Raw genomic sequence first — 55,938 nt, forward strand, 5'->3', positions numbered from 1 at the left:
CCAGCTCGCCCGGGCCCCCGCGCCCACGCCCCCCCCCCGCCGCCCCCCCCCCGCGGGCGCCACGGCCCGTCGCCCACACGGCCTCGGCGGCGGCCTTGTCGATGCGGCCGCCGAGCGCCGAGAGCGCGGCTCGGGTCTCGGCGTCGTAGACCGAAAGCCGGCCACCGCGGTGGAAATTATGCTGCCCTGCCGGTGGCCCATCGGCAGCGTCGATCCGGTAGAGCGCAACCAGAAAGCCGGCCAGCGAACGGGCGAACTCGGTAAGATCGGCAATCAGTCCACCAGCCGCCGGTCTGCCGCCAAGCCAGCGATAGACGGACCAAGGCCATGGATAGCCTTCCCCGGGCGCGCCTTTGGCCAGCGGCACGGGTATCGGCAGAGGCAGGTGAGGCGCCAGGCGGGGCAGCCAGCGATGCTCCTTCTCGACCTGGGCGACATAGGCGGCAGCGCTCGGCAGCCGCACCGACATGCTGTCGCCCAGCCGGTACGTGCGGTTGTCCCAGCCGCCAGGCTCGACCGTCTCTACCGGCAGGTCCGCCCATTTGGGGAACTGCGCGGCAATCAGCCGGCGAACAAGTGCGGCATCTATCGGCATGCCTGGCGTTCGTTCATCGGGCGGCATCGAGCTTGCTCCGGTCTTCTGAATAGCCGGCGGTCCATCTTTTTGTCATCGCACTCTTGCGGCGCCAGTGATTCCCTTGCCGGCAAATTCTCTAAGCCTTGCGTTCCCAGCGCCGGTCAGGCGTTTGCTGCCAGTAGGTCACGGTGTGGCCGGCCTCCTTCATTGTCTTCCAATGCGTGCGTGCCGCCTCTAGCTGGGCTGCATCGTGGCCGTCGAACAGGAACACGGCGCGCTGGTAGCCGCCAAGCTCCGGCGGCACCGCCCCATCGACCAGGAAGCGTATCTGCGCCTGGTTCGGATTGTCGGGGCCGACGGTCAGAACCACCGGCTGCTCGGCGGGATGGGCTTCGCGATCCGTCGCGTGGGCCAGGAACGAATCGTCCCGGAAAGTCCACAGATGCTGGTCCAGCGCGTCGCGCCGTTCCTCGGTGCCGGTCTGCACCACGGCGCGCCAACCGCGATCGACACTGCGCTCCAGGAGGCCGGGCAGCGCATCCTCCAGCGTCGATTCGGTCAGGTGATAAAACAGAATCTCGGCCATGCGTTCAGTCTACATTGTCGGAGTCCCGCCCCAGCCGCTCATTGCTCGTAATGATCGCGCACCAGCCGGTCGAGCAGCCTGACGCCGAAGCCGGAAGCCCATGACTGGTTGATCTCGTTGGAAGGCGCGCCCATCGCGGTGCCGGCGATGTCGAGATGCGCCCAGGGCGTGTCCTTGACGAAGCGCTGCAGGAACTGCGCGGCGATGATGGCGCCGCCATGGCGGCCGCCGATGTTCTTCATGTCAGCATTCTTGGAATCGATCAGCTTGTCGTATTCGGCGCCGAGCGGCATGCGCCACACCCGCTCCTGCGTCGCCTGTCCGGCCGCCGTCAGCCGGTCCGCCAACTCGTCATTGTTGGAGAACAGGCCGGCATAATACTGGCCGAGCGCGACCATGATGGCGCCGGTCAGCGTCGCCAGATTGATCATGAATTTCGGCTGGAAGCGGTCGTTGCAGTACCAGAGCGCATCGGCCAGCACCAGGCGGCCCTCGGCGTCGGTATTGAGCACTTCGATAGTCTGGCCCGACATCGAGGTGACAATGTCGCCCGGTCGCTGAGCGTGGCCGTCGACGGCGTTTTCAACCAGCCCGACAATGCCGACGACATTGACCTTCGCCTTGCGCGCGGCCAGCGCGTGCATCAGCCCGGTGACGGCAGCAGCGCCGCCCATGTCGCCCTTCATGTCCTCCATGCCCGACGCCGGCTTGATCGAATTGCCGCCGGTGTCGAAGGTGACACCCTTGCCGACGAAGGCGACCGGGCTTTCCTTGGCCTTGCCGCCGTCCCACCGCATGACCGCGATGCGGGCGCCACGCGGCGAACCCTGCGCTACGCCCAGCAGCGAACCCATGCCGAGCTTCTTCATCTCCTTCTCGGCCAGGATCTCGACCGTGACGCCGAGCGCCTCCAGTTCGGCGATGCGGGCGGCGAATTCCACCGGTCCCAAAACATTGGCCGGTTCATTGACCAAATCGCGCGCCAGCAAGACGCCGTCGATCACCGCCGCTTCATCGGCGAAGGCCTTCTTTGCAGCTGCCGGATCGGCGGTGTGAATAGTCACCTTGACCGGCTTTTTTGGCTCGCGCTTGTCGTCACCATTGTTCTTTTTGGTCTTGTACTTGTCGAAGGAATAGCTGCGCAGCAGGATGCCCGCTGCAAGCTGAACGGCTTGCCTGCCGCTGACGGCCGCACCGGGAAGATCGAGCACGACGGCCACTTCGGTTGCCTTGCGAAAGGACGCGGCAATCGTGCCGCCAAGCTTCAGCCAGGCGTAATCATCGAGATTGGAGCCCTTGCCGGCACCGACCGCCACGAGCCGCTCGAGCGATGTCCCTTCCGGTGCCAGCACTTCGACCAGGCTGGCGAATTTGCCGGTGAAGTCGGCGACCGGAAAAGCCCGCTCGAGGGTCTTTGCCGGATCGCAAGCCCTGGCGGCATCGCTGAGGCCGCCCTCGTCGGCCACCAGAACGAAAACGCTTCCTTTTTTGGGCGCGGCGAATTTGGCAAAGGCGATCGAGGGTCTCGAATTCATCATGTCCTGCTTTCGGGGAAGTGAGTTGGATTATTGCGAGAAACGTTCGTCAGTGAGCGGCGGGTTGAAACAGCTCGATGACATTGCCCGATGGGTCTTCGAGCAGCGTCTGGGAACCGCCGACGCCCGTTATGATATCGTTGCGAAAGACAAGTCCAGCACTCTTGAGGCGCGCAACCTCTTCTTTCAGGTCCGGCACCACCAACAGGATGCGATTCCAACCTCCCGGCACCGGCTGCCGGCCATCCGGCATCGCCCGTGCACCCGAACTGCCGGGTCCGCTTAGAAGGAGCCGTAAAGCGCCGCGTGTGACGGAAGCAAAAGCCGGTCGCGCGTCCTGTTCAACAGCGAAGCCCAGATGTCCACAGTAGAAGTCGATCGAGGCGGCGACATCATCGACCATGTAGCGAATGCTGACTGGCGTCATGATCATTGACCTTTCGGTTCGAGCACGCTCAACAAGGCGTGTCTATTGCGGGCGGAACAATCGGCATAGTCCGGCTCATCATCGCTGCTTGACAATCCGCGCCGCTATCGCCCTGGCCTGAATGCGGGCGTTGGCGAAACAACCGCGAATGCTCGGCCGCATGCCGGTAAACCACAGACCGGGCAATTTCGGATCGGCATCGCCGCCGTTGAAAAGCGGAACGCCCTTGCCGTCGAGAACGCCGAGCTTGCCGAACATCTGGTCCAGACCGGTGCGATAGCCGGTCGCCGCAATGACGATATCGGGCGTGATCAACCTGCCGTCATTCAATACGATGCCGTCTGGGGTAAATTCCCGCAATGGTGGCACCACCACGATCGTGCCTGCCTTTATGGCGCGAACCGCGCCGTCATCGGCTGCGATCGCGGTGTAGTCGGCGCTCAGACGGCTCGCACCGCCTATGGGAGCCGGCGGAAGCCCAAATTTCGTCAGGTCGCCGAAAACCAGGCGCTGGGTTGTCGCCATCACCGCATCGGCCAGCCGCACCGGCAAGCTCGCCATCAACGGTGAAAGCCTGTGGACGGCGACCTTGCCGATGCGTTTCGGCAGCAGCGACGGGCCGTTGCGGGCCGACAGCCAGATGCTTTGGGCATCTGCATTCGCAAGATGGTTGAGTGCGTCGAACCCCGAATTGCCGGCTCCGACGACCAGCACCTTTTTGCCGACGTAGTCCTTCGCCTCGCCAAAATCGGCCGAATGGATAATCCGGCCTGCAAAATCCTTCATGCCTTTCCACGCGGGAATAAACGGCTGCCGGTCGCGCCCGGTGGCGACGACGACATGGCGCGCCAGACGACGTCCGGAGTTCGTCCGCACGGTCCAGTGATCGCCGTCGAACGTGATCTCTTCAACGGCAACGCCGAATGCGACCGGCAGACCATGCGCCTGGCTGAAATCGTTCAGATGGCGAATGACGGCCGATTTATGCGGAAAAGCCGGGGTGCCTGCGGGATAGCCGATGCCGGGCAGCGTCGAGAGATCGCGATGCGTATTGAGGTGCAGCCGCTGGTGCCGCCGATGCCAGGGTTCGGCAAGCCGGCTCTCCTTTTCCAGGACGAGCGTCGGTACGCCGGCCTTCATCAAGGCGTGGGCGGCGGCAAGGCCGGCCGCGCCGGCCCCGACCACGATCGCGCCGTCAAAGACGGTTTCCCGACCGGTTTGACTGCGCAATTTTTCCGCTTCCATGCTGGGGCTCAACAGATCCTGACCCGTCTTATCACGCCGCGGCGGTCGCGACCGGCGCGACATTTGGTCGTTTTGCCGCATTTGACAAGACTTTGGCCGAAATCGCTCCCATATGCGATATCGAACCATCCACGATTCGTCGCGGCACGGCCCCGCTTCCCGCCGCAACCTGTTGTTAACCAACAATGTTCGCTCTTTCTTATCCATTGCCGCTGACACTCCGGCCCAGCGGATTTTGCGATCCGGGACTGAACCCGGATCGAACCGCCAAACTGAGCCAGTTGTGCAGCCGGCGCCGGACGACTACCTTGTTCCAAGGCATGATGCCGTTCGAAATCGCCGAGAAAAGCCTTCATGAAGGTCGTTGAACGCTACATCATGCGCCGTGCTTTCGCGGTATTCGCGCTGGCGCTCGTCTGGACGCTGGCGATCGTCTGGACGACTCAGGTGCTCGCCCGCATCGACCTCGTCACCGATAGCGGTCAGTCGGCCCTCACCTTCTTCGAAGTCGCAGCGCTGATCATCCCGACGATCGTTCCGATCGTCGTGCCGTTCGCCCTGGTGGTCGCGGTCGCCCAGATCCTCAGCGTGATGAATTCGGATTCGGAGCTGGCCGTCATCAATGCCGCCGGCGCTTCACGCTGGACCATCGTCAGGCCGATCATGCTTCTGGCACTTGCAGCCAGCGTTTTTTCCTTCGCCGTCGACAATGGCGTCGACCCTTACGCACGCCAGAAGAACCGCGAGTTGATTGCGTCGTCGCGTGCCGATCTGTTGTCGTTGATCATCCAGGAAGGCACCTTCCGCAAGATCGATGACGGCCTGTTCCTGCAGGTTGGCGAACGGCTTCCCGACAACCGTCTCGGCGGCATCTTCGTCGCCGATTCGCGCGAAGAAGGCGTCAATCTCATCTACTACGCCAAGACCGGCAGCATCATCGAACGCGGCGACGAGAAGGTGCTGATGATGAATGACGGCGTCATCCATCGCAAAACCATGACCGGCGACCTCTCGGTGATCCGGTTCACCTCTTACGCCTTCGACTTGTCCGCTTTCATGTCGGCATCATCTGACATCCTGCTTTTGCCGAAGGACCGGACGACCCAGTATCTGCTCAATCCCAGTCCGAACGACAAGATGTACCAGCAAAAGCCGAACAGGTACCTGGCCGAGCTCAACCAGCGTTTTTCCGAGTGGTCCTATTCGCTCGTCTTCGCGCTGATCGCGCTCGCCGTCGCCGGAGACGCACGCTCGCATCGCGAGGCACGTGTGCACCCGCTGATCACGGCAATCGCGATCGCACTGTTCGTGCGCTGGCTCGGGTTCTTTGCCGCCGGCAAGGCCGACAAGGTGCCGCAATATGCCTATATGGTCTACGGCGTCCCGATCGTGGCATCGGCGATCGCCATCTGGTTCATCGTGTCCAACCGGACCATGGAACTGCCGGTTGCCTGGGCCGATTGGATAACCAATCTTGCCGGCCGCTTCAGTGACGGCTGGGGCGCCATCAAGCTCCGTTTTGCCAGGCGTGGCGCATCCGGACAGGGGGCCGGCTGATGGGCTGGACTCTGGGTCGGTACTTCTTCTTTCGCTATGTGACGATCACCATCTGGTTCTTCATCGGCCTCTTGGCGCTGGTGTTCCTGATCGATTTCACCGAGCTTTCCGGCCGCACGACCGGCGTGCCGGGCTTCACCTACGCAACTGCGTTCGCCATTTCGGGGCTCAGGATGCCGATGATCATGCTGCAGACGGTGCCGTTCGTCGGCCTGTTCTCGGCGATGGCGACGTTGGTGTCGCTCAACCGCAAATATGAACTGGTCATTGCCCGTTCCGCCGGGGTTTCCGCATGGCAATTCCTGCTGCCGTGCTGCATCGGGGCGCTGCTGTTTGGAGCCTTGTCGGTCGGCGTCATCAATCCGGTAGCCGCGCACGCCTATTCCTGGTCCGAGGAGATCGAGACCCAGCTCCGTTCGGGCAAGTCGAACAGCGTCTCGGCCGATGCTGCGCCCTGGATCAGGCAGAAAACCAACGCCGGCGACACCATCATCGGCGCGCGCGCCATTCTCAATCAAGGCCTGGAGATGGCCGACGCGGTCTTCTTCAGCTTCAGCCCGCAAGGCGACATCATCGAGCGCAAGGATGCGGCGCGCGCCTTTTTGCGGGACGGCTACTGGGAACTGCAGGACGTCAAGGTGTTCCGGGACGGTACCATCCAGTCGTTACCCAGCGATCGGCTGCCGACCAATCTCAAGCCGGAATTCGTGCAAGAGCGGTTGGCGCGCCCTGAGACCATTCCCTTCTACGATCTGCCCGGCAAGATCGAAGTGGCCCGCTCCTTCGGCCTCAAGGCAAATGCCTTCGCCATGCAGTTCAATTCCCTGATTGCGCTGCCCTTCCTGCTTGTCGCGATGACGCTGATTGCGGCAACGGTATCAATGCGATTTGCGAGGATGGGGCAGTCGGCAACGATGATTCTGGGTGGCATCGTGGCCGGGTTTCTGCTTTATGTCGTTTCGGTGCTGGTCAAGGCATTCGGCGTAGCGGGATTCGTACCCACGGCCGTAGCGGCTTGGGTCCCGGTTGTCGTGGCTATGTTCTTCGGGGTGACATTCCTGCTATACAAGGAAGACGGCTAGTGAGGGAGGCGGTTTTGCGCAGCCATAGGCACGCCGGTTTGGCACGCCTCTCTGCGGCGAGCGCCTTGGCATGCCTGCTTGCCAGCGCCGCCCCGGTTGCTCCGGCTTTTGCCCAGGACGTCAGTGAGCTGGCAACGAAGGTTCCGAGCGGCACGCAGATGCTGCTGGCAGCCGATACGCTGGTCTACGACAACGACAAGCAGACCGTGACGGCCGTCGGCGGCGTCCAGATCGACTACGGCGGCAACCGTCTCGTCGCCCAGCGGGTCGAATACAACCGCAACACCAAACGCCTCGTCGCCAGCGGCAATGTCGAACTCGTCAATAGCGACGGCACCAAAATCTATTCGCAGCATGCCGACATCACTGACGATTTCGCCGACGGCTTCGTCAACGCGCTGCGGGTCGAGACCATAGACAAGGCGTATTTCGCCGCCGAAAGCGCGGAGCGCATGGGCGGCGTGCTGACGACGTTCCACAATGGCGTCTACACCGCCTGCGAGCCGTGCGAGGACAAGCCCGACAAAGCGCCGACCTGGCGTATCAAGGCCAGGAAGATCATCTGGAACGGCGAGAAGAAGACGGTTCGCTTCGAGAACTCGAATTTCGAGTTCTTCGGCTTTCCGCTGGCCTATCTGCCGGCTTTCGAGATCGCCGACCCAACGGTCAAGCGCAAGAGCGGCTTCCTAATCCCCGGCGTCGCCTACAAGAGCGATCTCGGCGTCGGTGTCAAAGTCCCTTATTATTTCGCGCTCTCGCCGACCTACGATCTCACTGTCACTGGCAGCGGCTATACCAAGCAAGGTTTCCTCGGTGAGGCCGAGTGGAGGCAGCGCTTCAACAACGGTCAGTACAGCCTGAAGATTGCGGGCATCCGGCAGGAGAATCCCGACGCCTTCATCGACGACAATGGCCACAACGTGAATTCGGGTACCGAAGGCGACCCGAACAGGTTCCGCGGCATGATGGGCACCCAGGGCCAGTTCGCCATCAACCCGCGCTGGGACTTCGGCTGGGACATCCTGCTGCAGAGCGACAAGAATTTCGCGCGCACCTACGACATCGATGGCTTCAACGATAGCGTGCACCGCTCCGAGGTGTACCTGACGGGGCTCAACGATCGCAATTACTTCGACGTGCGCGCCATGCACTTCGAGGTTCAGGAAGACACGCTCGCCAGCGATCCGACTGCACGCGCCGCCAAGCAGCCCTGGGTGCTGCCCTCGCTCGACTACGCCTATATCCCCGACATGCCGGTGGCCGGCGGGCAGCTGTCGTTCGACGTCAACGCGCGGGTCATTGACCGCGACAGGCTCGATACGGCTCTTGCAAATTCGGGCATCCCTTCGTCCGTCAACAACGTCCGCGGCATCGACGGTCAATCCGGCCGCCTTACCGCGGAAGCCGAATGGAAGCGCACCTTCACCACCGATGGCGGGCTTCTGCTGACACCGCTCCTGGCGCTGCGCGGCGACGCCGGCTACGTCAACGCCTCCTCGGCCTCGCTCGACGCCATCAACCAGATGGCGACCAATCTCGGCGTCGAGGACGATATGCGTTCATCGCTTGCCCGCTACATGGCGACCGCCGGCCTTGAGATGCGCTGGCCGGTGCTGTTTTCGATGACCAGTTCCAGCCATGTCTTCGAACCGATGGCGCAGGTATTCATGCGTCCGAACGAGCAATATGTCGGCGGGCTGGCGGTCCCCAACGAGGACGCCCAGAGCTTCGTCTTCGACGCCACGACGCTGTTCGAGCGCGACAAATTCTCGGGCTATGACCGCATGGAAGGCGGCACACGCGCCAATGTCGGGCTGCGCTATTCCGGCGCATATGACAATGGCTGGGGCACCAATGCGGTGTTCGGCCAATCCTACCAGCTCGGCGGCCAGAACTCGTTCGGCACGCCGGACCTGGTCAATGTCGGCGCCTATTCGGGTCTTGAAACTGCAACCTCCGACTATGTCGGCCTTGTCGGCTTCAACAGCCCCAGCGGGTTTTCCGGCTCGGTCAGCGGCCGTTTCGACGAGCAAAGCTTCGAGATCCGCCGCGCTGAGGTAAAGGCCGCCTTTTCAGGCCTGCCGGTATCGCTGAGCGCCAAATACGCCTTCATCCAGGCGCAGCCGCTCTATGGCTTCTCGACCGATCGCCATGAGGTTACGCTCGGCGCCTCGACACATCTTGCCGAGAATTGGCGCGTCTTTGGCACCGGCACATATGATCTGGAGCAGAGCGTTCTGGTCAAGGACGGGGTCGGCTTTGCCTATAGTGATTCGTGCTTTACCTATTTGATGACGTTTTCGGAAAGACGTGACCTGAACACCAAGGAAGTATCGCAGAACGTCGGCTTCAACCTGTCGTTCCGCACGCTCGGCGATTTCGGCTCGTCGCAACGCTCCATCGACACCATTCAATAACGGGCAGCGGTCGGCAACGGGGCGGCTGGCGGACGACATTGTTTCGCCGCATAGAGCAGGCACGAATTTTGACGGCCTGAACTGGGATAGGTTCGGCTGAATCGGGATGGAATTGGGATGCTTTCGATGAGGAAATACCTCTTTTCGGCAGGGTTCGCGCTGCTGGTGGCGTTCTCGACCACCGCGGTGACGCGGCCAGTTTTCGCCACCGAGATCAAATACGTCGTCAACAATATACCGATCACCACCGGCGACATCCAGCATCGGGCCGCTTTCCTGCGCCTGCAGCACAGAAAGGGCGATGCCGGCCAGGAAATGATCGACCAGACGCTGCGTCTGGCCGAAGCCCGGCGGCTCGGCATCCGCATCAGCGACGCGCAGGTCGATGCCGCTTATCAGCGTTTCGCCACCAGCAACAAGATGCCGCTCAAGCAGCTTGACGGCGCGATGGCGCAATCCGGCGTCACCAAGGAGCATTTCAAGGAGTTTATCCGGGCACAGATGGCCTGGAACCAGGCGCTGACCGCGCGTTCCCGTTCCGGAGACGGTGGCGGCGCAATGAGCGAGCAGGACCTCGTCAAGCGCATGCTCGAAAAAGGCGGCAGCAAACCGAGCGCCACAGAGTACATGCTGCAGCAGGTCATCTTCGTGGTGCCGGCCGCCGAGCGAACCGCGACGCTGGCCAAGCGCAAACGCGAAGCCGATGCCATGCGCGCCCGCTTCAACGGCTGCAACACCACCCGCGAATTCGCCAAGGGCCTGATCGATGTCACCGTTCGCGATCTCGGCCGGGTGCTGGCGCCCCAATTGCCGGCGGACTGGGCCGAGCAGATAAAGGCTACAAAGGTCGGCGGCGCCACCACGACGCGCGAAACCGACCGCGGTGTCGAATTCATCGGCATCTGCTCGTCGCGCGAAGTGTCAGACGACAAAGCCGCGCAGATGGTGTTCCAGAGTGAAGGTTCGAACGACAAGAACGCCGACGAACTCTCGAAGAAATATGTCGAGGAGTTGCGGAAGAAAGCCCGCATAATCGAGCGCTGAAGTCGAAGCGCCGTGGCTGACGCAGAGCTTCCGCTGGCGTTGAGCGTCGGCGATCCGTCCGGCGTGGGGCCGGACATCGCCATCGCTGCTTGGCAGGCCCGCGATAGCGCTGGCGTTCCGTCTTTTTATCTCCTTGCCGATCCGGCACTGATTGCCGCGCGGGCGCACAGGCTCGGCACCGATATCGCGATTGCCGAGACGACGCCGGCGTTAGCGCCGGGGGTGTTTTCGCGCGCGCTGCCGGTGGTGGCGCTTGCTGCCCGTTTCGTCGACAGTCCCGGCCGCCCGGATCCAGCCAACGCCGCCGGCATCATCGAGGCGATCGACCGCGCCGTTGCCGACTGCCTGGCTGGCCGCGCTGCCGCGGTCGTCACCTGCCCCATCGCCAAGAAGCCGCTCTACGACGCCGGCTTTCGCTTTCCCGGCCACACCGAATATCTGGCGCATCTGGCATCGCTTCACACCGGCACCGAAGTGACGCCTGTGATGCTGCTTGCCGGACCGGACCTGCGCACCGTGCCGGTCACCATCCACATCGCGCTGGCCGAGGTGCCGAAAGAGCTGACGACGGACCTTATCGTCGCCACCGGCCGCATCACCGCCGCCGACCTTGCGAACCGCTTCGGAATTGCCAAGCCGCGGCTCGCCGTTGCCGGCCTCAACCCGCATGCCGGCGAAGGCGGCACCATGGGCACCGAAGACGAGCGGATCGTGCGCCCGGCAGTCGACCGGCTGAGGCAGGAAGGGATCGACGCCTTCGGGCCATTGCCGGCCGACACGCTGTTTCATGCTCGCGCCCGCGCCGGCTACGACGTGGCGCTCTGTATGTATCACGACCAGGCGCTGATCCCGGCCAAGGCGCTGGCGTTTGACGAGGCGGTCAACGTCACGCTCGGCCTGCCCTTCGTCCGCACCTCGCCCGACCACGGCACCGCCTTCGACATCGCCGGCAAGGGCATCGCCCGTGCCGGCAGCCTGATTGCAGCGCTGAAACTCGCTCGCGTTCTTGCCGATACCGGGAAAAGGCCGTAGGCCCTGAGCCCAATCAGCCAAATTCGATGGCCTTAACCCGATGAGCCCGCCTGATGAGCCCAGCCCGATGAGCATAGACGGCCTGCCGCCACTGCGCGAGGTGATCGAGCGCCATGGGCTGCAGGCGAAAAAGGCGCTGGGCCAGAATTTTCTGCTCGACCTTAACCTGACAAGCAAGATTGCGCGAACCGCCGGCGACCTGAGCGACGTTACGGTTATCGAGGTCGGTCCCGGTCCGGGCGGGCTGACTCGTGCCCTGCTCCTCAACGGCGCCCGGCGGGTCGTCGCGATCGAGCGCGACGAGCGCTGCCTGGCGGCCTTGGCCGAGATCGCGAACCACTATCCGGGTCGGCTCGAGATCGTAGCCGGCGATGCGCTGAAAGCTGATTTTGCAGCGCTTGCAAAAGGAGTGCCGGGAAGCGGCGGGTCGGCGAAAATCGTTGCCAACCTGCCCTACAATATCGGCACCGAATTGCTGATCCGCTGGCTGACCGTCACCGAGTGGCCGCCGTTCTACACATCGATGACGCTGATGTTCCAGCGCGAGGTCGCCGAACGCATTGCAGCCAGCCCCGGCAGCGAGGCCTATGGTCGGCTCGGCGTGCTGGCCGGCTGGCGGACGGAGGCGAGGATTGCCTTCGACGTACCGCCGCAGGCGTTCACGCCGCCACCCAAGGTGACGTCCTCGGTGGTGCATCTTGTGCCGCGTGCCAACCCCTTGCCGGCAGAGGTGAAACGGCTCAGCCGCGTCACCGAAGCGGCATTCGGCCAGCGCCGGAAAATGCTGCGGCAGAGCGTGAAAAGCCTCGGCGGCGAGGCACTGCTCACCCGCGCCGGCATCGATCCGACCAGGCGTGCGGAGACGCTCAGCGTCGAGGAATTCGTTCGCCTGACCAACGCGGTGTGATGCCGGGAAGCGTCCGCGTGGAATTTCCGCTCTCATGGCATAGATAGCCGGACAAACCCTGCCCGGAGACAAACAGTGGCCGCCTATGTCATTTCCGACGTCACGATCCGTGACGCAGAGGCTATCGAAGCCTATCGCGCCAGCGCGGCTGCCTCCATCGCCCAGCATGGCGGGCGCTATCTGGTACGCGGCGGCGAGGTGGAAAGGTTGGAAGGCGACTGGTCTCCCGGGCCGCTGATCATCGTGGAATTCCCCGACATGGACACGGCGCGGCGTTGGTACCGCTCCGCCGAATATGCCGCGGCATTGGAACTGCGCGACGCCGCGCTCAGCCGCAATCTGATCCTGGTCGCGGGGACAGCGCCTTGATCAATCCGTCTTTTCGTCGAGCAGCCCCGAGACGAAATCGAACAGGCCCGGCCGGCGATCGCGTCTGAGCCGTTCGGCCGTGACGATGCCCCGCACCTCGGCGAAAGCGCGGTCGAGATCGTCGTTGACTATGACGAAATCATATTCCTTCCAGTGCTCGATCTCGTTGCGGGCGTTCTTGAGCCGCGTCTCGATCACCGCTTCCTGGTCCTCGGCGCGACGCTTCAGCCGCGCCTTCAATTCCTTCATCGATGGCGGCAGGATGAATATCGAGACGATGTCGGCGCGCATCTTCTCCTTGAGTTGCTGAGCGCCTTGCCAGTCGATGTCGAACAGCATGTCGCGGCCTTCGGCCAGCGCCTGTTCAGCCGGCTCGCGCGGCGTCGCGTAGCAATTGCCGTGCACCTCCGCCCATTCGAGCAGCGCATCGGAATCGCGCAGCCGCTCGAACTCGCGCATGGTACGGAAGTGGTAATGGACGCCCTCGATCTCGCTGCCGCGGCGTGGCCGCGTGGTGACCGAGACCGACAATTCCAGGCTGGAATCGCTCTCCAGCAGATTGCGCGCAATCGTCGACTTGCCGGCGCCTGACGGCGACGACAAGACCAGCATCAGCCCGCGGCGCCGAATGCGGGAACCCACATCCCTAGCGGTCATGGGGCTTGGCAGTCATGTGGCTTGGCATCGGGATCATTCCAGATTCTGGACCTGTTCGCGAAACTGGTCGACGACCGCCTTCAGTTCCAGCCCGATGGCGGTGACCGCGGCAGCATTCGACTTGGAACACAGCGTATTCGATTCGCGGTTGAATTCCTGTGCCAGGAAATCGAGCTTGCGGCCGATGGCGCCACCGCCGGCGAGCAGTGCCCGCCCCGACGCCACGTGTGTCTTCAGCCGGTCGATTTCCTCGCGTATGTCGGCCTTGGTGGCCAGGAACGCCGCTTCCATATGCAGCCGGCTGGCGTCCAGGTTGGCAGACGCGTCCATCAACAGGCGGATCTGCTCGGCGAGCCTTTCGCGGATCGTGGCCGGTTCGCGTGATGGATCGGCCTCGGCCCGCAGCGTCAGCGCCTCGATGGCATCGATATGGCCGGACAGCAGGGAACGAAGTGCCGCACCTTCGCCCTGGCGCGCCTGCTGCAGCCCGTTCAGTGCTGCTTCCAGCGCCGACAGTATTGCGGTATCGAGCGCACTGCGCGCCTCTTCGGTTTCGATGGTTTCGGGAATGTCGAGGACGCCGCGCAGCGCAAGCAGGCCGTCGGCCGCCGCAGGGGCTACTCCGAACTGCTCCTGCAGCCGCTTGGCCAAGCCCGCCAGATCCTTCAGGAAAGCCTCGTTGACCACGGGTTGCGCTTGAGCGCCGGCGGCGCGGCCAATGGTCAGCGTCATCTGGAAATTGCCGCGCGCAAAACGCTTTTGCACCGTCTGCCGGACGGCCGGCTCCAGCCGGTCGAAACCTTGCGGCAGCCGCAGCCTGACCTCGACGCTTTTGCCGTTGACGGACTTGGCTTCCCAGGCAATCGAAGTGCCGTCGTGTTCGGCGACACTGCGCGCAAAACCGGTCATGCTCTGCAAGTTCATGTAGCCGTGCGTCCCTTTGCCGAATGCCCCTCAAGCCGGAGCGATTTTCTCCGGACAGGATCATGTGAATTTCAATGCCATAGCAGCCCTTGCACATCCACCCGGACATGCACAGGGCCAACCTGATGGCGTCCGGCCCTACTGGGCGGCGGTGGCGCCCGCATCGTCAACGATGGCTCCCGCCGGCGTGTCGGCTCCGGTATTGGTTGCCCCGGCCTTGGCGGCGTCCTGCGCCTGCTTTTTCAGCAGTGCCCGGTAGCGAGCGACATTCTCGTTATGCTCATCGAGCGTCGAGGCAAAGACGTGCCCGCCGGTGCCGTCGGCGACGAAGTAGAGATCGCTGGTCTTCGACGGATTAGCGACTGCCTCCAGCGCCGCACGGCCGGGATTGGCGATCGGCGTCGGCGGTAAGCCGTTGATCAGATAGGTGTTGTAGGGCGTCGGCTTCTGGATGTCCGACTGATAGATCGGGCGGTCGATGGGTTTGCCCTTGCCGCCGAACAGGCCGTAGATGATGGTCGGGTCCGACTGCAGCCGCATACCCTTGGCCAGCCGGTTGAGGAAGACGGCGGCTACGCGCGAGCGTTCATCGCCCTTGCCGGTCTCCTTCTCGACGATAGAGGCTAGGGTGACAAAATCCTCAACGTTGGCGATCGGCAAATCCGGCGCTCGGCGCTGCCAGACCTCGTCGACCAGCTTCTTCTGGTCGGCCAGAAGCTTGTCGACCATCTGCTGGCGTGTTGCTCCGCGGGTGAAACGCAGCGTGTCGGTGGCGAGGCTGCCCTCAGGTGGAGTGGTCGACGGCATATCGCCGGTCAGCGCGTCCTGCTCGGCAATCCGTTGCAGCGCCTGCGCGACCGTCAGCCCCTCGGGGATAGTCAGCGAATACATCACCGACTTGCCGCTCTTCAGCAGTTCCATGATATCGTGCATCGACGCCTGCGGCTTGATCTCGTATTCGCCGGCCTTCAGGGCGGAATCATTGCCGAAGGCGCGCACGCCAAGGCGGAAAATGCGGGCGTCGCTGATCAGCCCTCGCCGCTCAAGCTGGTCGGCGATCTCCTGGACGCCGCTATTCGGCTTGACCAGGAAAGTGTCGCCATTGGCCGACGGGCCGGGCTCGTTGAACTCCTGCTTGCCGAAATACAGCGCAACGCCTGCCGCCAGCACCATCAGCATCACCGAAGAGATGACGAAGTTCATGAACACGACGAACTGGCTGCGCGAGGCACGCGAGCGCTTCGGCGGCGGCGTGCCGGCCTCGGGCCGCAACGCCTCGCTGGCCGTCTTCGGCACGATCGGGCCGGGCGTTGCTGCCCGTTGCCCGAATTCCCCGTTATCGGCCGGATTTGTGTTCATAGCGCCCTACCATTTGATCTTGCGACGAATCCCCTCGGGCAGAGTAGGGGCGAATATGGCAAAATTGACGGCAGACGGAAACCGGCAGAGCGGTCAGCCATTGTAGCGCTGGAAGACGAGCGAGGCGTTGGTGCCACCGAAGCCGAAGGAGTTGGACAGCGCCACGTCGATCTGCCGGGCCCGCGGCTTGTGCGGCACCAGGTCGATCGCCGTTTCGCGCTCCGGATTGTCAAGATTGATGGTCGGCGGCGCGATGTTGTCGCGAATGGCGAGGATCGAAAAGATCGCCTCGGCAGCGCCAGCCGCGCCCAGCAGGTGGCCAATCGACGATTTGGTCGACGACATCGATATCTTCGAGGCGGCGTTGCCGACCAGCCGCTCGACGGCGCCGAGTTCGATCGTATCGGCCATGGTCGAGGTGCCGTGCGCGTTGATGTAGTCGACATCGGCCGGCGTCAGCTTCGCCCGGTTCAGCGCCGCGGTCATGCAACGGAAAGCGCCGTCGCCGTCTTCGGCAGGCGCGGTGATGTGATAGGCGTCACCGGTCAGACCGTAGCCGGTGACCTCGGCATAGATCTTGGCGCCGCGGGCCTTGGCGTGTTCGAGCTCCTCGAGCACGACAACGCCGGCGCCCTCGCCCATGACGAAGCCGTCGCGATCGCGATCATAGGGGCGTGAGGCCGTTTGTGGCGCGTCGTTGCGCTCGGTGGAGAGCGCGCGGCAAGCGGCGAACCCGGCGATCGACAGTCTCGTCACCGGCGCTTCGGCGCCGCCTGCGACCATAACGTCGGCATCGCCCCAGATGATCAGCCGGGCGGCATCGCCGATGGCGTGCGCACCGGTCGAGCAAGCGGTGACGACGGCATGGTTGGGGCCTTTCAGCCCATGCCGGATCGAGACCTGACCGGAGACGAGGTTGATGATCTGGCCAGGGATGAAGAATGGGCTGATGCGGCGCGGACCGCGTTCCTTGAGGATCATCGCATTCTCGGCGATGCCTTCGATGCCGCCGATGCCCGAACCGATCAGCACGCCGGTGGCGCACTGTTCCTCATGCGTCTTCGGCTGCCAGCCGGAATCCTTGAGTGCCTCGTCGGCGGCCGCGATCCCGTACAGGATGAAGTCGCCGATCTTGCGCAGTTCCTTCGGCTCGAGAACGGCTTCAGGATTGAAAGTGCCATTGGAGCCGTCACCGCGCGGAATGACGTGGGCTACCTTGCAAGCAAGGTCTTCCACCTCGAATTCGGTGATGCGCTTGGCTGCGCTGCGGCCGGTCAGAAGCTCCTTCCAGCTGTGCTCGAAGCCCATGCCGAACGGCGAAAGCAGCCCAAGGCCCGTGACGACGACACGCCTCATCGCAGGTCCTCCCCGGTGATGACTGCAAATAGCGTCAGGCGGAGGCCTTGTCGATGTATTTCACCGCATCGCCAACAGTCAGGATGGTCTCGGCGGCGTCGTCCGGGATTTCGACACCGAACTCTTCTTCGAACGCCATGACAAGTTCGACCGTGTCGAGGCTGTCCGCGCCCAGATCATCGATGAAGCTCGCCTGCTCCGTCACCTTGTCGGCATCGACGCCAAGGTGCTCGATGACAATCTTCTTGACGCGCTCTGCGGTGTCACTCATTTGGGCATCCTCGTCTTTTGGTTGTCTGTCTTCGTTAGCGGGCAGAATGCCGCTAATCAAGCTGAAAGATGGTCCTGCCGGAAACGCAGCGGAACAGGACCGGTTTTTGCCCGAACCGCCGGGTTGCGGGCGGCATTACACGAAAAATCCCGTGCATCCAAGACGGAATGAAGCGTTTTCCCAAGTGTTAGATCATTGCCATGCCGCCATTCACATGAATGGTCTGGCCGGTGACGTAGGCTGCCTCGTTAGAAGCTAGGTAGGCGACGGCAGAGGCGACTTCGGCGCCCGTGCCCATGCGCCGGGTCGGGATCGCCGCCATGATCGCCTCTTTCTGCTTGTCGTTGAGCTTGGCGGTCATCGCCGATTCGATGAAGCCTGGGGCGACGCAGTTGACGGTGATATTGCGGGTAGCGATCTCCTGCGCCAGCGATTTGGAAAAGCCGATCATACCGGCTTTGGAGGCGCAGTAATTGGTCTGGCCGGGATTGCCGGTGACGCCGACCACCGAAGTGATGTTGATGATACGGCCATGGCGGCGGCGCATCATCGGATGGGTAAGCTCGCGGGTCAGCCGGAACACGGCGGTCAAGTTGACCTCGATCACGCTATCCCAGTCGGCGTCAGCCATGCGCACGAACAACCCGTCCTTGGTAATGCCGGCATTGTTGACGAGGATGTCGACGCCTTCGAGGTCGGCCTCCGCCTTCTGGCCGAGCGCCTTGACGTCGTCGCGGTTGGAAAGATTGGCCGGGAAAAGCTTGACCCGGTCGCCCAGTTCGGCGGCCAGCGCCTCCAGTTTCTCGATACGTGTGCCATGCAGGCCGACGATGGCGCCCTGGCCGTGCAGCACGCGGGCGATCGCCTCGCCGATACCTCCCGATGCGCCGGTGACGAGCGCCTTGCGGCCGGTCAATTCGAACATTCTTGCCTCCTGATCTGAGCGAACACCCTTCGCATGGAGCGGGGTCAAATCGCCAGTTGATTATGCAAGCGCCGCCAGCGCCGCCTCGACATCCGCCGCGGATCCGATGGCAGTGGTGGCAATATCGCGGTTGATGCGGCGGGCCAGCCCCGACAGCACCTTGCCGGCGCCCACTTCGTAAAGCGTCGCAACGCCGTTGCTGCCGAACCACTCCACCGTTTCGCGCCAGCGCACGCGCCCGATCACCTGTTCGACGAGTCGGCGGGCGATCTCGTCGGGATCGCTCGTCGGGGTCACCGTAACATTGGAGACCAGCGGCACGACCGGCGCACTCTTCGTCACGGCGGCCAGCGCCTCCCGCATGATCTCGGCCGCAGGCTTCATCAATGTCGAATGGAAGGGCGCCGAGACCTGCAGCATCAGCGCCCGCTTGGCGCCCTTCTCCGTGCATAGCCTCGCCGCCAGTTCGACCACTGGCCTGGCGCCGGAGATCACCAGCTGGCCGCCGCCATTGTCATTGGCGATCTGGCAAACCAAGGCTTGTGCGGGATCTTTGGCGGCGCCCTGGGCGGCCTCTGCGCAAGCGGCTTCGACGTCGGCCTGTTCCAGCCCGATGATCGCCGCCATGGCGCCCTCGCCGGCCGGCACAGCCGCCTGCATGGCGTTGCCGCGGATGCGCAACAGCCGGGCGGCGTCGGCGACCGAAACGAAACCTGCGGCCGCAAGTGCCGAATATTCGCCGAGCGAGTGGCCGGCGACATAGGTGACCTTGCCGTTCAGGGAGAAGCCGCGCGCCTCCAGCGCCCGGATTGCGGCAAGCGACACCGCCATCAGCGCCGGCTGGGCGTTGGCGGTCAGCGTCAGCGTCTCTTCCGGGCCTTCCCAGATCAGCTTCGATAAGTTTTCGCCGAGCGCGTCGTCGACTTCCTCGAAGATCCGCCGCGATTCCACAAAGGTATCGGCGAGGTCCTTGCCCATGCCGACAGCCTGGCTGCCCTGCCCCGGAAAGGTGAATGCGATGGCCATCGGCGGCTCCCAGCTGCTGGTTCACGTTGCCTGTGACGCAAGGCGTGCGGCCAAGTCAAGTCCAACCTTGATCGCGTAATATCGGCCGAGTGCCTGTTTCGGCAGGCTTTTTGGCGATCACTCATGATGAAAACCGCTCACGATTTGTTTGCTGGCTCTTCTTATTTCCGCCGCAGGCGCTAAGCTTTGCGTGACAGTTCGATGACAATCGAGTGACGCTTTTGTTGCGGGCCGGGGAACTATTGAAGTGGCAAAGACCAAGCAGAGCGCAGCCGAGGCGGCGCCCCAGTTTCTTGAAGGCGATCCGTCGACCGGCTATCTGCCGGCGCGCAAATGGCCTGTCATCCGCTATGGCCTTATCAGCTTGCTGGCTGCGGCCATCCTTGTGTTTGCCATCGAACTGATCGTGCGCGGCAACTTTGCCGGCACCATTGATTTCTTTCTGCAGCCTTTCAAACCCGGCTGGACCACGATCATCATTTTTGCGCTGATCCTCATCGGCCTCGACGCCGTGCTCGGCCGCAGTCACCAGAGCCTGATGATCGTCGCGCCGCTGACATTGTCGCTGGCGTTCGTCGGCCACCAGAAGTCGCTGTATCTCGGCGATCCGCTCTATCCGACCGATTTCCTCTATTCCCGGCAGATCGTGGCATTGATGCCGCTTCTGGTACGCGATCGCCCGGGAACCGCCATTGCCCTGGCGATCGGCATCGTCGGCGGGCTGTCGCTGCTCGTCTATGGCTGGCGGCTATGGCGCCGCCGCGTTCCGGCACTCAGCCACAAGGGCCGCCTTGCCCGGCTGACGCTGACGGTGCCGCTGATCGCCTTCTTCGTCTCCATCATGGACTATGCCACTTTCTCGTGGACACGCGACCGGCTGCAGATCATCCCGATCATGTGGGACCAGAAGGAAAACTATGCCTCGAACGGTTTTGCGCTCGCCTTCGCGCTGAACGTCCCGATGGCGCATGTCTCGGCGCCGCCCGGCTATTCCGGCAAGGCGATCGAAGCGATCGGCAAACCGCAGGTGACGGCTTCGGTACCCGCCGAGAAGCCCGACATCATCGTCGTCATGAGCGAATCCTTCTGGGATCCGACCAAGCTACCCGGCGTCACCATCACGCCCGACCCTATCCCCAATGTGCGGGCACTGCGCACGGGTTACATGTTCTCGCCCGAGTTCGGCGGCATGACGGCCAACATCGAGTTCGAGGCCCTGACCGGCTTTTCCAACGCCTTCCTGCCGGCGGGCAGCATTCCCTACCAGCAATATGTGCGGACACCGACTCCCTCGCTGGCGACCTTCCTGAAAAGTCAAGGCTACCGGGCGCGCGCTATCCATCCCGGCACTAACTGGTTCTGGAACCGGGGGGCCGTCTATGCCGATTTCGGCTTCAACGACTTCAAGTCCGAGGAGACGTTGCCGCCCATGCAGAAGCGCGGACCGCTCGCGTCGGACGCTGCGATGACCGACGAGATTATCCACGAAGCCGATACCAGCGCCGAGCCGGTCTTCTTTTTCGCCGTCAGCCTGCAGAACCACGGGCCGTATGAGCCGTATCGCTATAACAATCCGACCCACAAGGTGCAGGCGCCGATCAGCCAATGGGCGCGTGAATCGCTGTTGAGCTATGCCGAAGGCTCTTCCGACGCGGACCGCGGCCTCGAGCGGCTGATCGAATGGGCGAAGAAACGCGAGCGGCCGACCGTCATCGCGTTCTTCGGCGACCATCTGCCGCCGCTTGGGCCGGTCTACGTCGAGACCGGCTTCCTGAAGGACAATGTTGCGCCGCGCAAGGAGGCGGCCGACCAGATGCTGCTGCACCACCAGACGCCGCTGATCGTCTGGTCGAATCGCAGCGGCCCGGCCGAGGATCTGGGCGCCGTCAGCCCGTCCTTCCTGCCCTACCATATCCTGAAGACAGCCGGCATCAGCCATCCCTATTACACCGGCTTCCTCGGACAGTTGCGAGAGCGCTACCGCGTTATCGACCGCAATTTGCTTTTGGCACCGGGGGGCGACGCCACCCCCGATTGGTCGCGTCAGAAAGAGATCGATCCGGCAATCCGCGACTTCCGTCTGCTGCAATACGACATGATGTTCGGCAAGCGCCATGCGGCGCCCGATTTCTTCCCCGAAACCACAGGCAAAGTGGCTGCACACACGAGTTGAGCAGCGGCGGCGGGAGAGCGGCCGACGTCGTTCAGTTCGTCAAGTGCAGCTGCGAAATCGAGCTTCCGATTTTCAGGAAGACGCTTTCGAGCTGACTGACGTCGTTGGTCGGGTAATAATCCGACGGCGACGATGCGCAGGCCTCGTAAAGCTTGCGGTTGGCTGCGGTGTCGGCCTGCAGCAGCACTGTGAATATCTGCACGTCCTGCTTCTTCAATGTGTTGCATACATTGGTTGTCCAATCGTCGACATTGCGCGCAGCCGCGGTCTGGTCGCTGGATCCAAACCGACCCGAGGCCAGGAATCCGTAGGAGCCATAGTCCGACTTCTGTGGCGTATCCTTCGCGCCATAGACAACATTCTCGCCGTCGGTGAGCAGCAGCACCGTTTTGGTCGTGCCTGACGCCCTGAACGGCGCGCCGTCGCTGTAAGGCGGTTCCGGCGAGAGCACCCGCATCCCCCATGACAAGCCTTCCGAAACATTGGTCCCCGAGCCGTTCCATTCGATCATCTCACCGACGGCCTTCCGCAATTTGTCGAAATCATCGGTCAGCGGCACTATCGGCGTCGGACAGGCCCGGATTGGGCCGATAGTCAGTGGGCCTCTCTTGTCGTTGATCAGCTTCATCGTCGAAACACTGTACTTCGCCATGTCGCTGGTGAGGCCGGGAAGCACGGTGACAACGGTATCGTCGAGATAGGAATTGTTGTAGCCGGTCGCTGAATTGCCGTAGGAGCTGGTTGGATTTTTAGCGTTACCTGGATCGTCCGGCGCGAAATAGGGTACGAACAGGGTGTCCGGTTTGTTTTGGTCGGGCGAAATGTCGGAAACATTGTTGGTTCCGGGCCGCGCTTCGACGCAGCCTCTCCATTCGACGCCCAATTGCTTGAACAGGTCCATATGGTTGACGCGCTTGCCGCCGACCAAGGGGAAATTGGCGCCATTGTTCGGCGATTTGCCGGCCATGTCGATCCAGGCCGGATCGTAGTCCTCGCCCTTGACGTTGACCGCGGTGACGAACGGCACCACCGCTACACGTACGCTGCGCGTCGGCGACTTCGCCGTTTCGAGCATGTCGATCAGGGCCGTCGCCGCCGTCCGCAATGCGCCGATGCGATCGTTGCTGGCCATCGACCCGGTATTGTCGAGCACCAGCACGACTTCGAGCTGATTGGTCGATTCGACGGCGCCGGCATCGACGGTGATGCGCTTGTCGTTGCCGAACAGGAAGGCGAAGTTCAAATTGACGTCGGCCATGGCGACAGCCTTTGTCTGGATGTAATTGAGGCCCCTTTCCACGGTAAGCGTCGCTTCGGCGTTCCTCAACTCGCTGTGGCCGGCGACATTGGTCTGGAAGTAGCGGTCGAAGACGTCCTTGCGCGAAGCCTCGATGTCGCCGAGATGCGAAGATGCAAGGTTCGCGGCATCGAGCGCGTTCTGCAAGCTGACCTTGGCCCTCATCAAGGTGGACACGTCCACGGCAAAGGCGACGGCGGTCAGAACCGCAGGCAGCCCGAACGCCAGCATCAGGGCAAAGTTGCCGCTCTTCGAACGGCAGAATTTGTCGAAAAGCATTTTTGTCCCCAAAACCGCCTTGCTGCCGACCTCGCACAGACTGTTTGCTTTTGCATCCGCATGATGAACGACGGGTTGCCGCCACGCCCGCCGGTGCTGGAACTTCGCATGGTGGTTAAGGTCCGGTTTCAGGAAATCCGTACGCCTTGCCGTCGAGGCCCGTGGCGCTCTGGGACGGTAGGGCCGTTTGCCCTGTCGTTTGGCCTTGCTTTGCGGTCAAATTCCTGTATAGACGCCCGCAATCTGCCGGTCCTTGCTGGGGGCTGAACGGAGGGCCGGAGGTTTTTCGAAACCTTCGCGTGAAGCCAGAAGCGCTTCCGCCTCCCGTGTCTCCGCTCTCGACCGTCTCGTCATGCTCCTTTCTTCCCCGCCTTCGCAAGGATTGCGGGTCAGAGAAGTTGCAGAGGCTTTTGCCGCCGGGAACCGGGAGAGAAACGAAGAAAGGCACGAACACTATGGCTCTATACGAACATGTGTTTCTTGCCCGGCAGGACCTCTCGCAGCAGCAGGTCGATGCGCTTGTCGAACAGTACAAGGGCGTCATCACCGCGAATGGCGGGTCCGTCGGCCGGGTCGAGAACTGGGGACTGAAGTCCCTCACCTACCGGGTCAACAAGAACCGGAAGGCATATTATACACTCATGGACATCACCTGCCCGCCGGCCGCGCTCAATGAAATGGAGCGCCAGATGGGCCTGTCCGAGGACGTGCTGCGTTTCCTGACCATCAAGGTCGATTCGCATGAGGAAGGTCCGTCGGCAATGATGCAGAAGCGCGAAGAGCGCTCGGAACGCGGCGGCTTCGGCGACCGCGACCGTGGCGATCGTGGCCCGCGCTCATTCGGCGACCGCGATCGCGGTGACCGTGGTGATCGTCCGCCGCGCAGCTTCGGCGATGGCGGTGCCGATCGTGGCCCGCGCCGTCCGCGCGAAGGCTTTGAAGGAGCCGCAGAATAATGGTCGACATCAACCAGATCCCAACCCGGCGCCCCTTCCACCGTCGCCGCAAGACTTGCCCGTTCTCCGGCGCCAACGCGCCGAAGATCGACTACAAGGACGTGCGGCTTCTGCAGCGCTACATCTCCGAGCGCGGCAAGATCGTGCCATCGCGTATCACCGCCGTCAGCCAGAAGAAGCAGCGCGAACTCGCCAAGGCGATCAAGCGCGCCCGCTTCCTCGGCCTGCTGCCCTACGTGGTCCGCTAACACTTCAGGCGGGCGGTTCGCCGCCCGCTTTTTCACCGGCCACGACGGGCGTAGCCGGATCGAACACCAAATCCCGGGTTGGATTTCGACAAGAGATCCTAACTGCCGCGACAGGCAGGACAGCGACACAGGCGGCGACGCCCCAGCTTCCTGACCTGTTCCAGACAACTCGGCGCCGATCCTGAGGATAGCGCCCAAGCGAAGGAACAAAACCATGGAAGTCATTCTTCTCGAACGCGTTTCCCGCCTCGGCCAGATGGGCGATACCGTCAAGGTCAAGGACGGGTTCGCCCGCAATTTCCTGCTGCCGCAAGGCAAGGCGCTGCGCGCCAACGAAGCTAACAAGAAGAAGTTCGAGGGACAGCGGGCCCAGCTCGAAGCCCGCAACCTGGAGCGCAAGTCCGAAGCCGCGCAGATTGCAGAAAAGCTCGACGGCAAGAGCTTCATCGCCGTGCGCTCGGCCGGCGAAACCGGTCAGCTTTATGGTTCGGTCTCGACGCGCGACATCGCCGAGCTGGTGACGGCGGAAGGTTTTTCGGTCAACCGCAACCAGATCCTGCTCAACCAGCCAATCAAGACCATCGGCGTCACCAATGTGGCGATCGCACTGCACCCGGAAGTCGAGGTTACCATCACGCTCAACATTGCCCGCACGGCCGACGAAGCCGAGCGCCAGGCCAAGGGCGAAACACTGACCACCGCCGAAGCCATCTACGGCGAGGACATCAACGATAATGCGCGGCCGGAAAACTTCTTCGATCCGAATGCCGAGTTCGAAGGCGGCGAAGACAACGGCTGATCGTGATTCGTCGGCATTCGCCGGCTAATCGCTATTCTGGACCAATGCCCGGGCCTCGTACCCGGGCATTTTTATGCCAAATGGAACTTTTCGAACCCCTATATCTTGATGCAGAATAGGACAGCATGTCTGGCCGAGAGGGGACAATTGGTCATGAATATTCTGCTGAAACGCGTTCTCGACCGCCTGGTCCGCATAGGCAATCTCAAGGTGACAGGGCCGCAAGGCTCGATGGTGACTTTCGGTGACGGCAGCGGCGAGCCGGTGCACATGCACATCAAGACAAGGCATGCCGAGCGCGCAATAACCTTCGATCCGATGCTGGCGGTGCCGGAAGCCTACATGGACGGTGAACTCGACATTCTCGAGGGCGGCGTGCTGGGGGTGATGCGGATTGCTTTCCAGAACATGGGCAGCGGCGGTATCGATGCCACCTGGTCGAAGGCGATCGAAGGTCTGCGCCACGCCTTCCGGCGCCTGCAGCAGATCAACACGGCGTCGCGGGCGCGCCGCAACGTGCAGCGCCATTACGATCTGTCGGGCGATCTCTACCGCCTCTTCCTCGATGAGGACATGCAGTATTCCTGCGCGCATTTCGAGCAGCCGGACATGACGCTCGACGAGGCACAAGCGGCCAAGAAGCGCCATATCGCCGCCAAGCTCAGGCTGAAGGCCGGCCAGACGGTTCTTGATATCGGCTCCGGCTGGGGTGGGCTTGGGCTCTATCTAGCCAAGGCGTTCGACGTCGACGTGCAAGGCGTGACGCTGTCGACCGAGCAGCACGGCGTCGCCACCGACCGCGCCCATGCGCAAGGCCTGCAAAACCGGGTGCATTTCGACATCAAGGACTATCGCGAGCTCAATGAACGTTTCGACCGCATCGTCTCCGTCGGCATGTTCGAGCATGTCGGGGTCAATCATTTCCGCACCTTCTTCGACAAGTCGGCGACGCTGCTGAAGCCGGACGGCGTCATGCTGCTGCACACGATCGGCCGCTCCGGCGTGCCGTGGGCAACCAGCGCCTTCATCCGCAAGTACATCTTCCCGGGCGGCTACATCCCGTCACTCTCCGAAGTGATGCCGGCCATCGAGAAATCGGGGCTCGTCGTCACCGATATCGAGGTCCTGCGGCTGCATTATGCGGAGACGCTAAAGCATTGGGGCGAGCGCTTCGCCGCCAACCGCGACAAGGCCAAGGCGATTTATGACGAGCGCTTCTGCCGCATGTGGGAGTTCTATCTTGCCGCCTCGGAAGCCGCTTTCCGCTGGCAGGATCTGGTGATTTTCCAAATCCAGATTGCCAAGAAGAACGACACGCTGCCGATGACGCGCGACTACATGGCCAGTTGCGAGAAGGCGCTGGAGATGCGCGATCTTGGACGTCGTGAAAAGGCTTCTGCGGCCAAGCCCACTCGCCGCCGCAAGGTGGCGGATCCGGAGTAGACTGCCTGCGATTGCACCATTGCCGCTTGCCATTGCCGGCCGGCACGCTGAAAAGGGTCCCGTCAACGCGGGACCTTTTTTCATGACCTACCTCCTCTACGTCGCCGCCGCACTTGCCGAGATCGCCGGCTGCTTTTCGTTCTGGGCGTGGTGGCGGCTGGACAAGTCGCCGCTGTGGTTGGCGCCCGGTCTCGTCTCGCTCGTGCTATTCGCGTGGCTGCTGGCGCTGGTCGACACCAGCGCGGCGGGCCGGGCCTATGCCGCCTATGGCGGCATCTACATTGCCGCCTCGCTGGCCTGGCTGTGGCTGGCGGAAGGCGTGCACCCCGACCGCTGCGATCTTGCCGGTGCCGCGATCTGCATCGTTGGCGCCTCGGTCATTCTGCTCGTACCTCGGACTGCCTAAGCGATGGAACTGCCCATCCCGCTTAGACAAGGCGTCGAGCGCCTTCTCGAACAGGTGCCGTTGCCGATGCTTAAGCAAGCGGCAAAGACGCTGTCGGACCGCTACCGCGCCGAGTTGCGCGACGGCCGCCTGCACATGGCCGAGGAGATGGCGGTGAAGGCCTATCTGGCAACGCGGCTGCCGGCGACCTATGCCGCCATCCGCGCCAGCCTCGATGCGGTCAGCGAGGCACGGCCGGATTTTTTCCCAAAAACCCTGCTCGATGTCGGCGCCGGCCCTGGCACGGTGCTTTGGGCCACAATCAATCTTTGGCCGGATCTCGAACAGGCGGTGCTACTCGAGGCCGGCGCCGCGGTACGAAGGGTCGGCGAAGCACTTGCCGCGGATTCGATCACGGCCAGGACCGCCTGGCGGACCGGCGACATCACCATCGACCTGGTCGATCTGGAGCCGGCCGAGCTGGTGACTTCAGCCTATGTGCTGGATGAGATCGCGCCGGCATCGCTGGCAAAACTCGTCGACCGGCTCTGGCGGCTGACCGCAGACACGCTGCTGGTGGTCGAGCCGGGCACGCCGGCCGGCTGGCAGCGTATTCTTGCCGTGCGGCGGCAGCTGATCGAGGCGGGCGCGCACGTGCTTGCGCCCTGCCCGCATGAGGCGCCCTGCCCGCTCGTCGCCCCCGACTGGTGCCATTTCGCCCGCCGCGTCGCCCGCTCGCGCCTGCACCGTCTGGCCAAGGATGCCGAGGTGCCGTGGGAGGACGAGAAATTCATCTTTGTCGCGGCCTCCCGCCATCCGGCCGCTCCGCCTCGAGCGCGAGTGATCGCACCGCCGAAGTCGGGCTCCGGCAAGGTCTTGCTGAAGCTTTGCGAACAGGATGGGGGTGCTGCCGAGCGACTGTTCACCAAGCGCGACGGCGAGACGTTCAAGGCCGCGCGGCGACTGGATTGGGGTGATGCCTTGCCGGAATGACCGGCAGCTATTTTCCTGTTTTGTTCTCGCCCGAGAACGGCTAGGCTCGCCATCTTGATTCGAGTCAATCGAGATTCTTTCCACCGAAAGATCCTGGCTGTGAATCGCGGGCATCAAAGTTGGTTGGTTGGGGACTGATGCAGATAAGTCATCATCGACTTGTCTCGTTCTGATATCGAGAGACGGGGATCAGGACCGGGGACATCATGGCAGAGGCAGCACGAAAATTCGGCGTGGCGGAAACACCGCTCTATCGCGAGGCGCCGAACAACATCGAGGCCGAGCAGGCGCTGCTCGGCGCCATACTGGTCAACAACGATGCCTTCTACCGCGTCTCCGACTTCCTGAAGCCCGGCCATTTCTACGAGCCGCTGCATAGAAAGATCTTCGAGGTCGCGGCCGAGCTCATCCGCATGGGCAAGATCGCGACGCCGATCACGCTGAAGACCTTCCTGCCGGCCGACGAGAAGGTCGGCGACATGACGGTGGCGCAATATGTCGTGCGGTTGGCGGTCGAGGCCGTCACCGTCGTCAACGCCACCGACTATGGCCGCGCCATCTACGATCTGGCGACGCGGCGCGCGCTAATCACTGTCGGCGAGGACATGGTGAACATCGCCTATGACGCGCCGGTCGACATGTCGCCCTCCGACCAGATCGAGGATGCCGAGCGGCGCCTGTTCGAATTGGCCGAAACCGGCCGCTACGATGGCGGCTTCGAGAGCTTCACCGATGCCGTCAAGACCGCCGTCGACATGGCCAATGCGGCTTATATGCGCGACGGGCATTTGTCGGGCGTTGCTACCGGCTTGCGCGATCTCGACCGCCGCATGGGCGGCCTGCAGTCGTCCGACCTGATCATCATTGCCGGCCGCCCCGGCATGGGCAAGACCTCGCTCGCCACCAATATCGCCTTCAACATCGCCGAGGCCTATGTCCCGGCGCAGCAGGCGGACGGCTCGTTCAAGGCGGCCAATGGCGGCGTCGTCGGCTTCTTTTCGCTCGAAATGTCGTCCGAACAGCTGGCCACCCGCATTATTTCCGAACAGACGGAAATCCCGTCGTCGAAAATCCGGCGCGGCGAGATCAGCGAGATGGATTTCGAAAAGCTGGTCGCCTGCTCGCAGACAATGCAGAAAATCCCGCTGTTCATCGACCAGACCGGCGGCATTTCCATCGCTCAGCTGTCGGCCCGCGCGCGTCGCCTGAAGCGCCAGCGCGGCCTCGACGTCATCGTTATCGACTATATCCAGCTGATGCAGGGATCGAGCGCGAAATCCTCGCAAAACCGCGTCCAGGAAATCACCGAGATCACCACCGGCCTCAAGGCACTAGCCAAGGAGCTGGCGGTGCCGATCATCGCGCTGTCGCAGCTGTCGCGCCAGGTCGAGAGCCGCGACGACAAGCGCCCGCAGCTTTCGGATCTGCGCGAATCGGGCTCCATCGAGCAGGACGCCGACGTAGTGCTGTTCGTCTACCGCGAGGAATATTATCTGAAGAACCGTGAGCCGAAGCCGGGCACCGACGAATACATCAAGTGGGAACACGAGATGAACGAGATGCGCGGCAAGGCCGAGGTAATCGTCGCCAAGCAGCGCCACGGCCCAACGGGATCGGTCAGCCTCGCCTTCCAGGGCGAGTTCACCCGCTTCTCGGACCTTGCGGAAGAGCATCATTTGCCGGATCGGTTCGAGTGACCTCTTGATACAGGTCTCATTCCTTCGCACCCCCCTCTGTCCTGCCGGACATCTCCCCCTCAAGGGGGGAGATCGGATGTCATTTCGGCTTTCGGCAATCGTCAATGCTGCTAGATGTACGGCAATATCGGAGCTGCCAATCTCCCCCCTTGAGGGGGAGATGTCCGGCAGGACAGAGGGGGGCGCTGTCCCGCCGACCTGTCTTTTAATTGCCGCAGGCCGCGCCTGATGGCCAAGTCCCGTATCCAGTTCATCTGTCAGAATTGCGGATCGGTGCATCAGCGCTGGGCCGGCAAATGCGATGCCTGCGGCGAGTGGAACACGCTGGTCGAGGAAGGCACGTCAGGCGGTATCGGCTCCGGCCCGGCCAATACGCGCAACGCCCGCAAGGGCCGTGCGGTGGTGCTGACCAGCCTCTCCGGCGACATCGAGGACGCGCCGCGCATCGTCTCCGGTATCGGCGAACTCGACCGCGCCACCGGCGGCGGCTTCGTGCGCGGCTCGGCGCTGCTGGTCGGCGGCGATCCCGGCATCGGCAAGTCGACGCTGCTCACCCAGGCCGCGGCCGCGCTGGCGGCAAAGGGCCACCGCATCGTCTATGTCTCGGGCGAAGAGGCGGTCGCGCAGATCAGGCTGCGCGCCCAGCGGCTCGGCGTCGCCGACACCCCGGTCGAGCTCGCCGCCGAAACCAATGTCGAGGACATCCTCGCCACCATCGCCGATGGCAAGCGGCCGGATCTGGTCATTCTCGATTCGATCCAGACGCTGTGGACCGATATGGCCGATTCGGCGCCCGGCACGGTGACCCAGGTGCGTGCCGCTGCCCAGGCGATGATCCGCTACGCAAAATCCACAGGGGCGGCGATCGTTCTGGTCGGCCACGTCACCAAGGAGGGCCAGATCGCCGGACCGCGCGTCGTCGAGCACATGGTCGACGCGGTGCTCTATTTCGAGGGCGAAGGCGGCCACCACTACCGCATCCTGCGCACGGTCAAGAATCGCTTCGGGCCAACCGATGAGATCGGCGTGTTCGAAATGTCGGACAAGGGCTTGCGGGAAGTCGCCAACCCGTCCGAGCTTTTCCTCGGTGAGCGCCATGCGAAGTCGCCGGGTGCCGCGGTTTTCGCCGGCATGGAAGGCACACGGCCGGTGCTGGTCGAGATCCAGGCGCTGGTGGCGCCATCGACGCTGGGCACACCGCGCCGCGCCGTCGTCGGCTGGGACGGTGCCCGGCTGTCGATGATCCTGGCGGTTCTGGAAGCCCATTGCGGCGTCCGCTTCGGCACGCACGACGTCTATCTCAACGTTGCCGGCGGCTACCGCATTTCGGAGCCGGCGGCCGACCTGGCAGTGGCGGCGGCACTGGTTTCCTCGCTCACCGGTCTTGCCCTTCCCGCCGATTGCGTCTATTTCGGCGAAATCAGCCTTTCGGGTGCGGTGAGGCCGGTTGCGCATGCGCAGCAGCGCCTCAAGGAAGCCGAAAAGCTGGGTTTCGGACGCGCGGTTCTGCCCTTGGGCAGCGAGGAACTTGTTGGTGGCAATGGGGTCGGGGGGATCGGAGCCGGCGCTTTCCAGCCCACCGAGCTTGCCGATCTCGTGGCGCGCATAGCCGGCTCTCGGCGCAGCCGCGCCGACGAGCAAGAGTGATGCGGCTCGTCGGGCCGTGAAAAAGAGATCGGAGTGGGGCGAAAAACATGCCGATTACGCTGCTTGACGGAATTCTCGTCGGCTTCACCCTGGTCTCGGCGATGCTCGCTATGGTTCGCGGCTTTTCGCGCGAGATCCTGTCGATCATCTCCTGGGCAGCCGCCGCGGCAGCCGCCTTCTTCTTCTACAAGCCGGTGCTGCCTTACATCCAGCCCTATGTCGACAACGAAAAGGCCGCCATGGCGGCGGCCGCCGGTATCGTCTTCATTGTCGCGCTGATCGTCGTTTCGGTCATCACCATGAAGCTCGCCGACTGGATCATCGATTCCAGGATCGGCGCGCTCGATCGTACACTTGGCTTCCTCTATGGCGCGGCGCGCGGCATTCTGGTCGTCGCTGTCGCGCTGCTTTTCTTCAATTGGCTGGCGGGCGCCAAGGCTCCAGGCTGGATTGCCAACGCCAAGTCAAAGCCGTTGCTCGAATCGATCGGCGCCAAGCTCGAAAGCCTGCTGCCCGAGGATCCGGAAAACGCCATCCTCAACAAGCTCAATCCGAATCAGCCGGCCACCGAGACGCCTCTGGCCCCCGACGCGCCTGCAGCGGAAGCCCCTGCCGCCGGCGACGACGCCACTGCTCCGGCACCCGACGACAGCGATGCGCCGCCGGCCGACAATGCGCCCGCGACGCCGGCACCTGCAAACCCGGCGCCGGCGAACTGATTTCGACAGACTTGCGAGGCTCAAGACTGTCGATCATGTGAACGCCGCACGACGTGCGTTGCTTTCGATGCGCTATGACCTTATATGGCGACTTTAGCGGAGCTTGAGCCCCAATGGCAGCCTCAGTGGCAGACGCAGACGACGTGCTTTCCGCCGAAGCCGACGACCATTTCCACGACGAATGCGGCGTGTTCGGCATTTTCGGCCGGCAGGACGCCGCAGCCATTGTAACGCTCGGTCTGCATGCGTTGCAGCATCGAGGCCAGGAAGCGGCCGGCATCGTTTCCTATGACGGCACCCAATTCCATGTCGAACGCCATGTCGGCCTGATCGGCGACACCTTTACTAAGCAGCGGGTCATCGACAGCCTGCAAGGCAACCGTGCCATCGGCCACACACGCTATGCCACCACCGGCGGCGCCGGTCTGCGCAATATCCAGCCTTTCTTCGCCGAACTTGCCGATGGCGGCTTTGCCGTCGCCCATAACGGCAATCTCACCAACGCCATGACCGTTCAGCGCGCCCTGCAGAAGCAAGGCGCCATCTTCTCTTCCACCTCCGACACCGAAACGCTCCTGCACCTGGTTGCCACCAGCAAGGAGCGCGACCTGAATTCGCGCTTCATCGATGCGGTGCGCCAAGTCGAAGGCGCCTTCTCGCTGGTGGCGATGACGTCCAAGAAGATGATCGGGTGCCGCGACCCGCTCGGCATCCGCCCGCTGGTGCTCGGCGATCTCGACGGCGCCTGGATTCTCGCCTCCGAGACCTGCGCGCTCGATATTATCGGTGCGCGTTTCGTGCGCGACCTGAAGCCCGGCGAAATGGTCGTCGTCACCAGCAAGGGCATCGAAAGCCTGTTCCCGTTCGGGCCGCAGAAGACCCGCTTCTGCATCTTCGAATATGTCTATTTCGCGCGGCCGGATTCGTCGGTCGAAGGCCGCAACGTCTATGAAGTGCGCAAGCGCATCGGCGCCGAGCTGGCGCAGGAAAGTCCGGTCGAGGCCGACATCGTCGTGCCGGTGCCGGATTCGGGCACGCCGGCGGCGATCGGCTTTTCGCAGGCCGCGGGCATTCCGTTCGAGCTCGGCATCATCCGCAATCACTATGTTGGCCGCACCTTCATCCAGCCCGGCGATTCGATCCGCCACATGGGTGTCAAGCTCAAGCACAACGCCAACCGCCGCATGATCGAAGGTAAGCGCGTGGTGCTGGTGGACGATTCGATCGTGCGCGGCACCACCAGCCAGAAGATCGTCCAGATGGTGCGCGATGCCGGCGCCAAGGAAGTGCATATGCGCATCGCTTCGCCGCCGACGCGCGCCTCCTGCTTTTACGGCGTCGACACACCGGAAAAGTCGAAGCTGCTGGCGTCGCGCATGTCGGTGGAGGAGATGGCCGAGTTCATCCGCGTCGATTCGCTCGGCTTCCTGTCGATCGACGGGCTCTACCGCGCCGTCGGCGAGGCCGGCCGCGACAACGAGCAGCCGCAATTCTGCGACGCCTGCTTCACCGGCCAGTATCCGACCCGGCTTGCCGACTTCGAAGGCTCCGACAATGTGCGCACGCTGTCGCTACTGGCGGCGGGCGGGTCTTAGCAGACGCTGCTTCAATGCTGAAGCTGTTCTGGCTGGATTTTGAAGCAGGACGCCGCCACGGTTTTCCGATGGGCGTCGGCATCACCGCAGAAGACGAAACGGATGCGGTAGATCTCGCCAAAACACGGTTGTTTGCCAGCGGAAAATTTCCAACCGCCTACAGGATCAAGATCATCCCCGATCTGGACACCCTGGACCAGAACCATGTCAGGCCGAATATCGGCCATTACCTGCGTCGGGGAATCTGGTTTCCGACCGGTTATGATAGTAGCTGGTCTCCGTAACCTTTGATCTTGAGAGTGACCTCATGATTTCTGCCCTTGACCTCTCCGGCCGCGTTGCGGTCGTCACCGGCGCCTCGCGCGGTATCGGCTATTTCATCGCCAGGGAGCTTGCCGCGGCCGGTGCGCATGTGATTGCGGTTGCTCGCACCGTCGGCGGATTGGAAGAACTCGACGACCAGATCAAGGCAGGTGGCGGACAGGCGACGCTGGTACCGCTCGATCTTGCCGACATGGCGGGGATCGACCGGCTGGGCGGCGCGATCCACGAGCGCTGGGGCAAGCTCGACATACTGGTCGCCAACGCCGCTGTGCTCGGCGTCATCGCCCCGATCGGCCATGTCGAGGCCAAGACCTTCGAGAAGGTGATGACCATCAACGTCACCGCAACTTGGCGGCTGATCCGCTCGGTCGACCCGTTGCTCAGGCTTTCCGATGCCGGCCGTGCTATCGTGCTGAGCTCCAGCCTTGCCCACTCCGCACGCGCCTTCTGGGCGCCTTATGCGGCGTCGAAGGCGGCGGTCGAGGCCATGACGCGTTCATGGGCGCATGAGACCGAAAACCTGCCGCTCAGGGTCAATGCCGCCGATCCCGGGGCAACGCGCACCGCGATGCGGGCGCAGGCCGTACCCGGCGAGGATCCTGAAACACTGCCGCACCCTTCGGAGATCGCCAAGCGTATCGTGCCGCTGGCCAGCCCCACGCTCAAGGAGACCGGGCTGATCTTCCAGGCCAAGCACAATCGCTTTGTCGCCTACCGGCAGCCGGAGTAGCCACACATCGCATTTTGCCGGAAGAATTGCGCCGGCACCAACGTTGTTCGGGTGCCACAATTCGAGAAACGGAGGACCATATGCGGAGACTGCTTCTCTTGACTGCCACCGCGCTGCTTGCAGTGATCGGCGCCGCGTCGTCGCAGGAGGCAACGATGAGCTTTTTCGTCACCAGCGTCGGCTCCGGCAAAGGCGCCGATCTCGGCGGTCTCGACGGCGCCGACGCCCATTGTAGTTCACTGGCCGAAGCCGCGGGCGTTACCGGCAAGACATGGCGCGCCTATCTCTCGACCAGCGATACCGATGCACGCGACCGTATCGGCAAAGGCCCGTGGTTCAACGCCAAGGGCGTCAAGATCGCCGATGATGTCGCTTCCCTGCATAGCGATGCCAACGCCATCACCAAACAGACGGCACTCGACGAAAAGGGCCAAATGGTCAACGGCCGCGGCGACACGCCCAACCGGCACGACGTGTTGACCGGCTCCAAGCCGGATGGCACGAAAATAGCCGACCAGACCTGCGGCGACTGGACGCTGAGCGGAGCAGAAGGTGTGGCGATGATGGGTCATCACGATCGTACCGGCCTCGATGATTCGGCAGCCGCCAAATCGTGGAATTCCTCGCATGCGTCACGCGGTGGCTGCAGCCAGGAAGCGCTGAAGGGCACCGGCGGCGACGGCCTGTTCTATTGTTTTGCGGTGAACTGAACCAAACGACCCGACATCACGTGGCTGTGATGCCGTGGCTTAACGCCGCGCTTTGGCCCAGCTTTCGCCGCTGGGCCGGAGTTGCTAGGATCGTGCGACTCCCAAAACAAGCAGAGCGAGGAAATACTCATGGCGGCACCGAGCGTAGCGTTAGTCTGGTATCTGGTGATCGCCGGCCCGCAAGGCGGCATGGTCGTGCTGCCCAGCACATTCGACACCCGCGAACAGTGCGCCTTCGCCATAACCGAATACCAGAAGCAACCGACGCCGGCCGGCTGGTCGGTGCAGTGCGTGCCGAGCGCCTCGCCCTTCGCCGACGAGGGCGACGCCGAGGAGCCGTCGGCGCAGTAGGACAGCGTGATCTCCCCCCTCAAGGGGGAGATCGTCAGCGTCGCGCGCTTACCGTCAGCTCCGGCTTCTGGCTGATGGTCTGGAACACGACGCAGTAGCGCTCGGTCAGCTTGAGCAGCGCATCGATGCGCTCCTGCGGCTCGTCGGTGTCGAGGCCAAATGTCAGCCGGATGGCGCGGAAGCCAACCGGCGCATCCTTTGCCACGCCAAGCGTGCCGCGAAAGTCTAGGTCGCCTTCGGCTTCCACCGTGGCGGCCCCAAGCTTGAATTCCAGCGCCGTCGCTACAGCCTTCAGCGTGACGCCGGCGCAAGCCACCAGTGCCTCCAGCAGCATGTCGCCGGAGCAGAGTTCGAGCCCGGTGCCGCCGGTCGCCGGATGCAGCCCGGCAATGGCGATCGCCCTGCCTGTCTCGACCTTGCAGGCGATCGATTGGTCGTCGATCGAGCCTTTGGCGCGGAGAGTAATCAGCGCGCGCGAGGCGTCGTCGCGATAGGCCACCTTCAGCGGCGCCTGCATGGCCTTCAATGCAATCGCGTCCATTTCGTTTCTCTCCCATAGTTGCCTGGCTTCGCTGCCTAACGGCGATGCCGCCTGCCCAAACGCAAGTCTCCACTGGCGTAGCGCTTGGCAGGGTTTCGCCCGTATAGCCTGACGATACGGGGAGCATCCAACGCCTTCACACCGTCTCTCGCAACACATTCGTAAGGCCGCCGGACATATGGCCGATATCGCCATCGTGGAAACCCGCGAACGGGTTCTTGCCGGAATCCTGTTCACCGGGGCTGCCTACCTGCTGTTTTCGATGCAGGACGCCTCAAGCTGACACTATGGTGTCAGGAAGGGGCAGCGTAGGCTGGTGAGATGACGGGATCGCTGGACATGCCATGCACAGTGGAAAGCGCCCGCGAGCGTACCCTCGGCATCATCCTGGTCTCGGCATCGGCGGCCGTCTTCGGCCTCACCGGCGTGCTGACCAAATCGATCCATGCCGACCCGCTGACCATTGCCTGCTGGCGCGGCTTCGTCGGCTCGATCCTGATCAGCCTCTATGTCCTATGGCGCCGCCAGCGCTCCGGCGGTCGCGACAGCTTGCGGCTCGGCTGGCGAGGCTGGCTGCTGGCGATCGAGGGCGCGCTCGCGAGCATCGCCTTTATCTCGGCGTTCAAGTTCACGTTTGTCGCCAATGTCGCGATCATCTATGCCACGGCCCCGTTCGTCACCGCGCTGCTGGCCCTCCTGTTGGTCCGCGAGCCGTTCCGGCTGCAGACGCTTGCCGCCGCTTCTGTGTCACTATGCGGTGTGGCAATCATGGTCTGGTCCGGCTTCGGCACCGGCCATTTGTTCGGCGACGGGCTGGCGCTGCTGATGACGATCGGCAGCGCGCTCTACATGATCATGGTGCGCGCCTTCCGCGACACGCCGGTGGTGTGGGCGGGTGCGGTGTCGGCATTCCTTCTGTTCGTGCTCGGCTGGTTCGTCGCCGATCCGCTGGCTGTCTCGGCCAGGGACGCTGTGCTTCTAGTCACCTTCGGCGCCTCGTTCGCGCTGGCTTCGATCCTGTGGACGGAGGGCACCCGGCTTATTCCGGCGGCCGAGTCCGGATTGCTGGGTTCAGCTGAAGTGCCATTCGCGATCCTGTTTGCCTTCCTGTTCCTGGCGGAGATCCCGCCGGCAGCCAGCATGGTCGGTGGCGCCATCGTGCTTTGCGCGGTGTTCGCTCACGCCGGCCGCGACTGGCTGATGGCCAGGCAGCGCGCAGCGGATGCATGACCAATCCTCGCCGCGTCCGAGCGCGAGTTGGTGGTCCGATCACGAGAAATCCGGTCCTGAAAATTAATTTGAAAAGTCATGGAACCATCATAGGGCTCAGGCATTATGGCTGCGACGGGCCACCCCAAGTCCCCCCAAACCCCTCGGCCCGTCCTACTTAGAAGCCGACCGCAAGGTCGGCTTTTTCTTTGCTGGCTCGATTGGCCAAGGCCAGGTTGCCGCTGAACAACGCGGCCAGATCCTGCGCCGGCCGGTCGGCATCCTCACGCAAGCGGACGGCGAATTCGGCGACCGGCACCGGCGGCAGATCAAGATCGCGCGGCGCCTCGACGATGCCGGAATGAGCGAAGCGCGCCGTCCTCAACGTCAAGGCGATGCCGGCGTGCACCGCCGTGCGCAGGCCGGCAAGGCTGGCACTGCCGGCAGCAATGCGGTAGCGACGGCCGGCCGCATCGAGTGCACTGGTCGCCGCTTCGCGAAACCCGCAATGGGGATCGAGCAGCGCCAAGGGCAGTTCGTCGTGGCGGGTGGCCAGCCCGTTTTGTGAGCAAAGCCAGATCATTGGTTCCTTGAGCACACCGACTTCGTCCCGTGTCGGCACCTGCCGCATGGCAATGGCCAGATCAAGGATGCCGGCCTGCAAAGCCTGCGCCAGTTCGGCGGAACGGCCGACGCGCAGTTCGATCCTGACGCGCGGATGGCTGACAGCAAAAGCCCTGAGAAGCTGCGGCAAGCCGCTGTCGGCGAAATCCTGCGTGGTGCCGATGGCGACGCGCCCGTCGGCGTGCGCGCCTTTGAGGGCCAGCCACGCCTCGCGGTGCGCGGCAAGGATGCGACGCGCGTGAACGATCAGATCCTCGCCTGCCGACGTCAGGCCGCGCCCTCGCCCCTGCGGCACCAGCAGCGGTTCGCCGACAACATCCTCCAGCCGCTGCATCTGCGCGGTCACTGCGGACGGCGAGCGACCGACGATCGACGCGGCCCGCGCCAGGGAACCGCCGTCGACGAAAGCGAGGAAAGTCTTGAGGAGGTCGGGATCGAACATCTGCATAATTCGACACTATCAAAGTGTTTATCAAAAACAATTCGATTTTTTTGATCAAAGGACGATGGCATGATTTTCTCGACGGCGAAGAGGCGCCGCTTGAAACCGAGGAGAAGAAATATGCCGATCATCAATGTCAGCGTTACCGGCAAGCCCGATGCCGCTTTGTCCGCCGCCATTGCCAAGGAAGTGACCGAACTGACGGCCACGCATCTGCGCAAGGACGCGACGATCACAGCTGTTGCCATTTCCTATCACGACCCCGAGCACTGGTTCGCCGGCGGCAAGTCGCTGGCCGAGCATGGCACCAACACGGCCTGGCTCGACATCAAGGTTGTCGACGGCACCAACACCAAGCTCGAACTGGAGGCGTATCTGCAGGCAATTTTCGCGGCATTCGGCCGGCTGCTGGGTAAGGTGCATGAGGAAAGCTACGCCCTCGTGCATGAAGTGCCTGCAGCCGCCTATGGCTTTGGCGGCAAGACGCAGGAATTCCGGTTCATCAGCGGAAGGATGAAAGCGGCGTAGCTGCGATAGGCAGCCGAGCCGAATCAAACATAGAAGAGAAGGAAAAATGGAGCCGCATTGACGTTGATCCAACTTCGGCTAGGTTCTCACCCGAAGCGGCCACTGAAGAGCCGTGACGTGAGATCGTTGGGAGATGCGGCGATGATCCTGACACTGGCGCTGCTTGCGGGTCTTGTCGCGGCCTGGCTGCTGATCGGCGTGGTGGAGAAGTTCCGCCTCGGCCTGCGTTTGAGCCAGGCGCTGCTCTACGTGCCGTTCAAGCTCGCCTACCGGATCAGCGACGAGCGCATCAAGATTGCGCGCAGGTCGGTGGCCCCGGTCATCTATGTCATCTGGCATCAGTCACGCATCGAGCCGGCGCTGATGCTGTCGCTGCTGCCGGAGGACACGCTGCACATCCTCGACCAGGCTTCGGCCAGATCGCCGTGGCTGGAGCCGTGGCGCGAGCTCGGCCGCACCATCGCCTTCAACGCCGAGCATGTCTTCGTCAGCCGCAGATTGGTGCGGGTGCTGAAGGGCAAGGGCCGGCTCGCCGTTTACCTGCCGGATGCGGTCGAGCCAGACGTCAAGTCGTTTCGGTTGTTTCGCGCCATCACCCGTATCGCCATGCAGGCCGACGCCCGTATCGTGCCGGTCTTCGTTGCCGGCGCACGCAGCCTGCCGGCCTCGCTGACGCCGGCGGACAAGGCGCCGCGCCATTGGTTTCCGCAGCTGTCGATCAGCGCGCTGGAGCCGATGACCATCGCCGAGCTGGTGGCGCGGAACCCAGATCAGGCCTCCAACACCAATGCGCTGTTTGATCGCTTCGCCGAGGCCAGGCTTTTCGGCAGTGATCTCGACCGAGGGCTGTTCCTCGCCATGCGCGATGCGGCCGACCGTGTTGGCGCTTCGCACCCAATAATCGAGGATGTCATTGGCGGTCCCCTGAGCTACCGGAAAATGTTCATCGGCGCCAGGGTTTTGGGCCGACGGTTCGAGGCAATAACAGCGCCGGGCGAAGCGGTTGGGCTGCTCCTGCCCAACGCCAATGGCGTCGTGCTGTCGTTCGTCGGACTTTTGTCGGCTGCGCGGGTGGCAGCAATGATCAACTATACCGCCGGCCCGGCCAGCGTCACCGCCGCCGTCCGCACGGCGATGATCCGAACCGTGGTCTCCTCACGCGCCTTTGTCGAAAAGGCCAACCTCGCCGACATCGTCGAGGCGGTGGAAAAGGGCGGGGCGAAACTGCTGTGGCTGGAGGATGTCCGCGCAAGCGTGACCGTGCTGGACAAGGCCGCAGCCGGCTTGCTGTGGCGCTGGCCGTTGCAGCGCCAGGGCGCAGCCAAGCCGGCGGTGATCCTGTTCACCTCCGGCTCGGAAGGCACGCCCAAGGCCGTGGTGCTGTCGCACCGGAACCTTCTTGCCAATGCGATGCAGGCGGAAGCTCGCATCACCATCTCGCCGGCCGATATCCTGCTCAACGTGCTGCCGGTGTTCCACTCGTTCGGGCTGACCGGCGGCACCATCCTGCCGCTGGTCACCGGAGTAAAGCTGTTCCTCTACCCGTCACCGCTCCACTACAAACTTATTCCGGAGGTGGCGCGCAAGGTCCGGCCGACGGTGATGTTCGGCACCGACACGTTCCTCGCCAACTATGCCCGCACCGCCAAGGACGGCGATTTTTCCAGCCTGCGCTTCGTCGTGGCCGGTGCCGAGGCGGTGAAGCCGGAGACGCGCCGGGTTTACCGCGAGCGCTTCCAGGCCGAGATCATCGAAGGTTTTGGCTTGACCGAGGCCGCACCAGTGGTTGCCGTCAACACCGCCATCCACGGCCGCGATGGAACGGTCGGGCGGCTGCTGCCGGCCATGCGCATGAAACTCGAACCGGTCGAAGGCATCAGCGACGCCGGCCGGCTGTGGCTCGACGGGCCGAACCTGATGATGGGCTACATGACCGGCGACCGGCCTGGCGAGCTGCAGCCGCTCGAAGGCTGGCACGACACCGGCGATATCATTTCGGTCGATCGCGAAGGCTTCATCACCATTCGCGGCCGCGCCAAGCGCTTCGCCAAGATAGCCGGCGAGATGGTATCGCTTGGTGCGGTCGAGATGCTGGTGCAGTCGCTGTGGCCGGAAGAGCATCACGCCGTGGTAGCGGTGCCGGACAAGCGGCGCGGCGAGCGCCTCGTTCTGGTCACCACCGCCGACAATGCCGATCCCCACGAATTGCGCGAATTCGGCAAAAAAGCCGGCGCGGCCGAACTGATGGTGCCGAACGACATCGTCAAGGTCGAGGAGATCCCTGTACTGGGCTCCGGCAAGACCGACTATGTCTCGACTAGAAAGCTGGCACTCGAGAGGCTGGGACTGAGCGCAGCCGCCTGAGGTTTGCTGTCGAGAACTCTAAAGCGCGGCGCGTTCGACCGGCCTTGTGCGCGACGCGCATTAGATTCTTGCTTTTATGCATGCCGTTATCGCAAAACCGCTGCACACTTTTGCGCGAATGCATTAGAAGACCACCACCGACAACAGCAGAATGGCGCCGACGGCCATCATCAGCAGGCCCGGCCAGTTCTGCGACAGGCCGAGAAAACGGAGCCCGCGCCGCCGCGGCTCCAGGGTCGGACCTGGTGTTGCGAGATTAGGCGTCGGACTGTCCGGCGCGGTGGAGACAGCGGCCGGTTCACTAAGCCGCCCGCGCATGATGGCTGCTACCGCCATATAGACGAGGCCGGCGACAGTCAGTAACACGCCGATGAGGATGACAGCCATTTCTCCTCGTTTCCGATGGCTCTGCGCCCGATGCGGCAGCTTGCGCGACGTAGACGACGTACCACGAGCAGCCGCTCAGACGGACCTACCAAACACAAACGGTCTAGCCGCCCAGCAAGTTCCGAAAACGGGTTTTTGAGGTGCATTCCACAGCGCCGCGCGCTGTGTGAGCCGGTCCTGAGTCTAAACGGACGATCCTTTTCGGAATCATGCACTGCCAGGCGCAACGCGAACTGGCATCAAATCTGTCAACCAATATCCGAGGACGGCACCTTCTCGCCTTCGCGCTTGGCGCGTCTCGAATAGGCGCGCACGCTGAACGGCAAGAAGACCAGATAGCCGGCAACCGAGGCCGTCAGCGTATACCAGGGATAGGTCATCAAAAGCAGGACGTAGAGGACGACTGCGAGGATGATCGGCAGCACCCTGTCGCCCGGTATCCTGACGCTCTTGCCGGAATAGACGGGCAGTCTGCTGACCAGCAGGAACGCCACCAATATTGTAAAGCCGGTGGCAATGAAGGCTGCCAGGCGGCTGGGTTCAAGCCCAAGCCTGAGGAAGAACAGATAGAGCGGCAGCATCACCAGCACCGCACCCGCCGGCGCCGGCACGCCGACGAAATATTCGGTCTGCCACTGCGGACGGTCGAGCTCTTCGTCGAGCACGTTGAAACGGGCAAGCCTCATCCCACAGGCGATGGTGAACAGCAGCGCGGCGATCCAGCCCGGCGAACCTGCCCTGTCGAGCAGAAAGGCATAGAGCACCAGCGCCGGTGCCACGCCGAAATTGACGATATCGGCCAGCGAATCCATCTGGGCGCCGAATTTGGAAGTCGCCTTCAGCATTCGCGCCAGACGGCCGTCGATACCATCGAGGAAGGCCGCGAGCAGCACCATCACCACCGCTGGCTCGAAGCGGCCCTCGAAGCCGAAGCGAATACCGGACAGGCCGGCGCAGATGGCGAGCACCGTGACCAGATTGGGCAGCACCATGCGCATCGGGATTTCGCGAATGCGCGGGCCACCGCCGCCATGCGCCTCGAATTTCTTGAACGGCGGGGCCACCGGTCAGGAGATCCGCACGAGCGGCGTTGCCGCAACGCCGCCGAATTCCGCCAGCACCGTCTCACCGCCAACCGCGGTCTGGCCGACGGCGACGCGCGGCGTCGCGGTCGAGGGCAGGAATACATCGACGCGCGAGCCAAAGCGGATCAGCCCGAAGCGCTCGCCGGTGCCGATGGCGCCGCCGGGCTCGGCCCAGCAGACGATGCGCCGCGCCACCAGGCCGGCAATCTGTACCGCGGCGACCGTTCCATTGGGGCTTTCGATGACCAGCCCGTTGCGCTCGTTCTCGGTGCTTGCCTTGTCGAGTTCGGCGTTGAGGAATTTTCCTGGCCGATGCTCGATCCTGGAAATGCGGCCGCGCACCGGGGAGCGGTTCACGTGGCAGGAAAAGACGTTCATGAACACCGAGATGCGGGTCATTTCACCGCCGCCGAGGCCAAGCTCGCGCGGCGGCACGGCCGGGCCAACCGCCGAGACGATGCCGTCGGCCGGGCTGACAACCAGCCGGTCATCGATCGGCGTGACACGCTCGGGATCGCGGAAGAAATAGGCGCACCAGGCCGTCAGGATGAGACCGATCCAGAACAGGGTCGAGGAGAAGTAGCCAAGAAAGAGCGTCGCCGCGCCGAACGCAGCGATAAAGGGATAACCCTCGCGATGGATCGGAACGAACGCATTCTTGATCGTGTCAACGAGGCTCATGGGATGAGGGCAACCTTGGTTCCAAGTCCGGCCTCAATAGCGGAAACACCCCGCGGTCGCAACGCGACAATGAGAGCGCTCGGGGGGTGGCGGTCGCCGCCGTTTCAGGATGCCGTTAGCAGCATCCGGACTGCCGAAGCGATCAACCGGAAATGTTCATTGCGATTGTCGGAACGCAGCACTCTCGCCCGTCCTTGGCAAGACAGCGCCTCTCATCGGCCTTTCGGCCATGACGATTTGCGCAAACCCGGAGGTTCTCGGCCCATGCAGAAATCAGCAGCTAGGCAAGTGCAAGTGGTGATGAACGGCTTGGCCTTCGGCGAGTCACCGCGCTGGCACGATGGCCGGCTGTGGTTCTGCAACTGGGGCACAGGCCAGATCATCGCCGTTGACGCCCTAGGCAACAGCGAGATCGCGCTCACCGTGCCGGCCACCCTGCCCTATTCCATTGACTGGCTGCCGGACGGGCGCCTGCTTGTCGTCTCCGGCTGCGAAGGGCTGATCCTCAGGCAGGAGGCAGACGGGAGGCTGGTCACCCATGCCGATCTGAGACACCTGTCGAAGAGTCCGTGGAACGAGATCGTGGTCGACGGGCGCGGCAACATATACGTCAATGGCGGTGGGCCTGCTCCGGGTCCCGGCCAGCATTTCGGCCCCGGCACCATCGTGCAAGTTGCACCTGATGGCTCGGTTCAGCAGGTGGCTGAGAACCTCGCGTTCGCCAACGGCATGGCGGTGACGCCTGACAACAAGACGCTGGTCGTTGCCGAGTCCCACGCAAACCGGCTGACCGCCTTCGACATCGCTGCCGATGGTGGCCTTTCCAACCGGAGGGTCTGGGCCGATCTCGGCAACGGTTTTCCCGATGGCATCTGCCTAGATGCCGAAGGTGCGGCCTGGTATGCCGACGTTCCGAACCGGCATTGCGTGCGGGTGCGCGAGGGCGGCGCGATGCTCGAAAGCGTCGACGTCGACCGCGGCTGCTTTGCCTGCATGCTCGGCGGCAGCGAGGGAAAAACGCTGTTCATCGTCGCCGCCGAATGGCGCGGCTTCGAACATATGATCAGCGATGCCCGTACCGGCCAAGTGCTCAGCGTCGACGCTACTGCGCCGGGCGCCGGCTGGCCGTAGAGAGCTTACATCCCGGGAATCCGCTGATAGTTGGCGATATCGGCCTTGACGCCAAGTCGCGCGATGGTCTCCTGAGGATTGAAGCCGCTGCGCTCATGCGCAGCCTTGATGATCGGCACGACCTTGTCGACAGCGGCCTGCCCTTCCCATTCGACAATGGTCACGAGGTTGAACTCGCCCGGCCCCGAGAATTGCTCAAGCAGGAAATCCTGGACGAACCCTTGCTGCTGGCGCAGCAAATCATGCGTCATCCGGACCTTGGCAAGAATCTCCTCGCGGGCGTTGGCCGGAACGACAAACTTGTCCACCCGAAATACACTGCCGCCACTAACTGCCTGATTTATCCCATTCATATCGATTGTCTCCGTTTTTGAACGACGCATCTTGCTGCGATCCAAAACGGCCTACGATCTCAACTTAAGTTGAGGTCAAGCACGAATTTTCAGCTCACCTCCGAGGTGCGACGGCGGACGACGACGCCGAACTCGTCGCTTTCGCGGGCGATGCGCAGCCGCTCCTCGGCCTCGCTTGCCTCGCGCTGGCGGTCCCACATCGATGCATAAAGGCCGCGCTTGGCTATCAAGGCGACATGGGTGCCGCGCTCGGCGATCTGGCCATCCTGCAGGACGATGATCTCGTCGGCCGAAATCACTGTGGACAGCCGATGGGCGATGACGAGGGTGGTGCGGCCCTGGCTGACCAGGTCGAGTGCCGCCTGGATCTCCTGCTCGGTGTGGCTGTCCAGCGCCGAGGTCGCCTCGTCGAGCATCAGGATCGGCGGTGCCTTCAAAATGGTGCGGGCAATCGCCACCCGCTGCTTCTCGCCGCCGGACAGTTTTAATCCGCGCTCGCCGACCATTGAGCGATAGCCGTCGGGCAGCCGCTCGATGAACGGTCCGATCTGGGCCAGTTCTGCCGCCTTGCGCACATCCTCCTCGCTGGCGCCGACGCGGCCGTAGCGGATGTTGTAGGCGATGGTGTCGTTAAACAGCACCGTGTCCTGCGGCACCATGCCGATGGCAGCGCGCAAGCTCTCCTGCGTCACGTCGCGAATGTCCTGGCCGTCGATTAGAATCTTGCCGCGCTGGATATCGTAGAAGCGAAACAGAAGCCGCGAAATGGTCGACTTGCCGGCTCCGGAGGGGCCGACGATGGCCACCGTCTTGCCGGCTGGCACCTCGAAGCTGATGCCCTTCAGGATCTTGCGGTTGGGGTCGTAGGAAAAATGTACGTCGCGGAACTCGACCCTGCCGGCATCGACGACCAGCGGCTTGGCGCCCGGCCGATCGACGATCTCACGCTTGACGTCGAGCAGATCGAACATATTTTCGATGTCGGTCAGGCCCTGGCGAATTTCGCGGTAGATCATGCCGATGAAATTCAGCGGCACCGAAAGCTGCATGAGCATGGCGTTGACGAAGACGAAATCGCCGACGCTCTGTGTGCCCGCCTTCACCTCGAGCGCCGACATCACCATGACGACGGTCATGCCGATACCGAAGATCACACCTTGGCCGAAGTTCAGCCAGCCAAGCGAGGTCCAGGTCCTGGTCGCCGCCAACTCATAGCGCGCCGTGGACCGGTCGAACCGCTCGGCCTCCATGGCTTCGTTATTGAAATATTTGACTGTTTCGTAGTTGAGCAGCGAGTCGATCGCCTTCGTGCTGGCTTCATTGTCGCTTTCGTTCATCTCACGGCGGATCGAAATACGCCAATCGCTCGCCCTGACGGTGAACCAGACATAGAGCCAGACCGTGACCGCGATCACCAAGACGTATAGCCAGCCATAGGTGACGGCGAAGATGCCGGCGGTGAGCGCGAATTCGACGATTGTCGGCGCCGTCGCCAGCATGGTGAAGCGGACGATCGTCTCGATGCCCTTGGTGCCGCGCTCGATGACGCGCGACAGTCCGCCGGTGCGCCGTTCGAGGTGGAAGCGCAGCGACAGTTCATGCATGTGCACGAAGGTGCGGAAGGCGAGCCGGCGCACCGCATGCTGGCCGACCCGTGCAAACAGGGCGTCGCGTAACTGGTTGAAGCCGAGTTGCACCAGCCGCACGGCATTGTAGGCGACGACCAGCATGACCGGCGCCAGCAGCAGGGCCGGCAGCGGCGGCGGCGATTTGCTATCGCCGGCCAGTGCGTCGGTCGCCCATTTGAAGAAATAGGGTCCGGCCACCAGGGTCAGCTTGGCGACAACCAGCAGTACGGTTGCCCACACCACGCGCGCCCTCAGGTCGGCGCGGTCGGCCGGCCACATATAGGGCCAGAGATTGCGCAACGTTCTGAAGGTCGAGCCGGAATCTGCGGAAACGGTTTTCTCGGCCATTCTTGTTTACCTTTATGATTTTAGCGGCCGGAGCAGCAGGAATCGACCAGCGCGGCCAGCGATGCCGAAACATCGGCGAGCGCGGCGCGGTCGAGCTCATAGCGCGAGCGCTGGCGGTCAGGCTCGAAGCGGATCAGCCCGGCCTCGACCAGGATCTTCAAATGCTGGGAAACGGTGGACTGCGCCAGGTCGAGATGCTCGACGACCTCGCGACAGCAGCAGGAACGGCTTGCGGAAAGGTGTTTGAGAATTTCGATCCGCGCTGGATGCGAAAGGGCCGCGAGCCGGACAGCGACAGCGCGGCTATCCGGCGTGCAGTTGGCCGGCGTGCAGTTGGCCGGCGCGCGTTCATCTGCCGCGCGGCTTCGGTCCGTTACGAGGGGGGATTCGGTCATCGTCCATCGGCGATAAACGATGACTGGCCCTGCCGCAAGCTATCCTGATGGGCAGAACGGCTACTCGGTCTTGACTGGCGCCGTCGTCATCTGGTCGCCCATTGCCTTGAGATCGGCGGGCTCGCCTTCCTTCGATTTCTCCGGCACCTTGAACACCTGCCCCGGCCAGATGCGGTTCGGATTGCTGATCTGGTCCTGGTTGGCGAGATAGATGGTCGAGTAGCGCATGCCCTGGCCATAGACCCGCCGCGAAATCCGCCACAGCGTGTCATGGCGGCGGATGATGACTGCGCCATCGGCATGTTCGAGCTTTGGCGCCACGGTCTCGGGAGTTTCGCCCGGAGGCGTTGCGACAGCCATTTCGGCCGGGGCCTCGGTTGTAGGAGTGGGGGCAGTTGCGGGCGTTTCGGCGGCCGTTGCCGGTGCGGCTTCGGTCGCCGGAGCATTCGGCTCGGCTTGTTTTACCCCGGCAGGCTTCTGCTCGGCCGGCGCCACGGCCGCAACCGCCTCACCAGGCTCGCGCTCGAACGGCACAGCCGCACGGGCCACCACCGTCACGCCGTCGGCGTCGAGCGCATCGACGTGGATGGTGTAGGTGCCGACCGGGATGTCGCGTGTCGCTTCGACCAGGAAGTGGCGGTCGGGCGAGGTCTTCGCGTCACCGAGCAGGATATCGTTGGCATAGGCACGCACCTTGCGGCCGGGATCGGCGAGGCCGGCAACGAAAATCTTGTTGCCGTCGATTTCGACAGCTTCGACGACGATCTTCGGCTCCACCGCGGGAGTAGCGGGCGCTGCCGGTGTGGCGGGTGCTGCCGGAGCCGGCGCGGCTTCAACAGCGGCCGGCGCGGCAGGAGCAGGCGCTGCTGGAACATCAGCCGCCGGGGCGGCTGGCGCCGGCGCTGCGGCAGCCGGCAATTCGGTGCCGGTGGCGGGTGGCTGAACGGCCGCCTGTTCGCCGACAGGCGGCGAGGCGTCAGATTTCGCCTGAGGGGCCGGAATAGTGAGCAGTTCGGACGGCTTGCCCGGCTCCTCGACCATTGCCAGCACCTGGCCGGTGGAATTCTGGGGGATCGAAACGACGGCGGTCTGCGCCGAGGCGGTCACGACATTGCCAGCCGTAGAGCGCAGCGTGATCGTATAGTCGCCGGGCTTCAGCGGATCGTCGAGAATAATGGCAAAGGCGCCGTCAGGGCCGGCGACCGTCGAGCCGAGCACAGCCGAACCGTTGAGAATCTCGACCTTGGCGTTGGGCGCCGAATTGCCGGCGACGACGATCGAGCCGTTGCTTTCGACGCGCACGATGTCGAAGGTCGGCACGATTGCACCTGCTGCGGCCGGCGCCGCGGGCGCTGCGGCATCGGTGGACGCGGCGGGCGCAGGCGGCAGCCGGCCCTCGGTCGCCGGAGCGGCCGGTTTCGAAGCCGGCGGCGTCAGCGCCGCGACCTCCGCAGGCCGGGTAGAATTGAGATACGGGTCGAGCGCGCCCGATACATAGGCGGTTCCCGCCGCGGCGACAGAGCCGCCAGCCGCGAACAAAAACGCCTTCAATGGATTAATTGCCATGTTTCCCTGCCCCTTAGCCACCTAATTTCGGTCTAGCCTGTTTTACCAAAGCCGACAAGAAAAAGCCCGCCCCAGGGCTTGACCATGCCAATAGTCCCTATCACCAATCATAACATGAACACGATTCGATCTGTCTGCGTCTATTGCGGCTCGTCCCCGGGCCGAGATGAAACCTATATCAAGGCCGGACACCTGCTTGGCCGCTCGATCGCCAAGTCCGGCCTGCGTCTGATTTATGGCGGCGGCACTAAAGGTATCATGGGTGCCGTCGCTGAAGGGGCATTAAAGGCCGGTGGCAAGGTAACCGGCATAATTCCGCGTTTTCTGATCAACAGGGAGGCGACCGAAACCGCGCTTAACCGGCTCGACGAGCTCGTCGTCACCGACAACATGCACGAGCGCAAGCACAGGATGTTCGAGAAATCCGACGCCTTTGTGGCGTTGCCCGGCGGCATCGGCACCGTCGAGGAGATCGTCGAGATCATGACTTGGGCGCAGCTCGGCCATCACCGCAAGCCGATCGTCTTCGGCAACGTCGGAGGGTTCTGGGATCCGATGCTGGCGTTGCTCGACCACATGGCAGCGGAGGGCTTCATCCACACGGCGCAACGGGTCAAGCCGCTGGTGGTCGAGGATCCGGAAGCAATCGTCGCCGCTATCATGGTGGCGGGATTCTCCGTCGATGCACCGACGGAGGGCGTGCAGTCGGTGATTGATAAGATGTAGAGTGAATGGTGAATGGTGAATGGTGAATGGTGAATGGTGAATGGTGAAGTAGAAGACTTTCCAAACCGGCGCCTGTCTATTCACTATTCACTCCTTCCCTACTGCCTTCCTCAAGTCTCCGATGACCGCACGCTTGTCCTGACGCCGCCAGGCGAGATGGATCGAGACGGTGCGTTCGAACCACGGCAGATCGCGAAACACGATCTGAAGCGGGGCGGCACTCCGCAGGCTGGCCTGCACCGTCGCCAGCCCAAGCCCGGCGCTGACCAAGCCCAACGACGTCAACGGATCGGTCGTCTCATAGGCTATGTCGGGCAGGAAACCGGCCTTCGCACAGGCGGCGAGAAATTGGCTACGGTTGGTGTCGTCAGGCTGGCGCACCACCGTGATCCAGGTACGGCCGTCCAGTTGCTGCGGCAGTATCTCCGCGATTTCTGCCAATGGATCGCCTTCCGGCATCGCCAGAACCAGCGGCTCGCGCATGATGAGCATGGCGACGATGTCGGGATCATCGGCAGAAGGAGGCGTGTTGACAAGGCCCAGATCGAGCGATCGTTCGCGCAGCGCTTCGATCTGGGCGGCGGAACGCTGACCCTTCAGTTGAAGATGAAATTCGGGCCGGTCGCGGCGAAACTGGCGCAGCATCCGAGCGACAAGCCCGGCATGGACCGCACCTTCCACATAACCGATGGCGAGACGGCCGACCGTACCGCTGGCGAGATTGCGGCCGAGTTCCTCGAGCCGTCTTGCATGGGCCAGCAGCGCACGCGCCTCGGCAAGAAAAGCGCGGCCCTCGGCATTGAGATGAACACGCTGCCTCGCCCTCTCGAACAGTGCGACGCCCAGCTGCTCCTCCAGCTGAATGATCTGACGGCTGAGCGGCGACTGCGAGATGTGCAGCAATTCGGCGGCACGCCCGACGTTGCCGGTTTCGGCCACCGTGATGAAATAGCGGAGCTGGCGCAGGTCGAACATTGTTGCTTCGATGCTCAAGTCCCGTGAGGTCTCAAATTTAGCCTAATCAGTCTTGGACTGTCTGGCCAGCAGAAGCGAATATTTCCGCCATTCCAACGGCCAACATCAGGAGATTCCGATGCAGTTCTTTGCCCTTCTTGCGCGCAACACCGAAAAGTTCACCGACGCCGATTTCGCGCCGCTGCTGCCTGGCGAGGCCGAGCAGCGCCGCACGCTCTATGCCGAAGGCGCCGTGCGTCAGGTGTGGAATCGGGGTGACATTCCCGGCAGCGGCATGATGTTCGAAGCCGGCAGCGATGCCGATGTGCGCCACCATCTTGCAACTTTACCGCTGGTCAAGGCTGGCATGATGGATATTGCCGCCGTCGTGCCGCTGCAGCCATATCCCGGCTTCGGGCCGAAGCGCTGAGCGATCGTGAAAGACGCGGCTGCCGGCATTAAGACCGGCCAGCCGCCTTTCTTCGTTACGCGGCTCGAGCTGATGCGGAAACGGTCTTGCGCGCCGAAGAAAACATCGACCAGGAGTACATCGCCAGTGCCGCCCAGATCAGCCCGAAGGCTATGGCCTGAACACTGCCGAAGGGTTCGCCGAAAATCAGCACCGCGATCAAAAAGACGATCGTCGGCGCGATATATTGCATGATGCCGATGGTGGAGAGGCGCAGCAGCCTGGCTCCGAACGCAAACAACAGCAGCGGCACGGCGGTGACCGGACCGCAGCCGATCAGCAAGGCGGTGTCGTTCAGCGAGCTGGAGACGAAATGATCCTGTCCTGTGGCGATCAGGAAGATGATGTAGCCGAGTGCCGGCACCGACAGCAGCAGCACTTCAAGCAGGAAGCCCTGGCTCGGGCCGATTGGCAGCGTCTTGCGGAAGAAGCCATAGGCGGCAAAGGAAAAGGCTAGCACCAGCGACACCCAGGGCAGTTTGCCGGCGTCGATGGTCAGCACCGCGACCGCGATTGCCGCCAGCACCACCGCCGCGATCTGCAGGCGGTCGAGCCGCTCGCCGAGGAGCAGCGCGCCGACAACGACGCTGACCAGCGGGTTGATGTAATAGCCGAGCGCGGTCTCGATGGTGCGGTCGACCGCGATCGCCCAGACATAGATGCCCCAGTTGACCGAGATCAGCGCCGCCGTCAGCACCGCCATCGAAATGATGCGCGGCGAACGAACTGCCGCTTTGAAATCGGCAGTGCGGCCGGCCCAGACCAGGACAGCGGCCGCGATCGGCACCGACCAGACGATGCGGTGGGCGATGACTTCGGCCAGCGGCAGATGCGCGACAGCCTTCATGTAGAAGGGCAGCAGCCCCCAAAGCAGGTAGGCGCCGAGCGCCAGCAGGAAGCCGCGACGAGCTTTGGTGTCGGCCTCGATGTGAAGTGCTTGGGTAGTCATGGCCCAAGGCTATGCGCCAGCGGCTTGCCCAAAACCATCGCAAATTGCTGATGGATCAATGGAGTCTTGCTGATGGTTCAACGCTACTCCGCCGCCGCCAATCCCGCCATGTCGCGGTTCTTCATCAGCTTGTAGACGATCGAATCCATCAACGCCTGGAAGGAAGCGTCGATGATGTTTTCGGAGACACCGACCGTCCACCAGCGCGCACCGGTGCCGTCATGCGATTCGATCAGCACGCGGGTGATCGCCTCGGTGCCGCCATTGAGGATACGCACCTTGAAGTCGGCCAGCTCGAGATCGGCGATCTCGCTCTGGAATTTGCCGAGATCCTTGCGCAGCGCAATGTCGAGCGCGTTGACCGGGCCATGGCCTTCGGCGACCGACATCTTCTCCTCGCCCTCGACCAGCACTTTCACGATCGCCTCCGAGACCGTCTTCAGCTGGCCGTTGGCATCGAAGCGGCGCTCGACCATGCAGCGGAACGAAGTGACGCGGAAGAATTCCGGCAGGCCATGCAGCATCTTGCGCGCCAGAAGCTCGAAGCTGGCGTCGGCGCCTTCGTAAGCGTAGCCCTCCGCCTCACGTTCCTTGACTACAGCGATCAGCGCGTCGAGGCGATGGTCATCCCGGGGCATGTCGATGCCGCGCCGCTTCAGCTCGGCGAGGAAATTGGCCTTGCCACCTTGGTCCGAAACCATGACGCGGCGGCGGTTGCCGACAGTCTCTGGCGGCACATGCTCGTAGGTCGCCGGCTCCTTGGCCAGCGCCGAGGCATGGATGCCGGCCTTGGTGGCGAAAGCGGAGGCGCCGACATAGGGCGCTTGCGCTTCCGGCGCGCGGTTCAGCAACTCGTCGAAGGCGCGGGACAGGCGCGATATACCGGTCAACGCCTCTGCCGAAATGCCTGTAGCAAAGCGGCCCGAAAAGGCCGGCTTCAACGCCAATGTCGGCACGATCGAGATCAGGTTGGCGTTGCCGCAGCGCTCGCCGATGCCATTCAGCGTGCCCTGGATCTGGCGCACGCCGGCCTCCACGGCGGCAAGCGAATTCGCCACCGCCTGGCCGGTGTCGTCATGGGCGTGGATGCCGAGATGGTCGCCCGGTATGCCGGCCGCGATCACCTTTTCGACGATGGCGCGCACCTCGGAGGGCTGCGTGCCGCCATTGGTGTCGCACAGCACCACCCAGCGCGCGCCGGCATCGTAGGCCGTCCTGGCGCAGGCCAGCGCATAATCTGGATTGGCCTTGAAGCCGTCGAAGAAATGCTCGCAGTCGACCATCGCCTCCTTGCCGGCAGTGAGCGCCGCCTCGACCGAGGCCTTGATCGCCCCGAGGTTCTCCTCATTGGTGCAGCCGAGCGCGACGCGGACATGGTAGTCCCAACTCTTGGCGACGAAACAGATGGCGTCCGACTTCGACTGGACCAGCGCGGCAAGCCCAGGATCGTTCGAGATCGACACTCCTGCCCGTTTGGTCATGCCAAAGGCAACGAACTTGGCATCGGCCGTGCGACGCTCGGCAAAGAAGGCGGTGTCGGTTGGATTGGCGCCGGGGTAGCCGCCCTCGACGTAGTCGATGCCGAACTCGTCGAGCAGCTTGGCGATGGCGATCTTGTCCTCGACGGAAAAGTCGATACCCGGCGTCTGCTGACCATCGCGCAGCGTGGTGTCGAACAGATAAAGGCGCTCGCGAGCCATGGTCATTTCCCGGCAAACATGTCCGTTGCGCGGATCAGCCTGTCGAGGATGCCCGGCTCCGAATAGGCGTGGCCGGCGCCTTCGATCAGATGGAAATCCGCTTTCGGCCACGCCTTGTGCAGCGCCCAGGCGCAGCGCGCCGGGCACGGCATGTCGTAGCGGCCGTGAACGATGGTACCCGGGATATCCTTAAGCTTCCATGCATCGCGCAGCAGCTGTCCCTCTTCCAGCCAGCCGGCATGGACGAAATAGTGGTTCTCGATGCGGGCGAAAGCCAGGGCATAATCATCCTGGCCGAAGGGACCGCTGGTTTCCGGTTCCGGCAGCAGCGTGATCGTCTCGCCCTCCCACAGGCTCCAGGCGCGGGCGGCCTCGACCTGCGCCACAGGATCGCTGCCGACCAGCCGTTTGCGGTAGGCGGCCATCATGTCGCCGCGCTCGGCCTCCGGGATCGGCGCCAGAAACCGCTCCCACTTGTCGGGGAACATCTCCGACACGCCGAACTGGTAGTACCATTCGAGTTCGGCGCGGGTCAGCGTGTAGATGCCGCGCACGACCAGTTCGCTGACCCGCTCGGGGTGGGTCTCGGCATAGGCCAGCGCCAGCGTCGAACCCCACGAACCGCCGAACACCAGCCATTTGTCGAAGCCGCACATTTTTCGCAGGCGCTCGATGTCGGCGACCAGGTGCCAGGTGGTGTTGCATTCAAGCGACGCATTGGGCGTCGATTTTCCGCAGCCGCGCTGGTCGAACAGGATGACATCGTACAGCTTCGGATCGAACAGCCGCCGGTGCTTTGGCGAAATGGTGCCGCCCGGCCCGCCATGCAGGAAGACAGCCGGCTTGGCCCCTCTGGTGCCGGAGCGCTCCCAATAGACCTGATGGCCATCGCCAACGTCGAGCATGCCGGACTCGAAAGCCTCGATCTCGGGATAGAGGGTACGGAATTCGCTGCTCATAATTTCAGGCCCTGCTGCGGCCAGTTGGCCGTCTCGTGATCGGGATGCTGGAAGGAGATGATGGATTCCTGTCGCGCGTAGAAATCCGGGTCGTCATGGATCGGCGCGTCGAAGATCGTCTCGACCCAAGGCAGCCTGGCGGCGTAGTTAACCTGGATCTGCGGCGCCAGATCGGAACGGTCGTCGAAGGCGCCGATGGCGATCTCCAGCGCGCCGGGCTGGCGGTAGGTCAGCGGTGTGCCGCAGCGGGCGCAGAAGCCACGATCGATGTTGACCGACGACTGAAAGTAACTCGGCTCCTCGCGCACCCATTCGACGCCGTCGCTCGGCACTGTCACCAGCGCGCCGAAAAACGACCCGAACTGTTTCTGGCACATGCGGCAATGACAAATGGACGGGCGGCCGAGCGCCCCGTGGATGCGAAAGCGCACGGCGCCGCACTGGCAGCCGCCGGTACGAACGGTTTCGGTCATGATTTTTCCTCTGGCGGCCATTGTTCGGTGTCGTGGTCGGGATGTTGGTAGGAGACGAGATCGGCGAGATAGGAGGCCGACGAGACGTCGGCCATCGTTTCCTCACCTGGCAATTCGTGGACGTGATCCACGTACGGGAGCTTGGCTTCGACACCCCATTGGATGGTCGGCGCGATCTCCTCGGGGTGGTCGAACGTGGCGATGGCGAGGCCCACCCCGTCGGGCGCTTCGAAGGTCAGCGGCGTGCCGCATTCGGCGCAGAAACCGCGCAAAGCCGCGTTGGACGAGCGGAAGCGTTTGGGCTCACCGCGCGTCCAGTCCAGCCTTGCGCCGCGCACCGAGACCAGCGGCAGGTAGAAATTGCCGCTCGCCTTCTGGCACATGCGGCAATGGCAGACGGAAGCATCGCCGAGCGCTCCTTCGACGCGGAAGCGCACCGCGCCGCACTGGCAGCCGCCTGTATAGACCGGTCTGTTGTCGAGGCTCATCGCGAACTACTCCGGGGCATGGCAAACCGCCTCGACATTGTTGCCGTCGGGATCGAATACAAAAGCGCCATAATAGTTCGGATGGTAGTGCGCGCGCAGGCCCGGCCCGCCATTGTCCTTGCCGCCGGCGGCAATCGCCGCGGCGTGAAAGGCATCGACCTCGGCGCGGCTGCGAGCGGTGAAGGCGACATGCTGATGATCCTTCGGCTTGTCCTTGCCGGCATGCAGCCAAAACACCGGCCGGTCGCGGCCGTAGCCGCCGACCTTGGCGCCGCCGGTATATTCCTGCGGCACCA

Annotated in this window: 57 protein-coding genes (1 of these 57 only partly in view); 28 read left to right on the forward strand and 29 right to left on the reverse strand. The window is 63.3% G+C overall.

What is annotated here, in order from left to right; translation table 11 throughout:
* The 5 genes from NKI67_RS24990 to NKI67_RS25010 form a co-directional block, all read right to left on the reverse strand.
* Window positions 1-622 (reverse strand): phosphotransferase (locus NKI67_RS24990; protein ID WP_352647434.1); only part of this gene is annotated, 622 nt, incomplete at its 3' end.
* A gap of 91 nt (window positions 623-713) precedes the next feature.
* The gene (locus NKI67_RS24995) at window positions 714-1,163 is read right to left on the reverse strand and encodes a DNA polymerase III subunit chi (protein ID WP_023677690.1); all 450 of its coding nucleotides are present in this window, start codon (window positions 1,161-1,163) and stop codon (window positions 714-716) included.
* A gap of 38 nt (window positions 1,164-1,201) precedes the next feature.
* Entirely contained in the window at window positions 1,202-2,698 is a 1,497-nt protein-coding gene (locus NKI67_RS25000; RefSeq protein WP_023677691.1) for a leucyl aminopeptidase, read from the reverse strand.
* A 49-nt stretch (window positions 2,699-2,747) separates the two neighbouring features.
* Complete coding sequence (locus NKI67_RS25005; protein ID WP_031212013.1) at window positions 2,748-3,131, reverse strand: VOC family protein; 384 nt, start codon at window positions 3,129-3,131, stop codon at window positions 2,748-2,750.
* A 72-nt stretch (window positions 3,132-3,203) separates the two neighbouring features.
* Window positions 3,204-4,370, reverse strand: coding sequence for a flavin-containing monooxygenase (locus NKI67_RS25010; protein ID WP_023677693.1), 1,167 nt, complete (start codon window positions 4,368-4,370; stop codon window positions 3,204-3,206).
* Window positions 4,371-4,724: 354 nt separating this feature from the next.
* On the opposite strand from NKI67_RS25010, the gene lptF reads away from it, so the two are divergent.
* The 7 genes from lptF (at window position 4,725) to NKI67_RS25045 (ending at window position 12,778) form a co-directional block, all read left to right on the forward strand.
* Window positions 4,725-5,927 carry an LPS export ABC transporter permease LptF gene (lptF, locus tag NKI67_RS25015; RefSeq protein WP_023677694.1) on the forward strand — a complete coding sequence of 401 codons (1,203 nt, stop codon included), beginning with the start codon at window positions 4,725-4,727 and terminating at the stop codon, window positions 5,925-5,927.
* Window positions 5,924-7,009 (forward strand): LPS export ABC transporter permease LptG, encoded by a 1,086-nt coding sequence (gene lptG / locus NKI67_RS25020; protein WP_023677695.1) that lies wholly within the window; start codon window positions 5,924-5,926, stop codon window positions 7,007-7,009. The genes lptF and lptG overlap by 4 nt, the downstream gene beginning before the upstream one ends.
* Window positions 7,009-9,426 (forward strand): LPS-assembly protein LptD, encoded by a 2,418-nt coding sequence (locus NKI67_RS25025; protein WP_023677696.1) that lies wholly within the window; start codon window positions 7,009-7,011, stop codon window positions 9,424-9,426. The genes lptG and NKI67_RS25025 overlap by 1 nt, the downstream gene beginning before the upstream one ends.
* A gap of 117 nt (window positions 9,427-9,543) precedes the next feature.
* Window positions 9,544-10,470: a peptidylprolyl isomerase gene (locus NKI67_RS25030; RefSeq protein ID WP_023677697.1), complete on the forward strand. Its 927-nt coding sequence runs from the start codon at window positions 9,544-9,546 to the stop codon at window positions 10,468-10,470.
* Between the two features lie 12 nt (window positions 10,471-10,482).
* Entirely contained in the window at window positions 10,483-11,502 is a 1,020-nt protein-coding gene (gene pdxA / locus NKI67_RS25035; protein ID WP_023677698.1) for a 4-hydroxythreonine-4-phosphate dehydrogenase PdxA, read from the forward strand.
* A 67-nt stretch (window positions 11,503-11,569) separates the two neighbouring features.
* On the forward strand, window positions 11,570-12,409 hold the full coding sequence (gene rsmA, locus NKI67_RS25040; RefSeq protein WP_023677699.1) for a 16S rRNA (adenine(1518)-N(6)/adenine(1519)-N(6))-dimethyltransferase RsmA: 840 nt from the start codon (window positions 11,570-11,572) through the stop codon (window positions 12,407-12,409).
* Between the two features lie 75 nt (window positions 12,410-12,484).
* A complete protein-coding gene (locus NKI67_RS25045) occupies window positions 12,485-12,778 on the forward strand; it encodes a DUF1330 domain-containing protein (RefSeq protein WP_023677700.1) in 294 nt (97 codons plus the stop codon).
* Here NKI67_RS25045 and gmk read toward each other — a convergent pair whose 3' ends face one another.
* The 7 genes from gmk to fabD form a co-directional block, all read right to left on the reverse strand.
* Window positions 12,779-13,435: a guanylate kinase gene (gene gmk, locus NKI67_RS25050; RefSeq protein WP_023677701.1), complete on the reverse strand. Its 657-nt coding sequence runs from the start codon at window positions 13,433-13,435 to the stop codon at window positions 12,779-12,781.
* Between the two features lie 33 nt (window positions 13,436-13,468).
* Window positions 13,469-14,359, reverse strand: a complete 891-nt coding sequence (locus tag NKI67_RS25055; protein WP_023677702.1) for a YicC/YloC family endoribonuclease — start codon at window positions 14,357-14,359, stop codon at window positions 13,469-13,471.
* Window positions 14,360-14,497: 138 nt separating this feature from the next.
* On the reverse strand, window positions 14,498-15,718 hold the full coding sequence (gene mltG / locus NKI67_RS25060; RefSeq protein ID WP_023677703.1) for an endolytic transglycosylase MltG: 1,221 nt from the start codon (window positions 15,716-15,718) through the stop codon (window positions 14,498-14,500).
* A 93-nt stretch (window positions 15,719-15,811) separates the two neighbouring features.
* The gene (gene fabF / locus NKI67_RS25065; protein ID WP_023677704.1) at window positions 15,812-17,074 is read right to left on the reverse strand and encodes a beta-ketoacyl-ACP synthase II; all 1,263 of its coding nucleotides are present in this window, start codon (window positions 17,072-17,074) and stop codon (window positions 15,812-15,814) included.
* A 34-nt stretch (window positions 17,075-17,108) separates the two neighbouring features.
* Window positions 17,109-17,345, reverse strand: coding sequence for an acyl carrier protein (locus NKI67_RS25070; RefSeq protein ID WP_006203723.1), 237 nt, complete (start codon window positions 17,343-17,345; stop codon window positions 17,109-17,111).
* Window positions 17,346-17,532: 187 nt separating this feature from the next.
* Window positions 17,533-18,270, reverse strand: coding sequence for a 3-oxoacyl-[acyl-carrier-protein] reductase (gene fabG, locus NKI67_RS25075; RefSeq protein ID WP_023677705.1), 738 nt, complete (start codon window positions 18,268-18,270; stop codon window positions 17,533-17,535).
* 60 nt (window positions 18,271-18,330) lie between these two features.
* Window positions 18,331-19,296: an ACP S-malonyltransferase gene (gene fabD, locus NKI67_RS25080; RefSeq protein WP_023677706.1), complete on the reverse strand. Its 966-nt coding sequence runs from the start codon at window positions 19,294-19,296 to the stop codon at window positions 18,331-18,333.
* 247 nt (window positions 19,297-19,543) lie between these two features.
* On the opposite strand from fabD, the gene NKI67_RS25085 reads away from it, so the two are divergent.
* Complete coding sequence (locus tag NKI67_RS25085; RefSeq protein ID WP_023677707.1) at window positions 19,544-21,469, forward strand: LTA synthase family protein; 1,926 nt, start codon at window positions 19,544-19,546, stop codon at window positions 21,467-21,469.
* Window positions 21,470-21,500: 31 nt separating this feature from the next.
* Here NKI67_RS25085 and NKI67_RS25090 read toward each other — a convergent pair whose 3' ends face one another.
* On the reverse strand, window positions 21,501-23,045 hold the full coding sequence (locus NKI67_RS25090) for a pilus assembly protein TadG-related protein (protein WP_352647437.1): 1,545 nt from the start codon (window positions 23,043-23,045) through the stop codon (window positions 21,501-21,503).
* Between the two features lie 455 nt (window positions 23,046-23,500).
* Between NKI67_RS25090 and rpsF the strand changes: the two genes are divergently transcribed.
* The 14 genes from rpsF to NKI67_RS25160 all read left to right on the forward strand — a co-directional run bounded on the left by rpsF (window position 23,501) and on the right by NKI67_RS25160 (window position 35,642).
* The gene (rpsF, locus tag NKI67_RS25095; RefSeq protein ID WP_023677709.1) at window positions 23,501-24,001 is read left to right on the forward strand and encodes a 30S ribosomal protein S6; all 501 of its coding nucleotides are present in this window, start codon (window positions 23,501-23,503) and stop codon (window positions 23,999-24,001) included.
* Window positions 24,001-24,249, forward strand: a complete 249-nt coding sequence (gene rpsR, locus NKI67_RS25100) for a 30S ribosomal protein S18 (RefSeq protein WP_006203718.1) — start codon at window positions 24,001-24,003, stop codon at window positions 24,247-24,249. Before rpsF ends, rpsR begins: the two co-directional genes overlap by 1 nt.
* Window positions 24,250-24,463: 214 nt before the next feature.
* A complete protein-coding gene (gene rplI, locus NKI67_RS25105; RefSeq protein ID WP_254820243.1) occupies window positions 24,464-25,048 on the forward strand; it encodes a 50S ribosomal protein L9 in 585 nt (194 codons plus the stop codon).
* A 153-nt stretch (window positions 25,049-25,201) separates the two neighbouring features.
* Window positions 25,202-26,491, forward strand: a complete 1,290-nt coding sequence (locus tag NKI67_RS25110) for a cyclopropane fatty acid synthase (RefSeq protein ID WP_023677711.1) — start codon at window positions 25,202-25,204, stop codon at window positions 26,489-26,491.
* Window positions 26,492-26,573: 82 nt separating this feature from the next.
* A complete protein-coding gene (locus tag NKI67_RS25115; protein ID WP_023677712.1) occupies window positions 26,574-26,897 on the forward strand; it encodes a YnfA family protein in 324 nt (107 codons plus the stop codon).
* 3 nt (window positions 26,898-26,900) lie between these two features.
* Entirely contained in the window at window positions 26,901-27,869 is a 969-nt protein-coding gene (locus NKI67_RS25120) for a small ribosomal subunit Rsm22 family protein (RefSeq protein ID WP_352647439.1), read from the forward strand.
* A gap of 206 nt (window positions 27,870-28,075) precedes the next feature.
* Window positions 28,076-29,566 (forward strand): replicative DNA helicase, encoded by a 1,491-nt coding sequence (locus NKI67_RS25125; protein ID WP_023677714.1) that lies wholly within the window; start codon window positions 28,076-28,078, stop codon window positions 29,564-29,566.
* 228 nt (window positions 29,567-29,794) lie between these two features.
* Complete coding sequence (gene radA / locus NKI67_RS25130) at window positions 29,795-31,213, forward strand: DNA repair protein RadA (RefSeq protein ID WP_352453216.1); 1,419 nt, start codon at window positions 29,795-29,797, stop codon at window positions 31,211-31,213.
* A gap of 47 nt (window positions 31,214-31,260) precedes the next feature.
* Complete coding sequence (locus NKI67_RS25135) at window positions 31,261-31,932, forward strand: CvpA family protein (RefSeq protein ID WP_023677716.1); 672 nt, start codon at window positions 31,261-31,263, stop codon at window positions 31,930-31,932.
* A gap of 125 nt (window positions 31,933-32,057) precedes the next feature.
* The gene (gene purF / locus NKI67_RS25140; RefSeq protein WP_352647441.1) at window positions 32,058-33,527 is read left to right on the forward strand and encodes an amidophosphoribosyltransferase; all 1,470 of its coding nucleotides are present in this window, start codon (window positions 32,058-32,060) and stop codon (window positions 33,525-33,527) included.
* A 14-nt stretch (window positions 33,528-33,541) separates the two neighbouring features.
* Entirely contained in the window at window positions 33,542-33,811 is a 270-nt protein-coding gene (locus NKI67_RS25145; RefSeq protein WP_352647443.1) for a hypothetical protein, read from the forward strand.
* A gap of 23 nt (window positions 33,812-33,834) precedes the next feature.
* Window positions 33,835-34,581, forward strand: a complete 747-nt coding sequence (locus tag NKI67_RS25150) for an SDR family NAD(P)-dependent oxidoreductase (RefSeq protein WP_352647445.1) — start codon at window positions 33,835-33,837, stop codon at window positions 34,579-34,581.
* Between the two features lie 80 nt (window positions 34,582-34,661).
* A complete protein-coding gene (locus tag NKI67_RS25155; protein WP_352647447.1) occupies window positions 34,662-35,291 on the forward strand; it encodes a hypothetical protein in 630 nt (209 codons plus the stop codon).
* A 129-nt stretch (window positions 35,292-35,420) separates the two neighbouring features.
* Entirely contained in the window at window positions 35,421-35,642 is a 222-nt protein-coding gene (locus NKI67_RS25160) for a hypothetical protein (RefSeq protein WP_254820234.1), read from the forward strand.
* 34 nt (window positions 35,643-35,676) lie between these two features.
* Here the strand turns inward: NKI67_RS25160 and NKI67_RS25165 are convergent, their stop codons facing one another.
* Window positions 35,677-36,183, reverse strand: a complete 507-nt coding sequence (locus tag NKI67_RS25165) for an OsmC family protein (RefSeq protein ID WP_352448969.1) — start codon at window positions 36,181-36,183, stop codon at window positions 35,677-35,679.
* Between the two features lie 321 nt (window positions 36,184-36,504).
* On the opposite strand from NKI67_RS25165, the gene NKI67_RS25170 reads away from it, so the two are divergent.
* The gene (locus NKI67_RS25170) at window positions 36,505-37,413 is read left to right on the forward strand and encodes a DMT family transporter (RefSeq protein WP_502896643.1); all 909 of its coding nucleotides are present in this window, start codon (window positions 36,505-36,507) and stop codon (window positions 37,411-37,413) included.
* A gap of 157 nt (window positions 37,414-37,570) precedes the next feature.
* Here NKI67_RS25170 and NKI67_RS25175 read toward each other — a convergent pair whose 3' ends face one another.
* Complete coding sequence (locus NKI67_RS25175; protein WP_352647448.1) at window positions 37,571-38,464, reverse strand: LysR substrate-binding domain-containing protein; 894 nt, start codon at window positions 38,462-38,464, stop codon at window positions 37,571-37,573.
* A 114-nt stretch (window positions 38,465-38,578) separates the two neighbouring features.
* Between NKI67_RS25175 and NKI67_RS25180 the strand changes: the two genes are divergently transcribed.
* Window positions 38,579-38,986: a tautomerase family protein gene (locus NKI67_RS25180; RefSeq protein ID WP_023677725.1), complete on the forward strand. Its 408-nt coding sequence runs from the start codon at window positions 38,579-38,581 to the stop codon at window positions 38,984-38,986.
* Window positions 38,987-39,127: 141 nt separating this feature from the next.
* Window positions 39,128-41,350 (forward strand): AMP-binding protein, encoded by a 2,223-nt coding sequence (locus NKI67_RS25185; protein ID WP_352647450.1) that lies wholly within the window; start codon window positions 39,128-39,130, stop codon window positions 41,348-41,350.
* Between the two features lie 123 nt (window positions 41,351-41,473).
* On the opposite strand, the gene NKI67_RS25190 is transcribed toward NKI67_RS25185, so the two are convergent.
* The 3 genes from NKI67_RS25190 to NKI67_RS25200 form a co-directional block, all read right to left on the reverse strand.
* The gene (locus tag NKI67_RS25190; RefSeq protein ID WP_352578953.1) at window positions 41,474-41,737 is read right to left on the reverse strand and encodes a hypothetical protein; all 264 of its coding nucleotides are present in this window, start codon (window positions 41,735-41,737) and stop codon (window positions 41,474-41,476) included.
* A gap of 248 nt (window positions 41,738-41,985) precedes the next feature.
* On the reverse strand, window positions 41,986-42,801 hold the full coding sequence (locus NKI67_RS25195; protein ID WP_023677728.1) for a CDP-alcohol phosphatidyltransferase family protein: 816 nt from the start codon (window positions 42,799-42,801) through the stop codon (window positions 41,986-41,988).
* Window positions 42,802-42,804: 3 nt separating this feature from the next.
* Window positions 42,805-43,503 (reverse strand): phosphatidylserine decarboxylase, encoded by a 699-nt coding sequence (locus tag NKI67_RS25200; protein ID WP_023677729.1) that lies wholly within the window; start codon window positions 43,501-43,503, stop codon window positions 42,805-42,807.
* A 264-nt stretch (window positions 43,504-43,767) separates the two neighbouring features.
* Between NKI67_RS25200 and NKI67_RS25205 the strand changes: the two genes are divergently transcribed.
* Window positions 43,768-44,634 carry an SMP-30/gluconolactonase/LRE family protein gene (locus NKI67_RS25205; protein WP_352647453.1) on the forward strand — a complete coding sequence of 289 codons (867 nt, stop codon included), beginning with the start codon at window positions 43,768-43,770 and terminating at the stop codon, window positions 44,632-44,634.
* Window positions 44,635-44,639: 5 nt separating this feature from the next.
* On the opposite strand, the gene NKI67_RS25210 is transcribed toward NKI67_RS25205, so the two are convergent.
* The 4 genes from NKI67_RS25210 to NKI67_RS25225 form a co-directional block, all read right to left on the reverse strand.
* Complete coding sequence (locus NKI67_RS25210) at window positions 44,640-44,987, reverse strand: antibiotic biosynthesis monooxygenase (protein ID WP_352647491.1); 348 nt, start codon at window positions 44,985-44,987, stop codon at window positions 44,640-44,642.
* 89 nt (window positions 44,988-45,076) lie between these two features.
* Window positions 45,077-46,963: an ABCB family ABC transporter ATP-binding protein/permease gene (locus NKI67_RS25215; RefSeq protein ID WP_023677732.1), complete on the reverse strand. Its 1,887-nt coding sequence runs from the start codon at window positions 46,961-46,963 to the stop codon at window positions 45,077-45,079.
* A gap of 20 nt (window positions 46,964-46,983) precedes the next feature.
* Window positions 46,984-47,358, reverse strand: a complete 375-nt coding sequence (locus NKI67_RS25220) for an ArsR/SmtB family transcription factor (RefSeq protein ID WP_023677733.1) — start codon at window positions 47,356-47,358, stop codon at window positions 46,984-46,986.
* Window positions 47,359-47,418: 60 nt separating this feature from the next.
* Window positions 47,419-48,924, reverse strand: coding sequence for a LysM peptidoglycan-binding domain-containing protein (locus NKI67_RS25225; RefSeq protein WP_352647455.1), 1,506 nt, complete (start codon window positions 48,922-48,924; stop codon window positions 47,419-47,421).
* Window positions 48,925-49,038: 114 nt separating this feature from the next.
* Between NKI67_RS25225 and NKI67_RS25230 the strand changes: the two genes are divergently transcribed.
* Complete coding sequence (locus NKI67_RS25230) at window positions 49,039-49,650, forward strand: LOG family protein (RefSeq protein ID WP_352569662.1); 612 nt, start codon at window positions 49,039-49,041, stop codon at window positions 49,648-49,650.
* Window positions 49,651-49,737: 87 nt separating this feature from the next.
* Here NKI67_RS25230 and NKI67_RS25235 read toward each other — a convergent pair whose 3' ends face one another.
* The gene (locus tag NKI67_RS25235; protein WP_352569659.1) at window positions 49,738-50,643 is read right to left on the reverse strand and encodes a LysR family transcriptional regulator; all 906 of its coding nucleotides are present in this window, start codon (window positions 50,641-50,643) and stop codon (window positions 49,738-49,740) included.
* A 100-nt stretch (window positions 50,644-50,743) separates the two neighbouring features.
* On the opposite strand from NKI67_RS25235, the gene NKI67_RS25240 reads away from it, so the two are divergent.
* The gene (locus NKI67_RS25240; protein ID WP_352448978.1) at window positions 50,744-51,034 is read left to right on the forward strand and encodes a muconolactone Delta-isomerase family protein; all 291 of its coding nucleotides are present in this window, start codon (window positions 50,744-50,746) and stop codon (window positions 51,032-51,034) included.
* A gap of 55 nt (window positions 51,035-51,089) precedes the next feature.
* Here NKI67_RS25240 and rarD read toward each other — a convergent pair whose 3' ends face one another.
* The 6 genes from rarD to NKI67_RS25270 all read right to left on the reverse strand — a co-directional run.
* Window positions 51,090-52,022: an EamA family transporter RarD gene (gene rarD / locus NKI67_RS25245; protein ID WP_023677738.1), complete on the reverse strand. Its 933-nt coding sequence runs from the start codon at window positions 52,020-52,022 to the stop codon at window positions 51,090-51,092.
* Window positions 52,023-52,105: 83 nt separating this feature from the next.
* Window positions 52,106-53,728 (reverse strand): citramalate synthase, encoded by a 1,623-nt coding sequence (cimA, locus tag NKI67_RS25250; RefSeq protein WP_352647457.1) that lies wholly within the window; start codon window positions 53,726-53,728, stop codon window positions 52,106-52,108.
* Window positions 53,725-54,681, reverse strand: coding sequence for a prolyl aminopeptidase (gene pip, locus NKI67_RS25255; RefSeq protein WP_352647459.1), 957 nt, complete (start codon window positions 54,679-54,681; stop codon window positions 53,725-53,727). Before pip ends, cimA begins: the two co-directional genes overlap by 4 nt.
* The gene (locus NKI67_RS25260; protein ID WP_352448982.1) at window positions 54,678-55,154 is read right to left on the reverse strand and encodes a GFA family protein; all 477 of its coding nucleotides are present in this window, start codon (window positions 55,152-55,154) and stop codon (window positions 54,678-54,680) included. Before NKI67_RS25260 ends, pip begins: the two co-directional genes overlap by 4 nt.
* On the reverse strand, window positions 55,151-55,642 hold the full coding sequence (locus NKI67_RS25265; RefSeq protein WP_352620463.1) for a GFA family protein: 492 nt from the start codon (window positions 55,640-55,642) through the stop codon (window positions 55,151-55,153). The genes NKI67_RS25260 and NKI67_RS25265 overlap by 4 nt, the downstream gene beginning before the upstream one ends.
* Before the next feature lie 6 nt (window positions 55,643-55,648).
* Window positions 55,649-55,938: the 3' portion of a VOC family protein gene (locus tag NKI67_RS25270; RefSeq protein ID WP_352620462.1), read on the reverse strand. It continues 97 nt past the right edge of the window; 290 of the gene's 387 nt are visible here — the last part of the coding sequence; its start codon lies beyond the right edge, outside the window — the gene reads right to left on this strand; it ends in the stop codon at window positions 55,649-55,651.

Source organism: Mesorhizobium sp. M0408, assembly GCF_040321495.1.
Classification (GTDB): Bacteria; Pseudomonadota; Alphaproteobacteria; order Rhizobiales; family Rhizobiaceae; genus Mesorhizobium.

Excerpts from the sequence above, each read along its gene's own strand:
- rsmA (WP_023677699.1), top strand. The coding sequence starts at position 11,570 with ATGAGCATAGACGGCCTGCCGCCACTGCGCGAGGTGATCGAGCGCCAT.
- NKI67_RS25005 (WP_031212013.1), bottom strand. The coding sequence starts at position 3,131 with ATGATCATGACGCCAGTCAGCATTCGCTACATGGTCGATGATGTCGCC.
- lptF (WP_023677694.1), top strand. The coding sequence starts at position 4,725 with ATGAAGGTCGTTGAACGCTACATCATGCGCCGTGCTTTCGCGGTATTC.
- cimA (WP_352647457.1), bottom strand. The coding sequence starts at position 53,728 with ATGACCATGGCTCGCGAGCGCCTTTATCTGTTCGACACCACGCTGCGC.
- NKI67_RS25200 (WP_023677729.1), bottom strand. The coding sequence starts at position 43,503 with ATGAGCCTCGTTGACACGATCAAGAATGCGTTCGTTCCGATCCATCGC.
- NKI67_RS25055 (WP_023677702.1), bottom strand. The coding sequence starts at position 14,359 with ATGAACTTGCAGAGCATGACCGGTTTTGCGCGCAGTGTCGCCGAACAC.
- NKI67_RS25205 (WP_352647453.1), top strand. The coding sequence starts at position 43,768 with ATGCAGAAATCAGCAGCTAGGCAAGTGCAAGTGGTGATGAACGGCTTG.
- fabG (WP_023677705.1), bottom strand. The coding sequence starts at position 18,270 with ATGTTCGAATTGACCGGCCGCAAGGCGCTCGTCACCGGCGCATCGGGA.
- NKI67_RS25115 (WP_023677712.1), top strand. The coding sequence starts at position 26,574 with ATGACCTACCTCCTCTACGTCGCCGCCGCACTTGCCGAGATCGCCGGC.
- NKI67_RS25125 (WP_023677714.1), top strand. The coding sequence starts at position 28,076 with ATGGCAGAGGCAGCACGAAAATTCGGCGTGGCGGAAACACCGCTCTAT.
- fabD (WP_023677706.1), bottom strand. The coding sequence starts at position 19,296 with ATGGCCATCGCATTCACCTTTCCGGGGCAGGGCAGCCAGGCTGTCGGC.
- NKI67_RS25260 (WP_352448982.1), bottom strand. The coding sequence starts at position 55,154 with ATGACCGAAACCGTTCGTACCGGCGGCTGCCAGTGCGGCGCCGTGCGC.
- NKI67_RS25145 (WP_352647443.1), top strand. The coding sequence starts at position 33,542 with ATGCTGAAGCTGTTCTGGCTGGATTTTGAAGCAGGACGCCGCCACGGT.
- NKI67_RS25175 (WP_352647448.1), bottom strand. The coding sequence starts at position 38,464 with ATGCAGATGTTCGATCCCGACCTCCTCAAGACTTTCCTCGCTTTCGTC.
- NKI67_RS25010 (WP_023677693.1), bottom strand. The coding sequence starts at position 4,370 with ATGGAAGCGGAAAAATTGCGCAGTCAAACCGGTCGGGAAACCGTCTTT.
- pip (WP_352647459.1), bottom strand. The coding sequence starts at position 54,681 with ATGAGCAGCGAATTCCGTACCCTCTATCCCGAGATCGAGGCTTTCGAG.
- NKI67_RS25135 (WP_023677716.1), top strand. The coding sequence starts at position 31,261 with ATGCCGATTACGCTGCTTGACGGAATTCTCGTCGGCTTCACCCTGGTC.
- NKI67_RS25230 (WP_352569662.1), top strand. The coding sequence starts at position 49,039 with ATGAACACGATTCGATCTGTCTGCGTCTATTGCGGCTCGTCCCCGGGC.
- NKI67_RS25210 (WP_352647491.1), bottom strand. The coding sequence starts at position 44,987 with ATGAATGGGATAAATCAGGCAGTTAGTGGCGGCAGTGTATTTCGGGTG.
- NKI67_RS24995 (WP_023677690.1), bottom strand. The coding sequence starts at position 1,163 with ATGGCCGAGATTCTGTTTTATCACCTGACCGAATCGACGCTGGAGGAT.
- rarD (WP_023677738.1), bottom strand. The coding sequence starts at position 52,022 with ATGACTACCCAAGCACTTCACATCGAGGCCGACACCAAAGCTCGTCGC.
- NKI67_RS25180 (WP_023677725.1), top strand. The coding sequence starts at position 38,579 with ATGCCGATCATCAATGTCAGCGTTACCGGCAAGCCCGATGCCGCTTTG.
- NKI67_RS25215 (WP_023677732.1), bottom strand. The coding sequence starts at position 46,963 with ATGGCCGAGAAAACCGTTTCCGCAGATTCCGGCTCGACCTTCAGAACG.
- NKI67_RS25220 (WP_023677733.1), bottom strand. The coding sequence starts at position 47,358 with ATGACCGAATCCCCCCTCGTAACGGACCGAAGCCGCGCGGCAGATGAA.
- rplI (WP_254820243.1), top strand. The coding sequence starts at position 24,464 with ATGGAAGTCATTCTTCTCGAACGCGTTTCCCGCCTCGGCCAGATGGGC.
- rpsR (WP_006203718.1), top strand. The coding sequence starts at position 24,001 with ATGGTCGACATCAACCAGATCCCAACCCGGCGCCCCTTCCACCGTCGC.
- NKI67_RS25155 (WP_352647447.1), top strand. The coding sequence starts at position 34,662 with ATGCGGAGACTGCTTCTCTTGACTGCCACCGCGCTGCTTGCAGTGATC.
- NKI67_RS25165 (WP_352448969.1), bottom strand. The coding sequence starts at position 36,183 with ATGGACGCGATTGCATTGAAGGCCATGCAGGCGCCGCTGAAGGTGGCC.
- NKI67_RS25170 (WP_502896643.1), top strand. The coding sequence starts at position 36,505 with ATGACGGGATCGCTGGACATGCCATGCACAGTGGAAAGCGCCCGCGAG.
- fabF (WP_023677704.1), bottom strand. The coding sequence starts at position 17,074 with ATGAGGCGTGTCGTCGTCACGGGCCTTGGGCTGCTTTCGCCGTTCGGC.
- NKI67_RS25150 (WP_352647445.1), top strand. The coding sequence starts at position 33,835 with ATGATTTCTGCCCTTGACCTCTCCGGCCGCGTTGCGGTCGTCACCGGC.
- NKI67_RS25070 (WP_006203723.1), bottom strand. The coding sequence starts at position 17,345 with ATGAGTGACACCGCAGAGCGCGTCAAGAAGATTGTCATCGAGCACCTT.
- mltG (WP_023677703.1), bottom strand. The coding sequence starts at position 15,718 with ATGAACACAAATCCGGCCGATAACGGGGAATTCGGGCAACGGGCAGCA.
- NKI67_RS25030 (WP_023677697.1), top strand. The coding sequence starts at position 9,544 with ATGCTTTCGATGAGGAAATACCTCTTTTCGGCAGGGTTCGCGCTGCTG.
- NKI67_RS25120 (WP_352647439.1), top strand. The coding sequence starts at position 26,901 with ATGGAACTGCCCATCCCGCTTAGACAAGGCGTCGAGCGCCTTCTCGAA.
- NKI67_RS25185 (WP_352647450.1), top strand. The coding sequence starts at position 39,128 with ATGATCCTGACACTGGCGCTGCTTGCGGGTCTTGTCGCGGCCTGGCTG.
- NKI67_RS25110 (WP_023677711.1), top strand. The coding sequence starts at position 25,202 with ATGAATATTCTGCTGAAACGCGTTCTCGACCGCCTGGTCCGCATAGGC.
- radA (WP_352453216.1), top strand. The coding sequence starts at position 29,795 with ATGGCCAAGTCCCGTATCCAGTTCATCTGTCAGAATTGCGGATCGGTG.
- NKI67_RS25160 (WP_254820234.1), top strand. The coding sequence starts at position 35,421 with ATGGCGGCACCGAGCGTAGCGTTAGTCTGGTATCTGGTGATCGCCGGC.
- NKI67_RS25000 (WP_023677691.1), bottom strand. The coding sequence starts at position 2,698 with ATGAATTCGAGACCCTCGATCGCCTTTGCCAAATTCGCCGCGCCCAAA.
- rpsF (WP_023677709.1), top strand. The coding sequence starts at position 23,501 with ATGGCTCTATACGAACATGTGTTTCTTGCCCGGCAGGACCTCTCGCAG.
- NKI67_RS25190 (WP_352578953.1), bottom strand. The coding sequence starts at position 41,737 with ATGGCTGTCATCCTCATCGGCGTGTTACTGACTGTCGCCGGCCTCGTC.
- NKI67_RS25225 (WP_352647455.1), bottom strand. The coding sequence starts at position 48,924 with ATGGCAATTAATCCATTGAAGGCGTTTTTGTTCGCGGCTGGCGGCTCT.
- NKI67_RS25090 (WP_352647437.1), bottom strand. The coding sequence starts at position 23,045 with ATGCTTTTCGACAAATTCTGCCGTTCGAAGAGCGGCAACTTTGCCCTG.
- NKI67_RS25240 (WP_352448978.1), top strand. The coding sequence starts at position 50,744 with ATGCAGTTCTTTGCCCTTCTTGCGCGCAACACCGAAAAGTTCACCGAC.
- NKI67_RS25265 (WP_352620463.1), bottom strand. The coding sequence starts at position 55,642 with ATGAGCCTCGACAACAGACCGGTCTATACAGGCGGCTGCCAGTGCGGC.
- gmk (WP_023677701.1), bottom strand. The coding sequence starts at position 13,435 with ATGACCGCTAGGGATGTGGGTTCCCGCATTCGGCGCCGCGGGCTGATG.